General features: G+C 72.0%; 42 protein-coding genes (1 of these 42 running past the window's edge). 27 read left to right on the top strand and 15 right to left on the bottom strand.

Annotated features, from left to right (window positions below; translation table 11 throughout):
* The first annotated feature begins 186 nt into the window (after window positions 1-186).
* The 5 genes from gatC to AB0F18_RS02495 all read left to right on the top strand — a co-directional run bounded on the left by gatC (window position 187) and on the right by AB0F18_RS02495 (window position 4,375).
* A complete protein-coding gene (gene gatC / locus AB0F18_RS02515) occupies window positions 187-483 on the top strand; it encodes an Asp-tRNA(Asn)/Glu-tRNA(Gln) amidotransferase subunit GatC (protein WP_007266718.1) in 297 nt (98 codons plus the stop codon).
* Window positions 483-1,988: an Asp-tRNA(Asn)/Glu-tRNA(Gln) amidotransferase subunit GatA gene (gene gatA, locus AB0F18_RS02510; RefSeq protein ID WP_362053985.1), complete on the top strand. Its 1,506-nt coding sequence runs from the start codon at window positions 483-485 to the stop codon at window positions 1,986-1,988. The genes gatC and gatA overlap by 1 nt, the downstream gene beginning before the upstream one ends.
* Window positions 1,989-2,050: 62 nt before the next feature.
* Complete coding sequence (locus tag AB0F18_RS02505) at window positions 2,051-2,230, top strand: hypothetical protein (protein ID WP_358813821.1); 180 nt, start codon at window positions 2,051-2,053, stop codon at window positions 2,228-2,230.
* Between the two features lie 16 nt (window positions 2,231-2,246).
* The gene (gene gatB, locus AB0F18_RS02500; protein WP_362053953.1) at window positions 2,247-3,758 is read left to right on the top strand and encodes an Asp-tRNA(Asn)/Glu-tRNA(Gln) amidotransferase subunit GatB; all 1,512 of its coding nucleotides are present in this window, start codon (window positions 2,247-2,249) and stop codon (window positions 3,756-3,758) included.
* 92 nt (window positions 3,759-3,850) lie between these two features.
* Window positions 3,851-4,375: a hypothetical protein gene (locus AB0F18_RS02495; RefSeq protein ID WP_362053951.1), complete on the top strand. Its 525-nt coding sequence runs from the start codon at window positions 3,851-3,853 to the stop codon at window positions 4,373-4,375.
* Between the two features lie 10 nt (window positions 4,376-4,385).
* On the opposite strand, the gene AB0F18_RS02490 is transcribed toward AB0F18_RS02495, so the two are convergent.
* Together AB0F18_RS02490 and AB0F18_RS02485 are read right to left on the bottom strand one after the other, a co-directional pair.
* Window positions 4,386-4,625, bottom strand: a complete 240-nt coding sequence (locus AB0F18_RS02490) for a DUF397 domain-containing protein (protein WP_362053948.1) — start codon at window positions 4,623-4,625, stop codon at window positions 4,386-4,388.
* Complete coding sequence (locus AB0F18_RS02485) at window positions 4,622-5,446, bottom strand: helix-turn-helix transcriptional regulator (RefSeq protein WP_362053945.1); 825 nt, start codon at window positions 5,444-5,446, stop codon at window positions 4,622-4,624. The genes AB0F18_RS02490 and AB0F18_RS02485 overlap by 4 nt, the downstream gene beginning before the upstream one ends.
* Window positions 5,447-5,605: 159 nt before the next feature.
* Here AB0F18_RS02485 and AB0F18_RS02480 point away from each other — a divergent pair, with 159 nt between their 5' ends.
* Window positions 5,606-6,412: an alpha/beta fold hydrolase gene (locus tag AB0F18_RS02480; protein ID WP_362053942.1), complete on the top strand. Its 807-nt coding sequence runs from the start codon at window positions 5,606-5,608 to the stop codon at window positions 6,410-6,412.
* On the opposite strand, the gene AB0F18_RS02475 is transcribed toward AB0F18_RS02480, so the two are convergent.
* From AB0F18_RS02475 to AB0F18_RS02460, 4 genes are all read right to left on the bottom strand, one after another.
* Window positions 6,387-6,974, bottom strand: coding sequence for a GNAT family N-acetyltransferase (locus AB0F18_RS02475; protein WP_362053939.1), 588 nt, complete (start codon window positions 6,972-6,974; stop codon window positions 6,387-6,389). The genes AB0F18_RS02480 and AB0F18_RS02475 overlap by 26 nt on opposite strands.
* Window positions 6,971-9,019, bottom strand: coding sequence for a penicillin acylase family protein (locus tag AB0F18_RS02470; RefSeq protein ID WP_362053982.1), 2,049 nt, complete (start codon window positions 9,017-9,019; stop codon window positions 6,971-6,973). The genes AB0F18_RS02475 and AB0F18_RS02470 overlap by 4 nt, the downstream gene beginning before the upstream one ends.
* Window positions 9,020-9,110: 91 nt before the next feature.
* Complete coding sequence (locus tag AB0F18_RS02465) at window positions 9,111-9,623, bottom strand: DinB family protein (protein ID WP_362053936.1); 513 nt, start codon at window positions 9,621-9,623, stop codon at window positions 9,111-9,113.
* A 5-nt stretch (window positions 9,624-9,628) separates the two neighbouring features.
* A complete protein-coding gene (locus tag AB0F18_RS02460) occupies window positions 9,629-10,414 on the bottom strand; it encodes a GNAT family N-acetyltransferase (protein WP_362053979.1) in 786 nt (261 codons plus the stop codon).
* Window positions 10,415-10,474: 60 nt separating this feature from the next.
* Between AB0F18_RS02460 and AB0F18_RS02455 the strand changes: the two genes are divergently transcribed.
* From AB0F18_RS02455 to AB0F18_RS02435, 5 genes are all read left to right on the top strand, one after another.
* The gene (locus AB0F18_RS02455) at window positions 10,475-10,867 is read left to right on the top strand and encodes a signal peptidase I (protein ID WP_362053933.1); all 393 of its coding nucleotides are present in this window, start codon (window positions 10,475-10,477) and stop codon (window positions 10,865-10,867) included.
* Window positions 10,868-11,065: 198 nt separating this feature from the next.
* On the top strand, window positions 11,066-13,297 hold the full coding sequence (locus tag AB0F18_RS02450; protein WP_362053930.1) for an MMPL family transporter: 2,232 nt from the start codon (window positions 11,066-11,068) through the stop codon (window positions 13,295-13,297).
* Window positions 13,298-13,382: 85 nt separating this feature from the next.
* Window positions 13,383-13,967 (top strand): hypothetical protein, encoded by a 585-nt coding sequence (locus AB0F18_RS02445; RefSeq protein ID WP_362053927.1) that lies wholly within the window; start codon window positions 13,383-13,385, stop codon window positions 13,965-13,967.
* 188 nt (window positions 13,968-14,155) lie between these two features.
* Entirely contained in the window at window positions 14,156-14,323 is a 168-nt protein-coding gene (locus AB0F18_RS02440; protein ID WP_362053924.1) for a hypothetical protein, read from the top strand.
* An 80-nt stretch (window positions 14,324-14,403) separates the two neighbouring features.
* Complete coding sequence (locus AB0F18_RS02435) at window positions 14,404-17,442, top strand: AAA family ATPase (protein ID WP_362053921.1); 3,039 nt, start codon at window positions 14,404-14,406, stop codon at window positions 17,440-17,442.
* Between the two features lie 13 nt (window positions 17,443-17,455).
* Here AB0F18_RS02435 and AB0F18_RS02430 read toward each other — a convergent pair whose 3' ends face one another.
* From AB0F18_RS02430 to AB0F18_RS02420, 3 genes are all read right to left on the bottom strand, one after another.
* Window positions 17,456-17,734: a DUF6191 domain-containing protein gene (locus AB0F18_RS02430; RefSeq protein ID WP_362053977.1), complete on the bottom strand. Its 279-nt coding sequence runs from the start codon at window positions 17,732-17,734 to the stop codon at window positions 17,456-17,458.
* A 42-nt stretch (window positions 17,735-17,776) separates the two neighbouring features.
* Entirely contained in the window at window positions 17,777-18,997 is a 1,221-nt protein-coding gene (locus AB0F18_RS02425; RefSeq protein ID WP_362053919.1) for a PQQ-dependent sugar dehydrogenase, read from the bottom strand.
* Window positions 18,998-19,122: 125 nt separating this feature from the next.
* Window positions 19,123-20,130 (bottom strand): aldo/keto reductase, encoded by a 1,008-nt coding sequence (locus AB0F18_RS02420; protein ID WP_362053916.1) that lies wholly within the window; start codon window positions 20,128-20,130, stop codon window positions 19,123-19,125.
* Between the two features lie 85 nt (window positions 20,131-20,215).
* On the opposite strand from AB0F18_RS02420, the gene AB0F18_RS02415 reads away from it, so the two are divergent.
* The 7 genes from AB0F18_RS02415 to AB0F18_RS02385 all read left to right on the top strand — a co-directional run bounded on the left by AB0F18_RS02415 (window position 20,216) and on the right by AB0F18_RS02385 (window position 30,737).
* Window positions 20,216-21,163: a 2-hydroxyacid dehydrogenase gene (locus AB0F18_RS02415; RefSeq protein WP_362053913.1), complete on the top strand. Its 948-nt coding sequence runs from the start codon at window positions 20,216-20,218 to the stop codon at window positions 21,161-21,163.
* 193 nt (window positions 21,164-21,356) lie between these two features.
* Entirely contained in the window at window positions 21,357-24,323 is a 2,967-nt protein-coding gene (locus AB0F18_RS02410) for an EAL domain-containing protein (protein ID WP_362053910.1), read from the top strand.
* A 227-nt stretch (window positions 24,324-24,550) separates the two neighbouring features.
* Window positions 24,551-26,437, top strand: a complete 1,887-nt coding sequence (locus AB0F18_RS02405; RefSeq protein WP_362053907.1) for an acetolactate synthase large subunit — start codon at window positions 24,551-24,553, stop codon at window positions 26,435-26,437.
* 32 nt (window positions 26,438-26,469) lie between these two features.
* On the top strand, window positions 26,470-26,994 hold the full coding sequence (gene ilvN, locus AB0F18_RS02400) for an acetolactate synthase small subunit (protein WP_358897137.1): 525 nt from the start codon (window positions 26,470-26,472) through the stop codon (window positions 26,992-26,994).
* Between the two features lie 126 nt (window positions 26,995-27,120).
* Complete coding sequence (gene ilvC, locus AB0F18_RS02395) at window positions 27,121-28,122, top strand: ketol-acid reductoisomerase (RefSeq protein WP_362053903.1); 1,002 nt, start codon at window positions 27,121-27,123, stop codon at window positions 28,120-28,122.
* 308 nt (window positions 28,123-28,430) lie between these two features.
* Complete coding sequence (gene serA, locus AB0F18_RS02390) at window positions 28,431-30,020, top strand: phosphoglycerate dehydrogenase (protein ID WP_362053901.1); 1,590 nt, start codon at window positions 28,431-28,433, stop codon at window positions 30,018-30,020.
* A 129-nt stretch (window positions 30,021-30,149) separates the two neighbouring features.
* Window positions 30,150-30,737: a TetR/AcrR family transcriptional regulator gene (locus tag AB0F18_RS02385; RefSeq protein WP_362053898.1), complete on the top strand. Its 588-nt coding sequence runs from the start codon at window positions 30,150-30,152 to the stop codon at window positions 30,735-30,737.
* 17 nt (window positions 30,738-30,754) lie between these two features.
* On the opposite strand, the gene AB0F18_RS02380 is transcribed toward AB0F18_RS02385, so the two are convergent.
* Window positions 30,755-32,065, bottom strand: coding sequence for a helix-turn-helix domain-containing protein (locus AB0F18_RS02380; RefSeq protein WP_362053895.1), 1,311 nt, complete (start codon window positions 32,063-32,065; stop codon window positions 30,755-30,757).
* A gap of 198 nt (window positions 32,066-32,263) precedes the next feature.
* On the opposite strand from AB0F18_RS02380, the gene AB0F18_RS02375 reads away from it, so the two are divergent.
* The 4 genes from AB0F18_RS02375 (at window position 32,264) to AB0F18_RS02360 (ending at window position 36,144) form a co-directional block, all read left to right on the top strand.
* A complete protein-coding gene (locus tag AB0F18_RS02375; protein ID WP_362053892.1) occupies window positions 32,264-33,190 on the top strand; it encodes a proline dehydrogenase family protein in 927 nt (308 codons plus the stop codon).
* A 30-nt stretch (window positions 33,191-33,220) separates the two neighbouring features.
* Window positions 33,221-34,852: an L-glutamate gamma-semialdehyde dehydrogenase gene (pruA, locus tag AB0F18_RS02370; RefSeq protein WP_362053889.1), complete on the top strand. Its 1,632-nt coding sequence runs from the start codon at window positions 33,221-33,223 to the stop codon at window positions 34,850-34,852.
* A gap of 378 nt (window positions 34,853-35,230) precedes the next feature.
* Complete coding sequence (locus AB0F18_RS02365) at window positions 35,231-35,950, top strand: hypothetical protein (RefSeq protein WP_362053886.1); 720 nt, start codon at window positions 35,231-35,233, stop codon at window positions 35,948-35,950.
* Complete coding sequence (locus AB0F18_RS02360) at window positions 35,944-36,144, top strand: hypothetical protein (RefSeq protein ID WP_362053883.1); 201 nt, start codon at window positions 35,944-35,946, stop codon at window positions 36,142-36,144. The genes AB0F18_RS02365 and AB0F18_RS02360 overlap by 7 nt, the downstream gene beginning before the upstream one ends.
* Here AB0F18_RS02360 and AB0F18_RS02355 read toward each other — a convergent pair.
* From AB0F18_RS02355 to AB0F18_RS02345, 3 genes are all read right to left on the bottom strand, one after another.
* The gene (locus tag AB0F18_RS02355) at window positions 36,141-36,842 is read right to left on the bottom strand and encodes a nitroreductase family protein (protein ID WP_362053880.1); all 702 of its coding nucleotides are present in this window, start codon (window positions 36,840-36,842) and stop codon (window positions 36,141-36,143) included. The two genes, AB0F18_RS02360 and AB0F18_RS02355, sit on opposite strands and share 4 nt — an antisense overlap.
* 403 nt (window positions 36,843-37,245) lie before the next feature.
* Complete coding sequence (locus AB0F18_RS02350) at window positions 37,246-39,276, bottom strand: phosphocholine-specific phospholipase C (RefSeq protein WP_362053877.1); 2,031 nt, start codon at window positions 39,274-39,276, stop codon at window positions 37,246-37,248.
* A gap of 119 nt (window positions 39,277-39,395) precedes the next feature.
* A complete protein-coding gene (locus tag AB0F18_RS02345) occupies window positions 39,396-40,409 on the bottom strand; it encodes an NADP-dependent oxidoreductase (RefSeq protein WP_362053874.1) in 1,014 nt (337 codons plus the stop codon).
* Between the two features lie 100 nt (window positions 40,410-40,509).
* Here AB0F18_RS02345 and AB0F18_RS02340 point away from each other — a divergent pair, with 100 nt between their 5' ends.
* The 4 genes from AB0F18_RS02340 (at window position 40,510) to AB0F18_RS02325 (ending at window position 44,352) form a co-directional block, all read left to right on the top strand.
* On the top strand, window positions 40,510-41,406 hold the full coding sequence (locus tag AB0F18_RS02340; RefSeq protein WP_362053871.1) for a LysR family transcriptional regulator: 897 nt from the start codon (window positions 40,510-40,512) through the stop codon (window positions 41,404-41,406).
* 262 nt (window positions 41,407-41,668) lie between these two features.
* Window positions 41,669-41,854, top strand: a complete 186-nt coding sequence (locus tag AB0F18_RS02335; protein ID WP_362053988.1) for a hypothetical protein — start codon at window positions 41,669-41,671, stop codon at window positions 41,852-41,854.
* Between the two features lie 132 nt (window positions 41,855-41,986).
* The gene (locus AB0F18_RS02330; protein WP_362053868.1) at window positions 41,987-43,027 is read left to right on the top strand and encodes a 3-isopropylmalate dehydrogenase; all 1,041 of its coding nucleotides are present in this window, start codon (window positions 41,987-41,989) and stop codon (window positions 43,025-43,027) included.
* A gap of 224 nt (window positions 43,028-43,251) precedes the next feature.
* Window positions 43,252-44,352 (top strand): branched-chain amino acid aminotransferase, encoded by a 1,101-nt coding sequence (locus tag AB0F18_RS02325; protein ID WP_362053865.1) that lies wholly within the window; start codon window positions 43,252-43,254, stop codon window positions 44,350-44,352.
* Between the two features lie 85 nt (window positions 44,353-44,437).
* On the opposite strand, the gene AB0F18_RS02320 is transcribed toward AB0F18_RS02325, so the two are convergent.
* Together AB0F18_RS02320 and AB0F18_RS02315 are read right to left on the bottom strand one after the other, a co-directional pair.
* A complete protein-coding gene (locus AB0F18_RS02320) occupies window positions 44,438-44,593 on the bottom strand; it encodes a hypothetical protein (protein ID WP_362053862.1) in 156 nt (51 codons plus the stop codon).
* 34 nt (window positions 44,594-44,627) lie between these two features.
* Window positions 44,628-46,058, bottom strand: a complete 1,431-nt coding sequence (locus tag AB0F18_RS02315; protein ID WP_362053859.1) for a cytosine permease — start codon at window positions 46,056-46,058, stop codon at window positions 44,628-44,630.
* Window positions 46,059-46,214: 156 nt separating this feature from the next.
* Between AB0F18_RS02315 and ureA the strand changes: the two genes are divergently transcribed.
* Window positions 46,215-46,720: the 5' portion of an urease subunit gamma gene (gene ureA, locus AB0F18_RS02310; protein WP_362053856.1), read on the top strand. The gene runs 217 nt beyond the window's last position; the window shows 506 of its 723 coding nt (coding positions 1-506); the start codon lies at window positions 46,215-46,217; its stop codon lies beyond the right edge, outside the window.

Below are 46,720 nucleotides of genomic sequence, written 5' to 3'. Positions count from 1 at the left end.
TGCACGACCTGGCCTCTGTACGTGAAGCCACCGAACGGCTGCTGAATCAGCGAATTTCCAGCCCCGCCGGTGTTCGAGGCGTGGGGGTCTCTGGGGGCGGAGCCCAAACCGTTTACCAGGTCCGGGGCCGGGCCCCATAGGATTGGGCCCGAAACTACACACTCACCACCCCCAGAGGATCGCCGCATGCCTGGCATCACGCGCGAGGAGGTCGCCCACCTCGCTCGGCTGGCACGTCTGGAGCTGAAGAGCGAAGAGCTCGACCACTTCGCAGGACAGCTCGACGACATCATCGGCGCGGTCGCCCGCGTTTCCGAGGTCGCCGACCAAGACGTCCCGCCGACCTCCCACCCGCTCCCGCTGACGAACGTCATGCGCGCGGACGAGGTCCGTCCCTCGCTCACCCCCGAGCAGGCGCTTTCCGGCGCTCCCGCCCAGGAGCAGCAGCGTTTCAAGGTGCCGCAGATCCTGGGGGAGGACTAATCACCATGGCTGACACGAACATCATCAAGCTGACGGCCGCCCAGACCGCCGAGAAGATCGCCTCCGGCGAGCTCACGGCCGTCGAGGTCACCGAGGCCCACCTCGCCCGCATCGACGCGACCGACGAGAAGGTCAACGCCTTCCTCCACGTCGACCGCGAGGGCGCCCTCGCGCAGGCCCGTGCCGTCGACGCCAAGCGCGCCGCGGGCGAGAAGCTCGGCCCGCTGGCCGGCGTCCCGCTCGCCCTGAAGGACATCTTCACCACGGTCGGCGTTCCGACCACCGTCGGTTCGAAGATCCTCGAAGGCTGGATCCCGCCCTACGACGCCACCCTGACGCGCAAGCTCAAGGAAGCCGACGTCGTCATCCTCGGCAAGACCAACATGGACGAGTTCGCCATGGGGTCCTCCACCGAGAACAGCGCGTACGGCGCCACCGGCAACCCCTGGGACCTGACCAAGATCCCCGGCGGCTCCGGCGGCGGCTCCGCGGCCGCCCTGGCCGCCTTCCAGGCCCCGCTCGCCATCGGCACGGACACCGGCGGCTCCATCCGCCAGCCCGCCGCCGTCACCGGTACCGTCGGCGTGAAGCCCACCTACGGCGGCGTCTCCCGCTACGGCATGGTGGCCTTCTCCTCCTCCCTCGACCAGGGCGGCCCGTGCGCCCGTACGGTCCTGGACGCGGCCCTCCTCCACGAGGTCATCGCCGGCCACGACCCGCTCGACTCCACCTCCATCGACGCCCCGGTCCCGCCGGTCGTCGAGGCCGCCCGCAACGGCTCCGTCGCCGGCATGCGCGTCGGTGTGGTCAAGCAGTTCCGCGGCGAGGGCTTCCAGGCCGGCGTCACCCAGCGCTTCGACGAGTCGGTGGAGCTCCTCAAGGAGCTCGGCGCCGAGGTCGTCGAGGTGGACTGCCCGTCCTTCGACCTCGCCATGGCCGCGTACTACCTGATCGCGCCGTCCGAGGCCTCCTCCAACCTGGCCCGCTTCGACGCCATGCGCTACGGCCTGCGCGTCGGCGACGACGGCACCAAGTCCGCCGAGGACGTCACCGCCCTGACCCGCGAAGCCGGCTTCGGCGACGAGGTCAAGCGCCGCATCATCCTCGGCACGTACGCGCTCAGCTCCGGCTACTACGACGCGTACTACGGCTCCGCCCAGAAGGTCCGCACGCTCATCACGAAGGACTTCGAGAAGGCCTTCGAGCAGGTCGACGTGATCGTCTCCCCGACGACCCCGACCACCGCCTTCGCCATCGGTGAGCGCACCGACGACCCGCTGGCGATGTACCTCGCTGACATTTGCACCATCCCGACCAACCTGGCCGGCAACTCCGCCATGTCGCTCCCCTGCGGCCTGGCCCCGGAGGACGGCCTGCCGGTCGGTCTGCAGATCATCGCCCCGGCGATGAAGGACGACCGTCTGTACAAGGTCGGCGCGGCCGTCGAGGCCGCCTTCGTCGAGCGCTGGGGCCACCCGCTGCTTGAGGAGGCTCCGTCGCTGTGAGTTCGAGTGCGCTGTCCAAGGCCAAGGGCTTCAAGAAGTCGAAGGCCGGGACCTACCTGTCGATGGGCACCACCGCCTTCGGTGCCATCAGCGTGATCAAGCAGGCCCGCAAGGCCCGCACCGAGCACGACACGCTGCAGCTCGTCGACGCCGTCGTGTCCGCCGCCGCCATCGTCACCGGCCTCGCGATCCTGTACCGCGAGCTGAAGCGCCTGGGCGACGACGACGTCCTGCTGGGCTGAGAGGGAAAGTTTCACCGTGACCACCTTCACCGAACTGCTGTCGTACGAAGACGCCCTCGCGTCGTACGACCCCGTCATGGGCCTTGAGGTCCATGTCGAGCTCGGCACCAAGACCAAGATGTTCTGCGGCTGTTCCACCGAGCTGGGCGCCGAGCCCAACTCGCAGACCTGCCCGACCTGCCTGGGTCTCCCCGGCTCGCTCCCGGTCGTCAACGCGATCGGCGTCGAGTCCGCCGTCAAGATCGGTCTCGCGCTGAACTGCGAGATCGCCGAGTGGTGCCGCTTCGCCCGGAAGAACTACTTCTATCCGGACATGCCGAAGAACTTCCAGACCTCCCAGTACGACGAGCCCATCGCCTTCAACGGCTACCTGGACGTCCAGCTGGAGGACGGCGAGATCTTCCGCGTGGAGATCGAGCGCGCCCACATGGAGGAGGACACCGGCAAGTCGCTGCACGTCGGCGGCGCCACCGGCCGTATCCACGGCGCGTCCCACTCCCTGCTGGACTACAACCGCGCCGGCATCCCGCTCATCGAGATCGTCACCAAGCCGATCGAGGGCGCGGGCGAGCGGGCCCCCGAGGTCGCCAAGGCGTACGTGGCCGAGCTCCGCGAGGTCATCAAGGCCCTCGGCGTCTCCGAGGCCCGGATGGACAAGGGCCAGATGCGCTGCGACGTGAACCTGTCGCTGCGCCCGAACGGGACGAAGGAATTCGGCACCCGCTCGGAGACGAAGAACGTCAACTCGCTGCGCTCCGTCGAGCGCGCGGCCCGCTTCGAGATCCAGCGCCACGCGGCGGTGCTCTCGTCGGGCGGCTCGATCGTGCAGGAGACCCGGCACTTCCACGAGGAGGACGGCTCCACCACGGCCGGCCGCATCAAGGACAACGCCGAGGACTACCGGTACTTCCCCGAGCCGGACCTGGTCCCCGTCGCCCCGGCCCGCGCCTGGGTCGAGGAGCTGCGCGCCGCCCTCCCGGAGATGCCGCGCCTGCGCCGCAACCGCCTCCGCGAGGAGTGGGGCGTCAGCGAGCACGACATGCAGTCCATCCTCAACGCGGGCGCGGTGGACTCCATCGTCGCCACGATCGAGGAGGGCGCCGACTCGGCCGCCGCCCGCAAGTGGTGGATGGGCGAGCTCGCCCGCAACGCCAACGAGCAGGGCGTCTCGGTCGACGAGCTGCCGATCACCCCGGCCCAGGTGGCCCGGATCGCGGCCCTGGTCGCGGCCGGCGACCTGAACGACAAGCTGGCCCGCCAGGTCATCGAGGGCGTCCTCGCCGGCGAGGGCACCCCGGACGAGGTCGTCGAGAAGCGCGGCCTGAAGGTCGTCTCGGACGAGGGCGCGCTCGGCGCGGCCGTGGACGAGGCCATCGCGGGCAACGCGGCCATCGCCGACAAGATCCGCGGCGGCAAGATCGCCGCCGTCGGCGCCCTGGTCGGCGCGGTCATGAAGACCACCCGCGGCCAGGCCGACGCGGCCCGCGTCAAGGAACTCATCCTGGAGAAGCTCGGCGTCTCCGAGTAGTTCCGGACGGCTGTGAGCACGGCGGCCCGTACCGATCGACCCGATCGGTACGGGCCGCCTCTTCTGTGTCTTCTGTGCGGAGGGGGAACGGGGTGGAGATCGGGGCGATGGTCATCGCCGTCGTGGGTGTCGCGGGGACCCTGGGCGGGGCGCTGCTCACGCAGCGGGGCGCGGAGCGGGCCAAGCGGCGGGAGATAGACCTCGTACGCGCTCACGAGGAGGTACGGGAGAACCTGGCGCTGCGGCGCGCCTGCTACACGGCCCTCAACCGGGACTCCCGGCAGTTCACCACCGCCCTCAACCGCCACCTGCACGTCATGCGGGAGGGCGGGGCCGGCGACGCGGACCGCGAGGCGCTCGACGCGGCGAAGTCCGCGCACCGGGACACGTACTCCGAGGCGCAGATGATCGCCCCGGACGCGGTGCTGGGCCCCGCGACCGATGTCAACCACGCCCTGAACCTGGTCTACGGGCAGGTCAAGCGCCTGGAACGGGACGCCCCCGAGGCGGGCGAGACGATGGCGACGGTCTCCCGGGCCCAGCAGGAGATCTGGGTCCTGCTCCGGGAGATGCGGGCGGCCATGCGGGCGGACCTCGGGGTGTCGTCGTCCGACTGAAGGGGTGGGCTCAGCGGGTGGTGCTGCCGACGAAGGCGGCCCAGGTGGTGGGCGTGACCGTCAGGACGGGGCCGTCGGCGACCTTGGAGTCCCGGACGTGCACGGCGGCGGGGTGGGCGGCCACCTCGACGCAAGCTCCACCGGCGTCGCTGCTGTAGCTCGACTTCCGCCAGTTGTAGGCGACTTCGACGCAGTCGCCGCCCGCGTCGCTGCTGTAACTCGACTTGAACCAGGCCAGTTGGTGCGTCATGACTCTCCTAGCAGGTCGTCCAGCAGGCTCTTGCTGTCCTCAATCGAGAGCGCCTGCGAACGCAGCATCCCATATTTGAGATGGAGGAGATGGACCTCGTCGGGGTCGTCCTGGAGGAAGCTCACGTGCTGGCCTTCCAGGTAGCCGAGTTGGTCGTGGTCGGGGGTTTCCAGGAGGATCATGGGGCCGGCGAGGCCCGCGTGGGTTTCGCGGTCGGTGCGGATGATCTGGAGCCCTACGAAGGGGAGTTCGGACATCGTGCGCAGGTGGCGTAGCTGCCCCCGCAGGACCTCCCGGCCGCCGATGGGGCGCTCCAGTACGGACTGTTCGATGATGAAGTGCATCACCGGCGGCTGCGGCTTGCGCTGGAAGAGCTTCTGTCGGGCGATACGGTCATCCGTCTGCTGGGCGATCTGGTCGGCGGGCATCGGCGGGTAGAAGTTGGCGAATACCGCCGCCGCGTACTCCGGGGTCTGGAGTAGGCCGGGAATGGCCGCGTTCTCGTACCAGAGCAGGCTCAGGGCCTCCTCCTCGTGCTCCATGTACTCCCGCGCGAAAGCCGGATATCGCTCGCGGCGCGGGACCGCGGCCGCCGCGTTGAGTACGGCCCCCTTCGCGTCGAGGTGGGGCTCCAGGACTTGGGCCATCTTCACGGACAGCGGCCGGCGGCCCTGTTCCACGGAGGCGATGGACTCCACGTCGCAGTGGGCCAGTTCGGCCAGCTTGGCCTGGGTGAGTCCGGAGAGTTTGCGCTGATGGGCCAGCAGGACGCCGACGACCTTCCAAGAGGCGTTGCGCTGGGGCCTGTTGCGTTGGGGCATGCCGGACACTTTCCCCTCTTGCGGCCCCGCTGACTCGCGAACCGCACGTACGCCACCCGTACAAAACCCTTGTACGGGCGACTTCTGTAGCGATCGTTACGGAATCTGTGTATCGTTCAATCCGTAACGACCGCTACAGAAATGCCGAGGGGGACTGCCATGTCCGTCATCACGACCGCCACCGCCGCCTACGCCCGTACCGTCCGCAAGGAGAGCGGCGGCCCCGGCCTGCTGCTGGCCCATGGCGGCGGCGGTGCCGTCGAGAGCAACTTCGGGGTGATCCTCGATGAACTGGCGGCCGGGCACAGCGTCGTCGGCGTCGACTACCCCGGGACCGGGGGGACCCCGAAGGCGGACGAGCCGCTCCGGCTGGACGAGCTGGCCGATCAGCTGGTGGCCGCCGCCGATGCCGAGGGGCTGGAGACGTTCGCCGTGCTCGGGTACTCCCTCGGGGGGAACGTGGCGCTGAGGATCGCCGCCCGGTACCCCGAGCGGGTCACTGCGCTGGTGCTCACGGCCACCTTCGTCCGCGCAGGGAACCGGCTGAAGCTGGTCGGCGACCTGTGGTCGGGGCTGGCGGCGCGCGGGGAGAACGACCTGCTGGCGCGGCTGGTGGTGCCGCTGGCGGTGAACCCGGCGGTGCTGGAGGGGCTGACCCCGGAGCAGGCCGAGGAGGTGGTGCGGGCGACCGCCGCGGGCATCCCGGCGGGCGCGGGCGATCACGTCGAGCTGATCAAGGGGGCCGATCTGAGCGCGGAGGCCGCCGGGGTCTCCGTACCGACCCTGGTGATCGCGACCACCGAGGACCGGCTCGTGCCCCTGGAGCTCCAGCGCGAGCTGGCCGAGGCCGTGCCGGGCGCCCGGTACGCGGAGCTGCCCACCGGGCACCTCCCCTTCGCCGAGCGTCCGGCCGAATGGGCCGCGCTGATCACGGAGTTCCTCAGCGAGCAGCGGCAGGCCGGCTGAGGAAGGCCAGGCGCGCGGGCTTGGCCGGGAGGTAGACCTCCGGGAGGTCGATCTCCGGGAGCTCCACCTCCGGGCCGAGCTCGAAGCCGGTGCGCTCCAGGAGGGCGATGGCCTTGGCGTTGCGGGCGTCGGGTTCGCCGACGATCCGCTGCGCGCCCGCGTCGGTGAACAGGTAGGTCAGGAAGGCCTCCACCAGGGCCCCCGTGAACCCGCGCCGGGCCGCGCCGCCGCTGGGGCCGAGCAGCAGGTGCACGCCGACGTCCCCGGGCTGGACCTCGTAGCACTCGCTGACCCGGTCCTCGGCGCAGTCGTAGGTCTGGAAGAGCGCGACCTGCTCCCCGTCGAGGCTGACCATGAACGCGTGGTGGGTGGTGCGGCGGTCCACGTCCTCGTAGATCTCCTGCACCAGCTCGCGGCCGGCCTCGCCCATGCCCCAGAAACGGGCCCGCTCCTCGGTGACCCAGCTGTGGATCAGCGCGGCGTCGGCGGCGGGGTCGACGGGGGTGAAGGAGACGGTGCCGAACCCCTCGACGGGGTGGGTGTAGACGGGGGTGCGGGTCATGAGGGTTCCTTGGTGAGACGGGCCCAGTCGGTGACGACCGGTACGAGTTCGCAGCGCGCCCAGAGCGGGAGCTGGTCGCGGTGGTGGGGGGAGCCGGTGACGCCGTCCGCGCCGAGCGGGACCGCCCAGAGGCTGTTCTCCCGGTCGGCCAGGTCCCATACGTAGCGGGCCGCCGAGGCGCGGGCGACGGTGTCGGTGACGCCCGGGACGGAGGAGGTGGCGTTGACGCAGTCGTGGTCGCCGCCCAGGCCGGGCCATACGGCGTCCGGGTCCGGGACGGCCTGCCACGGCGTCAGGCGGTGGGTGTCCGACCAGGCGGCCTCGGGGGCTGCGTCCGCCGCCGTCTCCTCCAGGGCGGCGCGGACGTGCGCCGCGCGGTCCAGTCCGGGCAGGAGGGGCGTGGTCAGCAGGCCTTCGAGGGCGTAGCCGACCCGGGGGAGCAGGTACAGCCAGGGGTGGAACACCTCCGGGCCGCCGGGGGCGCCGGCCAGGTCCGCGAAGACGGGGTCGGCCGCGAGACGGCGTACGACGGCCGTACGGAAGGCCGCGAAGGCGGCGGCGTCTGTGCTGTCCGCCTCCATGTGCCGGTTCCAGGCCAGCAGCCGGTCGCGGAGCCGGGCTGCGGCGGGGGAGAGGGCGTCGGGGCCGGGTAGCAGCGCGAGCAGCGGCGCGGCGGAGGCCAGGTAGGTGTCGCGGTGGACCTCGGCCATCGCCTTCGGTGACCAGTCGGCCGCGCCGCTGAGCAGGGCGCGGATCCGGTCGGCGCGGTGCGGGGGCGCGAACTCCACGCCGAGGGGGGAGGCGATGCCGCGCGCGTTCGCCATGACGGCGAAGCCCCGCACCGGCTCGACGGGGGTCTCGGCCCAGCCCCGCCAGGCGTGGCGGGCGTCCCAGGCGGGCACCGGGCGCAGCCGGTTCGCGGCCTCGCGCAGCGGGACGGCGCCGGCGACGCGGTGCAGCAGGCCGCCCGCCGTGTCGGCGGCGTGCACGACGTTGACGGGCTCGGCCCAGCCGTCGAGGGCGCGGTCGACGTCGGCGACGGTGCGGGCGCGCAGCAGGGCGGGGAGCACGGCGAACCCGAGGTCGGCGCGGACGCGGGGCGGGTAGCGCAGGGAGAGGGTGTCGCAGCCGTCGTTGACGATCACCGGGCCGCGGGCGGTCTCCAGGACCTCGACCTCGACGTCCCCGCCGCCGGCCACGGTGATGGTCTCGGTGTGGCGGGCGACCGGCTCCCACGCGCCGTCGGGGCCCAGCGCCTCGACCCCGTAGGCCGCGGGGCGCAGCCGCTCGGTGTAGAGGTCCTGGTAGTCGGCCATGGCGTTGGTGATGGCCCAGGCGACGGATCCGGTGTGGCCGAAGTGGGCCAGGCCCGGGACGCCGGGGACGGCCAGGCCGAGGACGTCGTACTCCGGGCAGGCCAGGCGGATCTGCTGGTAGACGCCGGGGTCCTCGATGAAGCGGTGCGGGTCGCCCGCGATGATCGCCGCGCCGGTGGCGGTGCGGTCGCCCGGAACCAGCCAGCCGTTGCTGCCGGCGGTGCCGGGGCCGTCGGTCGCGAAGAGGGTGGCGGCCCCGTCGCCGAGGGCGCGGGCGACGCGCTCGCGCCAGAGCTTGGTGGCGAAGCCCGCGAAGAGGATGTGGGTGCCGATCCAGATCGAGAGCGGGACCCACGGCTCCCAGGGGGCGGGGGTGTGGCCGGCGGCCGCGAAACGGCCGTCGCGGGCCGCGCCCTCGGCCAGGCCCGCGTTGACCCCGTCGACGTAGGCGCCGACCCAGGCCGCCGTGTCCGGGTCCAGGGCCTCGAAGCACCGGCGGGCGGTGTCGTCGAGACGGGCCTGGCGGGCGAAGCGGTCCCAGGGGACGCAGTCGGCCCCGAGGAACGCGGCGCTGGAGCCCTGGGCGCGGTGCCGTTCGACCTCCAGCTGCCAGGCCCGGTCCCGGGCGGTGATCCGGCCCTGGGCGTAGGAGAGGCGGAGCGGGTCGGACGCGCGCAGGTGCGGGATGCCCCAGCTGTCGCGGTAGACCTCGTAGGCCTCGGTGGTCACAGCGCTCACGCTCTTCCCCCAGTATCTTAGGTTAGGCTGGCCTAACTATAAGGGGGTCTGGGGAGAGCGGACCGCCGGGTGCCGGAGGGTCCTAGGCGCCGACCGTGCCGTCGACGGCCTCCCGGAGGAGGTCCGCGTGGCCGTTGTGCCGGGCGTACTCGTGGATCATGTGCAGCATCACCAGGCGCAGCGAGGCGTCCTCCTCCCACTTCGGCACGTACGCCGTCACGTCCAGGGAGTCGGCTGCCGCCTCGACGGCCCGGGAGTGCTCGACCTCGGCCTCCCAGGCGGCGAAGGCCTCGGCGCGGGTGGCGCCGGAGGTCTCGTAGGCGGCCTGGAAGTCGCGGTCGTCGGACCACACGTGCGGCACGTCCGTGTCGCCGCCGATCGTGCGGCGGAACCACTGGCGCTCCACCTCGGCCATGTGCCGGACCAGGCCCAGCAGGGAGAGGGTGGAGGGCGGCGAGGCCTGGCGGCGCAGCTCCTCGTCGGTGAGCCCCTCGCACTTCCAGGCGAGGGTGGCCCGGTGGTAGTCGAGGAAGGCGCGGAGGGTCTCGCGTTCGTCCCCGGTCAGGGGCGGTCCGATGCGCTTGCTGTCGTCCATGGGTCTCAGCCCTTCCAGATGTAGGGGACGGTCACGCCGAGCACCCCGAAGCCCAGGCGCTCCAGGATCGGCCGGCTGTCGTCCGAGGCGTCGACCTGGAGGTACGGGATCCCCCGCTCGGCCGCGATCCGGGCGCGGTGCGCCACCAGCAGGCGGTAGATGCCCCGGCCCCGCCAGTCGGGGTCCGTGCCGCCGCCCCACAGGCCGGCGAAGTCGCTGCCCGGCCGCATCTCCATCCGCGCGGAGCTCACCGGGACTTCCCCGGCCATCGCCACCACGACCTCGATGGAGTCGGGGTCCTCCCGCAGCCGGCCGAGCACCTCCTCCTTGATCCGGGGCCGCTCGACACCGAAGGCCCGGTCGTGCGCGGCCATCATCAGGTCCACACCCGCCTCGTCCGTCACCCGCAGCAGGGTGATCCCCGCCGGCGGCTCCACCGGCAGCTCGGCCAGGTCGGCGGTACGGCCCACCATCAGCGTCTCGGCCGGCTCCGGCACGAAGCCCGCCGCGCGCAGCCGGTCGGCGAGATCGGCCGGACGGTCATGGGTGTACAGCTTCCACTCGAACACCGGCCCGCCGGGTGCCTGCCCGCCCGCGCCGAAGTGCGCCACCTGCGCCGCGATCTCCGCGTCCGCCGTGTCCTCGTCGAGGTCCGACCACACCACGCCGTTCCAGCCGGGCGCGCTGATCCGCACGACCCGGCCCGCCCGCTCCACCTGCGGGCCCTCGGCACCGCGCCGCACCTCCGTGTCGTAGCGGTCGCGCACCTTCAGCAGCTCATCAAGATCCATCGTCATGCGCGCAGCTCATCAGCTGATCTGCCACCCCCACAAGTGCATTAGCCTCACTCCGTGAACGACGACCTCGCGATCCACACCGGCAAGGCCGCCCCCGACGCCGCCGCCGACCGCGGCTGGCTCCTGGGCCACTTCAAGCCGCCGGGCGACCCCCGCCACAGCGAGGACGTCGAGATCAAGTGGGGGGTCCACCCCAAGGGTGAGGCGCGCGAACGCTGGGTCACCGGCGAACGGCGCACCGCCCTCCAGGTACTGATCAGCGGCCGCTTCCGGCTGGAGTTCCCCGGACGCACCGTCGTCCTCGCCGAACAGGGCGACTACGTGGTCTGGGGCCGCGGCGTCGACCACTCCTGGTACGCGGAGGAGGACACCGTCGTCCTCACCGTCCGCTGGCCCTCCGTCCCGGGCTACCGGGTCGACGGGCCCGCCGACGGGGCAGACCTGTGACGATGCACACGAAAGCGACTAACGATCACGAAACGCTGAGATCGTGTCAATCGAGGTGTAGACCCAAGCACCCTGGCCGTACTCCGGCCGGACCTTTCACAAGTTCACGACTCACCAGTCCACGACTTCACGAGTTCAAGCGTTCTTTGCGTCGGGCCGACTCCCGCTGAAGATCCGAACCACCAGGGAGCACGTCCGTTGGCAGCAATCGCACGGTGGTGCATGCGGCACCGGCTGGTCACCGTCCTGATCTGGCTGCTCGCCTTCGGCGGGACGGCCGCCGCGGCCGCGGCCGCCGGAACGGCGTTCTCCAACGACTACGAGGTCCCCGGCACGGAGTCCGACAAGGCCCACGCCCTCCTGCGCGACGGCTTCCACGGCCAGGACGGCGACACCGACACGATCGTGTGGCGGACCCCGGACCACAGCACGGCCCGGGACCCCGACGTCCAACGCCGCATGAGCCGGGCCCTGGACACCATCGCGGCCCTCCCCGGGGTCGGCTCGGTCAGCAGCCCCTACGGACCGGGCCCCGCCGACGCCGCGCAGATCAGCCCCGACGGGCGCACCGCCTACGCCGTCGTCACCTTCGACCGGCAGGCCGACTCCGTCCCCAAGGCCCAGGCCAGGGCCGTCGTCGACGCGGCGAAGAACCCCGAGACCGAGGCCGGCGGCCTCCAGGTCGAACTCGGCGGCCGCGCCATCGGCCTGACCCAGGCCCCCAGCCCCCACCTCGCCGAGGTCATCGGCGTGGTCATCGCCGCCGTCGTCCTCTTCCTCGCCTTCGGCTCCCTCGCCGCGAGCCTGCTGCCCATCGCGACCGCCCTCGTCAGCGTCGGCAGCGCCTATTTCGGCATCACCCTCCTCGGCCACGCCATGGCCGTCGCCGACTTCGCCCCCATGCTCGGCACCCTCGTCGGCCTCGGCGTCGGCATCGACTACGCCCTCTTCATCGTCACCCGGCACCGCAAGGGCCTGGCCCGCGGACTGACGGTCGGTGAAGCCGCCGAGAACGCCGTCGCCACCACCGGCCGGGCCGTCGTCTTCGCCGGGGCCACCGTCTGCATCGCCCTGCTCGGCATGCTGGTGCTGCGCCTCAACTTCCTCAACGGCGTCGCGATCGCCGCCTCGCTGACCGTGGTCCTGACGGTGGCGGCCTCCGTCACCCTGCTGCCCGCCCTCCTCTCCTACATCGGCACCCGGGCCCTGTCCCGGCGCGAACGCCGCAGGCTCGCCGCCGAAGGCCCCCGGCCCGAGGCGCCCACCGGCCTCGCCGCCCGCTGGTCGGCCTTCGTCGAACGCCACCCCAAGCTCCTGGGCCTGGTCGCCGCCCTCGTCATGGCGGTCCTCGCACTGCCCACCCTCTCGCTCCACCTCGGCACCTCCGACCAGGGCAACGACCCGGCCACCTCCACCACCCGCAAGGCCTACGACCTCCTCGCCGACGGCTTCGGCCCGGGCGTCAACGGCCCGCTCACGGTCGTCGCCCGGCTCGACGGCGCGGGCGACCGCGTCGCCGTCCAGCGGCTGGCCGACGCCCTGCACACCACCGAGGGCATCGCCTCCGCCGGCCCGGCCGTCTTCAACCGCAGCGGGGACACCGCCGTCCTGACGGTCGTCCCGGACTCCGCCCCGCAGTCCCGGGCCACGAGCGAGCTCGTCGACCGCCTGCGCCAGGACGTCATCCCGCGCGCCGGACACGGCAGCTCCATGGAGGCCCACGTCGGCGGGGTCACGGCCGGCTACGACGACTTCGCCGAGGTGATCGTCGGGAAGCTGCCGCTGTTCGTCGGTGTCGTCATCGCCCTCGGCTGCCTGCTCCTGCTGCTGGCCTTCCGCTCCATCGGCATCCCGGTCAAGGCGGCCGCCATGAACGTCGCCGCCGTCGCCTCCTCCTTCGGCGTCGTCGTCGTGATCTTCCAGTGGGGCTGGGGGAGCGAGCTGCTGGGCCTGGGCAGCGCCGGCCCCATCGAGCCGTTCCTGCCGGTGATCATGGTGTCGGTGCTCTTCGGACTGTCCATGGACTACCAGGTCTTCCTGGTCAGCCGGATGTACGAGGAGTGGCTGGAGACCGGCGACAACCGGCGGGCCGTGCGCGTGGGCCTCGCCGAGACCAGCCGTGTGATCAACTCGGCGGCCGTCATCATGATCTCGGTCTTCCTGGCCTTCGTGCTCAGCGGAGACCGCATCATCGCGATGTTCGGCATCGCGCTCGCCGCCGCCGTCGCCCTCGACGCCTTCGTCCTGCGCACCCTGCTCGTCCCCGCGCTCATGCACATGCTCGGCGGCGCGAACTGGTGGATCCCCGGCTGGCTGGACCGGCGACTGCCCAAGATCAGTATCGAACCCGCCGAGTGCCGCCCCCGTGCGGCACTTCCGGCCCAGCGGCCGGACGCGGACCAGGCGGAACCGGCCGAGCTGTCCCGCTGACCGGCCGGGGCCTGCGGCCCACCGGGACGGGCACCCCGCACGCCCTCTCAGGAGCCTCTCAGAAACGCCGCCTACGGTGCCCGCCATGGACACCACCAAGACCGCCGCCCCCACCGCTCCCGAGGCGGACGCCGCCGAGGACAAGCCGGTCACCGACGCCCCGGCCGAGCCCGGGGACAACGCCGCCCCCACCGCCGGAACCGACCGGCCGGCCGCCGAAACCGACGCCGAGGACCCTGACGACCTGGAGGCCGACGAGGCCCCCGAGCGGCCCACCGGCGTCGGCTCCGCGGCCTCCGCCGTCACCGCCGCCGGCCTCGGGCTCGTCGCCCTCAGCGGCAGCTGGGTGTCCCGCGTGATGGGCGAGCGCCAGACCCTCATCGGCCAGATCCAGTCGGCCAACGCCACCACCGCCAAGGAGAAGATCGCCGCCCTGTACGGCGACGCCTGGCACATGACCGCCCTCGTCAACGGCCTCCTCGCCGCCCTCGCCCTCTTCCTCGCCGCCCTCGTCCTGGCGGCCCCCGCCTTCGGCGCCCCCGGCCGCGTCCACCCCGCCTGGGTCCGCTCCGTCTCCTGGGCCGCCGTAGCCCTCGGCGCCCTCGGCGTCCTGCTCTTCGGACTCATGTACTTCGACCTCCTCGTCCCCCTGCCGACGGCCGCCGAGTAGGCACCGCCTTACCCCCGCCTTACGCCGCCCCCGCGCGGCTCCAGCCCACCTCAGGGACCCGCGGTCCCGGCCTAAGGCCCCCGGGGTCCCACAGATGCGGCATGAGCCCCATGTGCCGCACCCCCCTGGGACGCGAATCTTGGATCACACCGAACGAGGTGCCGAGAAGAGCAACCAGGGAGAACGAGATGTTCGAGTACGAGATCGCCACCGCCCGCCGCGCCGACCTCATCCGCGAGGCCGACCGGTACCGGATGGCCAGCGAGGCCATGAAGGCCGGGCGCTCCTCCTCGCGCGGCCAGGAACGCGAAAGGCCGGTGAGCCGGCACCGGACCCTCTTCACCCGGGCCGCGTAACCGGCGCCGCGCACCACGTGGACTGACGCGAGATGAAAAGCGCACCGGTAACCAGTGCCGCCCGAACGGACCTGTGTGCAATGCTCGGCGACGTGGAAACCAGATCTGTCAGCCCGGTGTTCGTCGGCCGAGCCGACGAACTGGCCGTACTCGTCGACGCCCTGACCCGCGCCGCGGACCAGGAACCGCAGGCCCTCCTCATCGGGGGCGAGGCCGGAGTCGGCAAGACCCGGCTGACCGAGGAGTTCCTCGGCGAGGCCGCCCGCCACGGAGCCGTGGTGGCCGTCGGAGGCTGTGTGGAGATCGGGGCGGAGGGCCTTCCCTTCGCCCCGTTCTCGACCGCCCTGCGCACCCTGCTCCGCCTGCTCCCCGCCGAACTCGCCGCAGCGGCCGCCGGCCAGGAGGACGAACTCGCCCGCATCCTCCCCGAACTCGGCGAGACCCCCCGCGGTCCGCACGACGAGGAGAGCACCGCCCGCCTCTTCGAACTGACGGCCCGGATGCTGGAACGGCTCGCCGCCGACCGCACCGTCGTGCTCGTCCTGGAGGACCTGCACTGGGCGGACACCTCCACCCGGCACCTGCTCGCCTACCTCTTCCGCACCCTCGGCAGGGGCCGGCTCGTCCTCGTCGCCACCTACCGCGCCGACGACGTCCACCGCCGCCACCCGCTGCGCCCCCTGCTCGCCGAACTCGACCGGCTCCGCACCGTCCGGCGCATCGAACTCTCCCGCTTCAACCGGGGAGAAGTGCGCCGCCAGCTCGCCGGGATCCTCGCCTCGCAGCCCGACGAGACCTTCGTCGACTCCGTCTTCGAACGCTCCGACGGCAACGCCTTCTTCGTCGAGGAACTCGTCGCCTCCCACGAGAGCGGCTGCCGCACCGGACTCACCGAATCCCTGCGCGACCTGCTCCTCGTCCGCGTCGAGGTCCTCCCCGACGCCGCCCAGCGCGTGGTCCGCGTCGTCGCCGAGGGCGGCTCCACCGTCGAATACCCGCTGCTGCTCGCCGTCGCCCAGCTCGGCGAGGACGAGCTCATCGAGGCCCTGCGCGCCGCCGTCGGCGCCAACATCCTCCTCGCCACCGCCGACGGCGACGGCTACCGCTTCCGCCACTCGCTGGTCCGCGAGGCCGTCAGCGACGACCTGCTGCCCGGCGAACGCGCCCGTGTCAACCGGCGCTACGCCGAGGCCATGGAGGCCGACGACGCCCTGATCCGCGCCGAGGAGCGGATCATCCGGCTGGCCAACTACTGGTACGCCGCCAACGATCCCGCCAAGGCCCTGCCCGCCGTCCTCGCCGCCTCCGTCACCGCCCGCCGCCGGCACGCCTACTCCGAGCAGCTCAGCCTGCTGGAACGGGCCATGGACCTGTGGGACAGCGTCCCCGCCGAGGTGCTCGCCGAGCTGCGCCCCGCCGACTACACCGAGGTGTACCCGCCCTGCGGCTGCGACCCGGCCACCACCCCGCTCCAGCGCGTCGACCTGCTGGCCGAGGCCACCGTCGCCGCCCGCTACGGCGGCGAACGCGAACGGGCCCTGAAGCTCACCAAGCTCGCCCTGCGCATGCTGGAGGAGGACGGCGGCGACCCGCTGCGCGCCGCCTGGTTCTGGACCGAGCGCTCCCGCCTCGTCGCCAACCTCGGCCGGGGCGACGGCTGGCAGGAGATAGCCACCGCCCAGGACCTGGTCAAGGGGCTGCCCCCGTCCCAGGTGCACGCCGACGTCCTCGTCCGGGCCGCGGGCTGGGGCATGCTCCACAACCCGGGCCCCGGCAACCTGGCCGCCGCCGAACGGGCCGTGGAGTACGCCCGGATGATCGGCGCCGAGGAGACCGAGCTCAACGCCCGGATCACCTACGGCTGCCTGCTCATGGACTCCGGTGACGGCTCCACCGGCCTCGCCGAACTGAACGCGGTCAAGGACCGCGCCACCGAGCTCGGACTCACCGTCGTAGCGGGCCGCGCCCATATCAACATCACCTCTCAACTCGAATCGCTGGGCCGGTCCCGCGAAGCCGTGGAACTGGCCGTACAAGGGGTCGAACTCGTCAGCAGGGCCCGGCTCCTGGACACCGAGGCCTGGGTCTGCGGGAACATGGCGGAGAGCCTCTACAGCCTCGGCCGCTGGGACGAGGCCGCCGAAGCGGCCCGGCGCACCCTGCGCGTCGGCCACGGCGCCGCCCCGCGCGGAGCCGCCTCCGCACGCCTGGCCTACCTGGCCCTGGCCCGCGGTGAACTCACGGAGGCCGCCGCCCAGCTCGCCGCCGCCCACGCCCACTTCGGCACCCACGACAGCCAGCCCCAGCACCGGATCCCGCTCTACCGGCTGGCGGTCGGCGTGGCCGAGGGCGAGGGCCGCATCGCCGACGTCCGCGCCGAGACGGCCCAGGCCATCGCCGACGGGTTCCCGCCCGGCCAGCACCGCTACGCCTGGCCCCTCCTGCTGGCCTCCGCCTCCGCCGAAGCCGACGCCCGCGGCCTGCCCGGCACCGACGAGGGCCGGCCCGCCGCCCTGGAGGCGCTGCGCACCGCCGCCCGCTCCCTGGCCACCCCGGCCCCCGTGTGGACCGCGCACGCCGAGTACCTGCGGGCTGAGCTGCTGCGCGCCGAGGGCCGCGACACGGCCGCCGACTGGACCGCCGTCGAGGAGGCCGTCAGCGCCCTGGAACGCCCCTACCTGCTGGCCCGCGCCCGCCACCGGCTCGCCGAGGCCCTGCTCGGCTCCGGCGGCGACCGCGAGACGGCCGCCGGCCTGCTCCGCGACGCCCACGCCACCGCCGGCCGGCTGGGCTCCCGAAGGCTCCGCGAGGACCTGGCCCTGCTCGCCCAGCGCGCCCGGCTCCCGCTGACCCCCGACGAGGCCCGCCCGGCCGCACCGGCCCCGGACACCGACCCGATCGAGGCCCTGGGGCTCACCAGCCGCGAACGGGACGTCCTGCGCCTCGTCGCGACGGGCAGCACCAACCGTCAGATCGCGGAGGAACTGTTCATCTCCCCGAAGACGGCCAGCGTGCACGTCTCGAACATCCTGGCCAAGCTGGGCGTCGCCGGCCGGGGCGAGGCCGCGGCGCTCGCCCACCGGCTGCGCCTCTTCACCCCCCTCGCCCCCCGGTCCTGAGGAGCGGGCCGCCCTAAGGAGCGTCGCCCCGGCCGGCTTCCTCCCGACCGGTCCTCGCGCCGTCGGCCTCCGATGCTGCGCTCTCCGCGTCACCGGTCTCCGCGTCACCGCTCTCCGCGTCCTGCGGCCGGTGCGCGGCGGGGCGTATGAGCACCGTGCCGGAGTCGAGGTCTATCGGACCCCGCCCCGGATCGCCGTCACCGACGTCGGTCCGGGACAGCTCCAGCCGCTTCTTCTCCTCGTCCGTGTGCCGCCGCCCCGGGTTGAACAGTTCCTCGATCATGTTGAACACCGCGCTCACCGTGCCTTCCGCCCCCCACCGGGGCTCCGTCGGTCACCGCACCGTCAGACTCAGGATCCTGTCGTCGCCCTCCTGCGGCGACCCGCGCCCGTCCGTCTCACTCGTGACCAGCAGCAATCTGTCCCCGTCGAGCGGCACCACCGTCCGCAGCCGCCCGTACTTCCCCGTCAGGAAGGCCTCCGGCTCCGCCGCCGGCACGGCCCCCTTCAGCGGGATCCGCCACAGCCGCTCGCCCTTCAGCGCGGCCATCCAGATCGATCCCTCCGCCCAGGCGATCCCGCTGGGCGAGGCCTCGTCCGTCTTCCAGACGGCCACCGGATCCCGGAACCCCGCCCTGCCGCCCTTCCCCTCCACCTCCGGCCAGCCGTAGTTGCCGCCCGGCTCGATGAGGTTCAGCTCGTCCCAGTTGTGCTGCCCGAACTCGGACGCCCAGAGCCGTTTGTCCTTGTCCCAGGCGAGGCCCTGCACATTGCGGTGCCCCCAGGAGTAGACGACCGAGTCCGCCTCGGGATTCCCGTGCACCGGCTTCCCGTCCGGGGTCATCCGCAGGATCTTGCCGCCCAGCGACTTCCTGTCCTGGGCGAGCGCCGTGTTCCCCGTCTCGCCCGTCCCGGCGTAGAGCATCCCGTCGGGGCCGAAGGCGATCCGCCCGCCGTTGTGGAAGACCCCCTTGGGAATGCCCCTCAGAACCGTGTCGGGCGCGCCCAGCTGCTGCCCCGGCGGCCTCTGCTCGTCGTACCGCATCCGGGCGATGCGGTTGTCGGACTCCGTCGTGAAGTACGCGTACACCAGCCGGTCCGAGGCGAAGCGCGGGGACAGCGCGAGCCCCAGCAGCCCGCCCTCCCCGCCGGGCGCCACCCCGGGCACCCTGCCGATCTCCGTCACCGCGCCCGTGCCCGTCCCGACCCTGCTGATCGTGCCCTTGTCGCGCGAGGCGACCAGCAGGTCCCCGCCGGGCAGCGGGGCCACGCCCCACGGGGAGGCCAGCCCCTTCGCCGCCTCGCCCGTCACCGTCACCGATCCCTTGGCGGGCGGCCCCGAAGCCCCCGCCGAGACCCCCGCGGAGGCCGCCGGCGAAGACCCCGGCGGGGATGCCCCGGCTCCGGGCGGCGCCCCGCCCGAGGGGGAACAACCCGCCGCCAGCAGCGCCCCGCACCCCGCCAGGGCGAGCCCCGCCAGCACCCCCCGGTGCCGCGCGCCCCCGGCCCCGTGCCGCCCCGTCCCGAAACTCCCGTCCCGCACCGCGTACCGCATCGTCCCGCTCCCCTCCGGTCGGTCCACTCGTCCTGCCCTTCACAAGACTCAACAGACCCGGCGGGTGCCCAAGTTCCACCACTCGTACACCCGATCGAGTGGTTGTGGCTCCGTCCCGGAGAGGGTCAGTCCCAGGCCCCCACCGCCGCCGGCAGCGCCGCCAGCCCGGCCAGCTCTCCGGCCGTGAGCCGCACCTCCGCCGCCCGCGCGTTCTCCGCCGCCCAGTGCGCCCGGTCCGCCCCCGGCACCGGCACCACGTGCGGCCCCTGCGCCAGCACCCACGCCAGCGCCACCTGCGCCGCCGTGACCTCCGGCCCGTGCCGCCGGGCAACCCGCCGCAGCTCCGCCACCAGCACCTGGTTCGACGCCATCGCGTGCGCCGTGAACCGCGGGTGCCGGGCCCGTACGTCCGCCTCCTCGAACCCCTGCCCCGGCGTCAGCGTCCCGGTCAGGAACCCGCTGCCCAGCGGCATCGCCGCCAGCAGCCCCACCCCCCGCGCCGCGCACCACGGCAGCAGCTGCCACGCCGCCTCCGGCGACCACACCGAAAGCTCCGCCTGCACCGCCGTCACCGGGAACACCTGCTGCACCCGCTCCAGATGGCGCAGCGTCGAGCCGTACCCCCGGTCCCCGCGCCGCCCCGCACCCGGCCCGGCCCCCGCGCCCAGCGCGCACAAGCCCAGCGCCCGCACCTTCCCCGCCTGCACCAGCTCCGCCATGGCCCCCCAGGTCTCCTCCACCGGGACCTCCGGATCCACCCGGTGCAGCTGGTACAGGTCTATGACGTCGGTCCGCAGCCGCCGCAGCGAGGCGTCGCACGCCCGCCGCACGTACTCGGGCCGCCCGTCGGCCACCACGTGCCCCTCACCCGCCCGCAGCCCCACCTTGGCCGACACGAAGGCCTCGGCCCGCCGCTCGCGCAGCACCCGCCCCACCGCCAGCTCATTGGTGAACGGCCCGTACAGATCGGCCGTGTCCAGCAGGTTCGCCCCCACGTCCAGGGCCGTGTGCAGGGTGCGCAGCGACTCCTCGCCCCGACGGCGGGACGGCGCGTAGGCCCAGCTCATCGGCATGCAGCCGAGCCCGATGGCCCCCACCGTCAGCGGTCCCGACCCGATCGACCTGCGCTCCACCCCTGCGTCCCCCCTTCCGGCCCTGAACCGGTCCGGCCCTCAAACTAACGGCTTGATCACGTTCCCTTCGCATAGCCTCGGGATCATGACTGCAACGACCGCGGACGTCTGGCTCCCGTTCCCGCCCGGAGAGGTCGACGGCCTCCCCGACTCCTTCCGCTACCGACAGTGGGACGGCGAGGACCAGTTCCCGGCCGACCCGGCCGACTGCGTCTTCTACGTCACCCCGTACATGAAGTCCCAGGCCGTGACCCTGCGGCCGCTCCCGGCCATGCCCGCCCTGCGCGTCGTGCAGACCCTCACCGCCGGCATCGACCACGTCCTGCCCGGCATCGGCCACCTGCGGCCCGGCGTCCGGCTGTGCAACGCCCGGGGAGTCCACGAGGCCAGCACCGCCGAGCTCGCCCTGACCCTCACCCTCGCCTCCCTGCGCGGCATCCCCGGCATGGTGCGCGGGCAGGACCGCGAGGAGTGGCGCGGCGGGTTCTACGAGGCCCTCGCCGACAAGTCCGTCCTGATCGTCGGCTACGGCTCCATCGGCGCGGCCATCGAGGACCGGCTCCTGCCCTTCGAGTGCGGCCGGATCACCCGCGTCGCCCGCTCGGCCCGCACCGCCCCGCACGGACCGGTCCACGCCCTCGACGACCTCCCCGGCCTCCTCCCGGACGCGGACGTGGTCATCCTCTCCACCCCGCTGACCGAGGACACCCGGGGCCTGGCGGGCGCCGCCTTCCTCGGCCGGATGAAGGACGGCGCCCTGCTGGTGAACGTCTCGCGCGGGCCCGTCGCCGACACCAAGTCCCTGCTGGCCGAACTGGAGTCGGGCCGGCTGCGCGCGGCGCTCGACGTCACCGACCCGGAGCCGCTGCCCCCGGGCCACCCGCTCTGGCACGCCCCGAACGTCCTGATCACGCCTCACGTGGGAGGCAGCAGCTCGGCGTTCGAGCCCCGGGCGAAGCGCCTCGTGTCCCGCCAGCTCACCCGGTTCGCCGCCGGGGAACCGGTCGAGAACACCGTTCTGATCACGGACTGAACCAAACCGCACACTCTCCGCGTCCATACGTATGCGAGCAGTTGCCGCACACCTGCCGGTGGTGACGGAGCGTAGAGAAGCTATGTCGCTGAGTGACGAAAGTGGTGTATCGTCCGGAACAAGGGGCTGCGCCACGTACGTCTGGCGTTGGGGTGAACGGACACTTTGGGGGGCGACGGGCGATGCACGGCCAATGGACGAAGGATCCGATGCGGCAGAGCCGCCGGAGGCGACGCTGTCGAGACTGGACTGCGCCGGGAGCAGCAGGCGAGGGGGACCGGTGAGCGCCCCGGGGGCGGCGCTCCTGACCCGGCCGCCGGTCGCGGGCGGCGGGGGCAGGGGGCTGGGCGCGCAGCTCCTCCTCGCGGTGATCAGCGGCGGCTACGCCGTCGGCGCCGCCCTCGGCTGGGGCTCGGAAGAACTCGCCAAGATCATGGGCGACTTCGGGCTCAGCGCCGCCGGACTACTGGCCGCCGTCTCCTGCTACCACTACGCCCGCGCGATCGGCCGGCGCGAGCGCCCCGCCTGGATGATGTTCGCCTTCTCCTCGCTCATGGGGGCCCTGGGGAACGGCGTCTGGGGCTGGTACGAGGTGGTCCTCGACGAGAAGGTGCCCGAGCCCTCCCTCGCGGACTTCGCCTTCCTCTGCTTCGCCCCGCCCGCCATCGTGGGCCTGCTCGTCCTCGCCAAACGCCCGGTCACCCGCGCCGGATGGGTCTGCCTCGCGCTCGACTCCTGGCTCATCGGCGGCTCGCTGCTGACCCTCTCCTGGAGCCTGGCCCTCGCCAACGCCGCGCGCACCGCCCAGTCCGGGGCGCCCGGCAGCGTCCCGCGCGCCGCGCTCTCGCTCGCGTACCCGCTCCTGGACATCGCGCTGGTCTCGATGGTCCTGGTCCTGCACTTCCGGCGCTCGGCCAACAACCGCTCGGCGGTCAACACGGCCATCGCGGCCCTCGCCCTGACCGTCCTCAGCGACGCCCTCTTCACCTCGCCGCTGCTCAACACCACCTACCGCTCCGGGGAGATCCTCGACGCGGGATGGTTCGCCGGCTCCCTGCTGCTCGCCTACGCCCCCTGGGCCGCGGGCCGCCGGCCGGAACCGGTCCCGCGTCCCGCGCCCCCGCGCGCCGACCGCCCGCACAGCCGCCCCATCACCGGCTCCCTGCCCGCCCTCACCCCGTACCTCGCGGCCGCGGTCTGCACCCTGGGCATCCTCTACAACGTGGTGGACGGGCGGAAGGTCGACCGGATGGTGGTCTTCACCGGCTGCACCGTCGTGCTGGCCCTCGTCGTCCGGCAGGGCATCATGCTCCTCGACAACATCGCGCTGACCCAGGAACTGGCCCAGAAGGAGAACCACTTCCGCTCCCTGGTCCAGGGCTCCAGCGACGTCATCATGATCGCCGCGCCCACCGGGACCCTGCGCTACGTCAGCCCCGCCGCCGCCGGCGTCTACGGCCGGGAGGCCGAGGAACTGGTCGGCACCGAGCTCGCCGCCCTGATCCACCCCGACGACCTCGGCCGCGTGGTCCACGAGGTCCGCCGCTTCCTGGCCGCCCCGCCCGCCGAGGAGCCCACCACCCGCATCGAGTGCCGGTTCAAATCGGGCGGCGGAGAATGGCTCAACGTGGAGTCCACCGTCAACCGGCACCAAGGTGGACTCATCCTCAACAGCCGGGACGTCACCGAGCGGGTCCGCCTCCAGGCCCAGCTCCAGCACAGCGCCGAGCACGATCCGCTCACCGACCTGCCCAACCGGGCCCTGTTCACCCGCCGCGTCCGCCAGGCCCTGGCCGGCCGCCGCGCCGGCGACCACAGCACCGCCGTGCTGTTCATCGACCTCGACGGCTTCAAGGCCGTCAACGACACCATCGGCCACCAGGCGGGCGACGAGCTGCTCGTCGAGGCCGCCCGCCGGCTCCAGGACGCCGTCCGGGCCGGGGACACCGCCGCCCGGCTCGGCGGCGACGAGTTCGCCGCCCTCATCCTCGGCGACGGAAGCCGCGACCGCAGCGCCCGCGAGTACCAGGTCCACGAGATCGCCGACCGGCTGCGCACCACCCTCTCCCAGCCCTACCGGATCGCCGGCAGCGAGGTCCGGGTCGCCGCCAGCATCGGCGTGGCCTTCGCCGACCCCGGCATCACCCCTTCGGACCTGATGCGCAACGCCGATCTCGCGATGTACCGGGCCAAGGCGGGCGGCAAGGACCGGGTCGAGCTGTACGCGCCGCAGATGCAGGCCGAGGTGGTCCGGAAGGCCGAGCTGGCCGGAAAGCTGCGCACCGCACTGCACGAGGGCGAGTTCGCCCTGCTGCACCAGCCGGTGGTCTCCCTGGCCGGCGGCGAGGTCACCGCGGTGGCCGCGCAGGCCCGCTGGCGCTCCGCGCAGGGGATCCTCTTCACCCCGGCCGAGTTCCTCCGGGTGGCCGAACACAGCGAGGGCATCCCGGGAGGCGGCCCGGACCCCTCCCGCGCCGCCGAACTGAGCCGATGGCTCCTCGACGAGGCCGTGGCCCAGGCCGCCGAGCGCCATCTCGCGGGCCACGACGTGCCAGTGGTCGTACGGATGACCGCCCAGCGGCTGCTCGACCGCTCGATGCCCGGCGGCTCTGTGGAGGCCCTGCTCGGCCGGCACGGACTGCCCTCCGGCGCCCTCGTCCTCGAACTGGCCGCCTCCGACCCCAGAGTCCCCTTCGACGAGCTGGAGCGCCGCCTGACGGGCCTGCACCGACTCGGCGTGCGAATCGCCCTCGACGGCATCGGCAGCGGCTACGCGGCCATCAGCGCCCTCCGCCGCCTCCCGGTGGACCTGCTCAAGCTGGACCGGGGCCTCGTCGAGGGCGTCGTCGAGTCCGCCCGACTGCACAAGATCACCGCAGGATTGTTGCGTATTGCAAACGACCTGGGCATGCAGTCCGTGGCCGACGGGGTGGACCTCCCCGAGCAGGTGGCGGCCCTGCGCGCCATGGGCTGCACCCATGGACAGGGAATGGCGTTTTCCGGACCGCTCGACGAATACAGGCTGCGCCGCGCGCTCGTGAGAGGTACGTTCCCAGTACCGGGCGGTACGGCCCACCCTGCCTTGGCGGGAGGCTCGTCCGGTGGCTCGATGGCCCTCCACAGAGGCTCAAATAATGAGACGCCCGTCCCACCCGCTTGACATCCACCTCCCGCCGGAGGGAGGGTCAGTGCCATGCGCACCCGAATTCTCGTACTTGGAAAGCGCGTCGGCTGAAGCTGGGACCTGCATGTCCCCGCTCCACACCGCCGACGCGCTCCCCTCGCTTGCCACCTGGCACGAGGGGTTTTTTGTTGCACTGGCACACGCACCCGAACGAGAACCGGGGCACCCCCGCTCCGCGTAAAACCCTCAGCTTCGAGAAGAGAATGCCGATGACCGAGCAGGCCTCCGGGGCCCACCATCCGCAGCCGCGGCCCCGTACGGGTGGGCAGCAGCCCACCGCAGTTGAGCACGTCACGGGCGCGCAGTCCCTCATCCGCTCTCTCGAAGAGGTGGGGTGCGACACCGTCTTCGGCATCCCGGGCGGCTGCATCCTCCCGGCGTACGACCCGATGATGGACAGCAAGAAGGTCCGTCACATCCTGGTCCGCCACGAGCAGGGGGCCGGCCACGCCGCCACCGGCTACGCCCAGGCCACCGGCAAGGTCGGCGTGTGCATGGCCACCTCCGGCCCGGGCGCCACCAACCTGGTCACCCCGATCGCCGACGCCCACATGGACTCCGTCCCGCTCGTCGCGATCACCGGCCAGGTCTCCTCCAAGGCGATCGGCACCGACGCCTTCCAGGAGGCGGACATCGTCGGCATCACGATGCCGATCACCAAGCACAACTTCCTCGTCACCAAGGCCGAGGACATCGCCAGGACCATCGCCGAGGCCTTCCACATCGCCGCCAGCGGCCGCCCCGGCCCGGTCCTGGTCGACATCGCCAAGGACGCCCTCCAGGCGAAGACCACCTTCTCATGGCCGCCGGCCATGGACCTGCCCGGCTACCGGCCGGTCACCAAGCCCCACGCCAAGCAGATCCGCGAGGCCGCCAAGCTCATCGTCCAGGCCAAGCGCCCGGTCCTGTACGTCGGCGGCGGCGTCATGAAGTCCGGTGCCACGGCCGAGCTGAAGGTCCTCGCCGAGCTCACCGGCGTCCCGGTCTGCACCACCCTGATGGCCCTGGGCTCCTTCCCCGACAGCCACCCGCTGCACGTCGGCATGCCGGGCATGCACGGCTCCGTCACCGGTGTCACCGCGCTCCAGAAGTCGGACCTGCTGATCGCGCTCGGCACCCGCTTCGACGACCGCGTCACCGGCAAGCTGGACAGCTTCGCCCCCTTCGCCAAGGTCATCCACGCGGACATCGACCCGGCCGAGATCGGCAAGAACCGCGAGGTCGACGTCCCGATCGTGGGCGACGCCCGCGAGGTCATCGCCGACCTCATCCAGGCGGTCCAGGCCGAGCACAACGAGGGCAACGCGGGCGACTACACCGCCTGGTGGAAGGACCTCAACCGCTGGCGCGAGACCTACCCCCTGGGCTACGACCTGCCCGAGGACGGCTCGCTCTCCCCCCAGCAGGTCATCGAGCGGATCGGCGAGCTCGCCCCGCAGGGCACGATCTTCACGGCCGGCGTCGGCCAGCACCAGATGTGGGCCTCCCACTTCGTCAAGTACGAGGAGCCCCGCACCTGGCTGAACTCCGGCGGCGCCGGAACCATGGGCTACGCGGTCCCCGCCGCGATGGGCGCCAAGGTCGGCATGCCGGACCGCGCGGTCTGGGCGATCGACGGCGACGGCTGCTTCCAGATGACCAATCAGGAACTGGCCACCTGCGCGCTGAACAACATCCCGATCAAGGTCGCCATCATCAACAACGGCGCCCTCGGCATGGTCCGCCAGTGGCAGACGCTCTTCTACAACCAGCGCTACTCCAACACCGTCCTGCACGCCGACGAGACCGGCCACGACACGGTGGGCTCCCAGCTCGGCGAGTCCGTCGCCCCCCGCCAGGGCACCCGCGTCCCGGACTTCGTCAAGCTGTCCGAGGCCATGGGCTGCGTCGCGCTGCGCTGCGAGGACCCAGCGGACCTGGACAAGGTCATCGCCGAGGCCAACGCGATCAACGACCGCACGGTCGTGATCGACTTCATCGTCCACGAGGACGCCATGGTGTGGCCGATGGTCGCCGCCGGCACCTCCAACGACGAGGTCATGGCAGCCCGGGGCGTCCGCCCCGACTTCGGCGACAACGAAGACGACTGAGCCGAGAGAGCCTGAGAGAGAGAACGACCCACATGTCCAAGCACACGCTCTCGGTCCTGGTCGAGAACACGCCCGGCATCCTCGCCCGGATCGCCGCCCTGTTCTCGCGCCGCGGGTTCAACATCGACTCCCTCGCGGTCGGCGTCACCGAGCACCCCGACATCTCCCGCATCACCATCGTCGTGAACGTGGAGGACCTCCCGCTGGAGCAGGTGACCAAGCAGCTCAACAAGCTGGTCAACGTGCTCAAGATCGTCGAGCTGGAGCCGTCGAACGCCATCGAACGCGAACTCGTTCTGGTGAAGGTCCGCGCCGACAACGAGACGCGCTCGCAGATCGTCGAGATCGTCCAGCTGTTCCGCGCCAAGACCGTCGACGTCTCCCCGGAGGCCGTCACCATCGAGGCCACCGGCGGCACCGACAAGCTCAGCGCCATGCTCAAGATGCTGGAGCCCTTCGGCATCAAGGAACTGGTGCAGTCCGGCACCATCGCCATAGGGCGCGGCGGCCGGTCCATCACGGACCGCAGCCTGCGTTCGCTCGAACGCAGCGCCTGACCCACGCCTGACGCCACGCCTGAACCGGGCGGGACACGCCCGGTTCGCATGGCGAGACCGACAAACTCTCATTCCGTTCCCCGCCGTACGGTGGGTGCAACATCAGCGCACCAAGGAGATATCCCAGTGGCCGAGCTGTTCTACGAGAACGACGCCGACCTGTCCATCATCCAGGGCCGCAAGGTCGCGGTCATCGGCTACGGCAGCCAGGGCCACGCCCACGCGCTGTCGCTCCGTGACTCCGGCGTCGACGTCGTCGTCGGCCTCAAGGAGGGCTCCAGCTCCAAGGCCAAGGCCGAGGAGCAGGGCCTGAAGGTCGTCTCCGTCTCGGAGGCCGCCGAGTGGGCGAACGTCATCATGATCCTGACCCCGGACCCGCTCCAGGCCGAGATCTACGAGGCCTCCATCAAGGACCACCTGCAGGAGGGCGACGCGCTCTTCTTCGGTCACGGCTTCAACGTCCGCTACGGCTTCATCAAGCCCCCGGCCAACGTGGACGTCGCCCTCGTCGCCCCGAAGGGCCCGGGCCACCTGGTCCGCCGCCAGTACGAGGAGGGCCGCGGCGTTCCGTGCATCGCGGCCGTCGAGCAGGACTTCTCGGGCAACGCCTTCGCCCTGGCCCTGTCGTACGCGGCCGGCATCGGCGGCACCCGCGCCGGCGTCATCAAGACCACCTTCACCGAGGAGACCGAGACCGACCTGTTCGGTGAGCAGGCCGTCCTCTGCGGTGGCGCCTCCGCCCTGGTCAAGGCCGGTTTCGAGACCCTGACCGAGGCCGGCTACCAGCCGGAGATCGCGTACTTCGAGTGCCTGCACGAGCTGAAGCTCATCGTGGACCTCATGTACGAGGGCGGCCTGGAGAAGATGCGCTGGTCGGTCTCCGAGACCGCCGAGTGGGGCGACTACATCACCGGCCCCCGCATCATCACCGACGCCACCAAGGCCGAGATGAAGAAGGTCCTCGCCGAGATCCAGAGCGGCGAGTTCGCCAACACCTGGATGGCCGAGTACAAGGCGGGCCTGCCCAAGTACAACGAGTACAAGAAGGCCGACGAGGCCCACCTGCTGGAGACCACCGGCAAGAAGCTGCGCAAGCTGATGAGCTGGGTCGACAGCGACGAGAGCTGATCTCGCACACGGCGGGGCCGGGACACGCAGTCCCGGCCCCGCCGCGCATCCGCCTCGGCCGGGCCCCCTCCGTGGGGTGCCGGTCGAAAATCGACGGAATGTAGACCTCGAATCGCGCGGATTGTCCACCCCGGCCAATCACGGACGGGTGATCCTTCCGTACAGGCGGAATTCCGCGCCGGAACCGCCACTACACTGCTCAACACAACGCGTCAGGCCCACAGTGTCGTGCGTCTTCCACGCGGCTACCCCCTCCACCGCCTGCGGCCGTCGGGACGGCCGTCCGCACTGGACTTGTGAGGACCCACGTGAGCTCGAAACCTGTCGTACTCATCGCCGAAGAGCTGTCGCCCGCCACGGTGGACGCGCTCGGCCCGGACTTCGAGATCCGGCACGTCAACGGCGCTGACCGCGCGGAGCTGCTCCCCGCGATCGTCGACGTCGACGCCATCCTCGTCCGCTCCGCCACCAAGGTGGACGCCGAGGCCATCGCCGCCGCCAAGAAGCTGAAGGTCGTCGCCCGCGCCGGTGTGGGCCTCGACAACGTGGACGTCGCCGCCGCCACCAAGGCCGGCGTGATGGTCGTGAACGCCCCGACCTCCAACATCGTCACCGCCGCCGAGCTCGCCTGCGGCCTGCTCGTCGCCACCGCCCGCAACATCGCGCAGGCCAACACCGCGCTGAAGAACGGCGAGTGGAAGCGCAACAAGTACACGGGCGTCGAGCTCAGCGAGAAGACCCTCGGCGTCGTCGGCCTCGGCCGCATCGGCGTCCTGGTCGCCCAGCGCATGTCGGCCTTCGGGATGAAGGTCGTCGCGTACGACCCCTACGTGCAGCCCGCGCGCGCCGCCCAGATGGGCGTCAAGATGCTGACGCTGGACGAGCTGCTGGAAGCCGCCGACTTCATCACCGTGCACCTGCCCAAGACCCCCGAGACCGTCGGTCTCATCGGGGACGAGGCCCTGCGCAAGGTCAAGCCGTCCGTCCGCATCGTCAACGCCGCCCGCGGCGGGATCGTGGACGAGGCCGCGCTGTACTCGGCCATCAAGGAGGGCCGCGTCGCCGGCGCCGGCCTCGACGTGTACGCGAAGGAGCCCTGCACGGACTCCCCGCTCTTCGAGCTCGACCAGGTCGTCTGCACCCCGCACCTCGGCGCGTCCACGGACGAGGCCCAGGAGAAGGCCGGCATCTCCGTCGCCAAGTCGGTGCGCCTGGCCCTCGCGGGCGAGCTCGTACCGGACGCGGTCAACGTCCAGGGCGGTGTCATCGCCGAGGACGTGCGCCCCGGCCTGCCGCTCGCCGAGAAGCTCGGCCGCATCTTCACCGCCCTCGCGGGCGAGGTCGCGGTGCGCCTCGACGTCGAGGTCTGCGGCGAGATCACCCAGCACGACGTCAAGGTGCTCGAACTCTCCGCCCTCAAGGGCGTTTTCGAGGACGTCGTCGACGAGACCGTCTCCTACGTCAACGCCCCGCTGTTCGCGCAGGAGCGCGGTGTCGAGGTGCGCCTGACCACCAGCTCGGAGTCCCCGGACCACCGCAACGTGGTGACCGTGCGCGGCACCCTGGCGGACGGTCAGGAGGTGTCGGTCTCCGGCACGCTCGCGGGCCCGAAGCACCTTCAGAAGATCGTGGGCGTGGGCGAGTACGACGTGGACCTGGCCCTGGCAGACCACATGATCGTGCTCCGCTACACCGACCGCCCGGGCGTGGTCGGCAAGGTCGGCCTGCTGCTCGGCGAGGCCGGCCTGAACATCGCGGGCATGCAGGTCGCCCGCGCCGAGGAGGGCGGCGAGGCCCTCGTCGTCCTGACCGTCGACGCGGAGGTCCCGGTGGACGTCCTCGCGGCCATCTCGGCGGAGATCGGCGCCGCCTCGGCCCGCACGGTCAACCTGGTCTGACCGTCGCGCACGCTGTGAGAGGGCCCGGGGTGCACACCCCGGGCCCTTTGCGCGCCCTTGCGGCCGTCCGGAGGTGGAACGAGCGTATGGGACGATTGTGTTATACGGACGTCTTGATACCGTACCGGCATGGGACACCGTGAAGATCTGCTCGAAGGCGCCAAGAAGTGCCTCGCCGAGAAGGGGTTCGTGCGCACCACGGCCCGCGACATCGTGAGCGCCTCCGGGACCAACCTCGCGTCGATCGGCTACCACTACGGCTCCAAGGACGCACTGCTCACCCAGGCGTTCATCGCCCTGATCGAGGAGTGGGGCCAGGGTCGGCAAGCCGCGCTGACGGGGGCCGAGGGCTCCCTGGAGCGGCTGCGCGCCCTGTGGGACGGGGTGGTCGCCGAGCACGGGGCGGCGGGCCCGGTGTGGTCGGCCAGCCTGGAGGTCGCGCTGAGCCGGGACCAGAAGCCCGAGCTGAAGGCCATGCTCGCGGCCTCGCAGCTGGAGGGCCGCCGGGGCCTCGTCTCGATGATGACCGGGACCCCCGAGGAGCAGCTGACCGAGCGGGACGAGCGCACGCTCGGGTCCGTCTACCAGGCGCTGCTCAACGGCCTGATGATCCAGTGGCTGTTCGACCCCGCCACCGCCCCCTCGGGCGAGGAGTTCGCGGAGGGGCTGCGCAGGCTCGCCGACGGGATCACGAACGCGGAGCGGGGCGCGCAGTAGGCCGTGCGGCCGGCCGCTCAGCCGTTCAGCCGGGCGGCCTTGAGGGCCATGTGGAGCAGTAGCCGGTCCTCGCCCGCGTCCAGGTCGAGCCCGGTCAGCTGCTCCACCCGGCCCAGCCGGTAGTACAGGGTCTGGCGGTGCACGCCCAGGGCCGCCGCCGCGCGCCCGGCCTGCCCCGCGCAGTCGAGGAAGACCTCGGCGGTGCGGGCCAGTTCCCGGTGGGCCGGGCTCAGCAGGGCCCGCGTCGCGGGGTCGTCCACGGGCCCGGCGGCCAGGGCGGCCAGCATCCGGTACGGCCCGATCCCCGCCCACTGGGCCACCGGCCCGAGCGCCGGCTGCGCGGCGGCGGCCCGCGCCGAGGCGACGGCCTGCCCCCACGCGCCGGGCAGCTCCCCGAGCCCCCGCACCGGATCGGACACCCCGGCGGTCACCGCGTACGCGCCCTCGGGACCCGCGGCGCCGGTCTCCGCTCCCGCGACCGCCCGCACGGCCCCTGCCGTCACGGCCGCCGGGGAGACCCGTGCGGGCCCGCCGGTACCCCTGCCCGTTCCCGCGGCCCCGCCCGTACCCGTTCCCGCGGCTGCCGCCACCGCCCCGCCCGCCGCTGCCCGGGGCAGGAGGCGGCCCAGGGCCGTCAGGGCCGGGGGGAGGGCGTCCGCCGAGCGCAGGCGCAGGAGGACGGCGAGCCGGCCCGGGCCGGTGGCGAGGCCCTCCGGCGGTACGACGCACACCGCCGCCGCCCCCGGCACCGAGGACGGCGCCTCCCCGGCCCACGGCGCCACGCACACCGCCGCGTGCAGCCCCTCGGCCCCCGCCCCCAGGGCCATCCGCAGCGCGGCCACCGCCATGTCCTGCTGCCAGCCCCGCCCGGCGGTGAGCACGGCGAGGAACTCCCGCGAGAGGTCGGCGCCCGCCTTGGCCTCCTCCGCGAGCAGGACCCCGATCCGCTGGGCCACCTCCATGGCCGCCTCCAGGGCCTCCGGCCCGGGACCCGGATCCCGGTCGAGCAGCCACACGTAGCCCTGGACGATCCCGCGGTAGCGCACGGGCAGGCAGATCCGCCCCCGGAAGACCCCCGCGTCCGGCGCCGCCGGGATCCGGACCGGACCCGTCGCACGGGCGATCCCGAAGCCCTCGAACCAGGACCGCACGGCCGCCGTGGACTGCCGGGTCAGGATCGAGCGGGTGCGCACGGGGTCCATGGCGAGGTCGTCCTCGCTGTCGTGCGCGCCGAAGGCGATGAGGCGGAAGTCCCGGTTCTCCAGCGTCGCCGGGGCGCCGAGCAGCGCCGAGATCTCGTCCACCAGGTCCTGGTAATCGCCCTTCACGGCCACATTCTCCCACCCCCGGGCCGCCTCTTCAGACAGATGTATGAGATCCGGGACACGGATGCGTGACAGCTGTCGATGGCAGAGGATCGTGGAGATCCATAGGTTTCACGGTGGTTTTACTTGCGTTTTCCTTACGGCCGCAGCACACCCCGCGGCGCCCGTATGCCCGCTTCTGCCACCCGTTGGAGGTGCCCCGTGCTGGGTCCCGCGATCCTCGCCGCTTCGCGCAGCGACAAGATGCGCCGAATCGTCTCTGCCGCCCCGGTGACCAAGCCGGTGGTCAACCGCTTCATCCCCGGTGAGACGGTCGGCCAGGTCATCCCGATCGTGGAGGAGCTCACCCGCAAGGGCCTGGAGGTCACCCTCGACGTCGTCGGCGAGGACATCACCGCCGTGGAGCAGTCGTACGCGGCCCGGGACGCCTACCTGGAGCTGATCGAGCGCCTCAAGGAGCTGGAGCTCGGCGAGACGGTCGAGATGTCCGTCAAGCTGTCGATGTTCGGCCAGGCGCTGGAGGGCGGCCACGAGCTCGCCCTCGCCAACGTCCGCCCGGTCGTCGAGGCCGCCGCCGCCATCGGCACCACCGTGACCCTCGACGCCGAGGACCACACCACCCTCGACTCGATGTTCGCCATCCACGAGGAGCTGCGCCGGGACTTCCCGCAGACCGGCTGCGTGATCCAGGCCTACCTCTTCCGCACCGAGGCCGACGCCCGCCGCCTGGCCGCCGCCGGCAGCCGCGTCCGCATCGTGAAGGGCGCCTACAAGGAGCCCGCCGAGGTCGCGTACCAGGACAAGGCCGAGATCGACAAGGCGTACGTCCGGATCATGCGGATCCTCATGGAGGGCGACGGCTACCCGATGATCGGGTCGCACGACCCGCGCCTGATCGCCATCGCGCAGGAGCTCGCGCGGCAGGCAGGGCGCAAGCTGGACGAGTACGAGTTCCAGATGCTCTACGGCATCCGCAGCGAGGAGCACCTCCGGCTCGCCTCCGAGGGTCATCGAATGAGGGTCTACACGGCCTATGGCACGGACTGGTACGGCTACTTCATGCGCCGCCTCGCCGAGAAGCCGGCCAACCTGCTGTTCTTCCTCCGCTCGATGATCACCAAGAACTAGTCCAGAACCAGGCCAAGGAGTTATCGCCCCATGGATGCTGTGACCCAGGTCCCCGCGCCGGTCAACGAGCCGGTCCACTCGTACGCCCCGGGCAGCGCGGAGCGCGCGCGCCTCGAGATCCAGCTGAAGCAGCTGTCCGAGAACCCGATCGACCTCCCGATGACGATCAACGGCGTCAAGCGGATGGGCGGCGGCGAGCGCTTCGACGTCGTGCAGCCGCACGACCACAAGTCGGTCATCGGTACGTACGCCAACGCCACCCAGGCCGACGCCCAGGACGCCGTCGACGCCGCCCTGGCCGCCGCCCCGGCCTGGCGCGCGATGTCCTTCGACGACCGCGCCGCGATCATCCTGCGCGCCGCCGAGCTGCTGTCCGGCCCGTGGCGCGAGAAGCTGGCCGCCTCCACCATGCTGGGCCAGTCGAAGACCGTGCAGCAGGCCGAGATCGACACCCCGTGCGAGCTCGTCGACTTCTGGCGCTTCAACGTCCACTTCGCCCGCCAGATCCTGGCCGAGCAGCCGGTCGCGAACTCCGCCGGCGTGTGGAACCGCAGCGACCACCGCCCGCTGGAGGGCTTCGTCTACGCGATCACGCCGTTCAACTTCACGGCCATCGCCGGCAACCTGCCGACCGCCCCGGCCCTGATGGGCAACGTGGTCGTCTGGAAGCCGTCCCCCACGCAGACCCACTCCGCGGTCCTCCTCATGGAGCTCCTGGAGGCGGCCGGCCTGCCCAAGGGCGTCATCAACCTGGTGACCGGCGACGGCATCGCCGTCTCCGAGGTGGCCCTGAACCACCCCGAGCTGGCCGGCATCCACTTCACCGGCTCGACCAAGACCTTCCAGTACCTGTGGAAGACGGTCGGCAACAACATCGAGAAGTACCGCTCCTACCCGCGCCTGGTCGGCGAGACCGGCGGCAAGGACTTCGTCGTCGCGCACCCGTCCGCGGACCGCGCGATCCTGAAGACCGCCCTGACCCGCGGTTCCTTCGAGTTCCAGGGCCAGAAGTGCTCGGCCTCCTCGCGCGCCTACGTCCCGGCCTCGATCTGGAACGACGGCTTCAAGGAGCAGTTCGCGGCCGAGGTCGACGGCATCACCATGGGTGACGTCCGCGACCTGTCGAACTTCATCGGCGCGGTCATCGACGAGCGCTCCTTCGCGAAGAACAAGGCCGCGATCGACCGCGCGAAGGCCGACCCGACCTGCACGATCGTCGCGGGCGGCACGTACGACGACTCGGAGGGCTACTTCGTCCGCCCGACCGTCATCGAGTGCACCGACCCGGAGAACGAGGTCTTCACGACCGAGTACTTCGGCCCGATCCTCGCCGTGCACGTCTACGACGACGCCGACTACGACGCGATGCTGGCCCAGATGGAGAACGTCTCGGCGTACGCCCTGACCGGCTCCGTCATCGCCCAGGACCGCTACGCGGCGGCCGACACGATGGAGAAGCTCCGCTTCGCGGCGGGCAACTTCTACATCAACGACAAGTCGACCGGCGCCGTCGTCGGCCAGCAGCCCTTCGGCGGCGGCCGCGCCTCGGGCACCAACGACAAGGCGGGCGCGGCGTCCAACCTGCTCCGCTGGACGTCGACCCGCTCCATCAAGGAAACCCTGGTCCCCCCGACGGACTACGGCTACCCCCACATGGGCTGACCCAGGCCCCCTGCTGAACCCCGCCCCCGCTCCGGTACCCCCAAGCCCGGAGCGGGGGCGGTCTCCATTTCCCCTCCGGGGATGCTCGGACGCTGCTAGCCTGCTGCCAGTTGTCGTGTACGGCGACACGCTCCAGCACTCGGGCCCGGCTACCCGAGGGGGCCAAGGGCTCTTGCGAGTTCCCGTGCGGGGTGGGTTCCACATCAGGTGATGTACGACCTCTATGCGCCCGTGCCGGGACGGAGCCCGAGGAGACGTATGTCCCGCCGCACCGACAACCGACACCGCGTGGCCTCCATCTGTCGCCGCGCGACCGGTCTCACCCACCACACCTGCATGCGGTGGGCTTCAGAGGGCTTGATCACCCGGCAGCGACCGGTGCCCGACGCAGAGACGCCGCAGCAGCAGGCGTTCGAAGCACGGCTCCTCGCCGGCCTCACCGGCAGCTCGGTACTCGGCCTCACCGGTATCCGACCGTCCCTCAGGGAGCCCGCGCTCCTCCTCCATCCGGACCGCGCCCACGAAGTCCTCGACGCCGTGTTGCCGCGGCTGGACCGGACGGGAGGCGTCCACGGCGTCCCGGGGCTCCGGCTCGTCGCTGACGGCGGGGCGTGGTGGTTCGTGAACGCCGCCGACCAGGCCCGGGTACGGCTGGCGCACCCGCGACCGGCGTGGCGGCCGTGGTCGGCCGCAGCCCCGGAGCCGCAGGGTGGGGCGGACCAGCTGTGGCGCAGCCACCGGTACGGCCTGCACCCGGCCGAGGAGGCTCGGGTGGACGGCCAGTCCTCCCGGGACAGGGCCCGGCTGTTCAGCCGGATCCTGCGCAGGCTGGGGCTGATCGTCAAGGCCGGTGCCGAGCACGGCTGGGTGAACCTCTGGACCTCCGAGTCGTACGACCTCGTCATCGAATGCTGTTGCGCGTCGGGAGCGTTGAAGCTGATGCACGGGCTGCGGCAGAGCGCCGTTGCGGAGGACGAGGAGTACGGGTACCCGGGCGACGTGGACCTGGGCGAGGCGTCCGTCGCCGTGCGGCACGCCGGCTGCGGCTCGTTCCCGGAACCTGCCGGCTTGCCGGGCCCCCGGTGGGCGACGTGCTGACCGCGGTGGTCGTCACGGCGGCCGTACTCGGCGTTGCCAAGGTGGTACGGGACTGGCTGATCCTGCGGCAGGTGCGGGCGGCCATGGAGGCCGGTACGCCGGAGGACCGTGTGCGGATCGGGATGCGGCTGGCGGAGGCACTCGGCGGACAGCCGGCTCCGCCCACCGCCGGCCCGGACGGCGTCGAGGGCTAGACCTCGACCAGGACCTGGTCCAGGGATTTGCGGATCAGGTCCGGGACCTCGCAGTCTTCCGACGGGTAGCCGACCGGGATCACCGCGAAGGCCTTCTCGTTCTCCGGGCGGTGCAGGACGTGGGACAGGAAGCGCATCGGGCTCGGGGTGTGGATCAGGGCGGCCAGGCCCGAAAGGTGGAGGGCCGACAGGAGCATGCCGACCGCGATGCCGACCGACTCGTCCACGTAGTAGTGCTTGCGCTTCTCGCCGTCCGGGCCGAGCCAGTAGCGCTGCTGGAAGACCACGATCAGGGCCGGGGCGTCCGTGAGGTGGGTCTTCACCGCGTCCGTGCCGATGGGGCGCAGGGCCGCCAGCCATTCGTCGCCCAGGCGGCCGTCGTAGGAGATCTGCTCCTCCTGTTCGGCGGCGGCGCGGATCTGCCGGCGGATGGCCGGGTCCTTGACCAGGACGAAGGTCCACGGCTGCTGGTGCGCCCCCGACGGGGCGGTGGCGGCGCAGGCGATGGCGTCGCGGACGGCCTGTTCGGGGACGGGGTCGGGGGAGAAGTGGCGTACGGTGCGCCGTTCGTCCATCCGGGCCCGCAACTCCGCCGCGCGCGCGAGGGATTCGGGGCCGGGCATGCGCGCGGGACGGTAGACGACGGGCCGGTAGGGCTGGCCATGGGTGGGGGTCCACTGCTGGGTCTCAGGCGACATGCGCAGATCTTCACGCCGTGGAACCCCTGAGGCCAGGGTCACGGCAGGAATCAACGGCCGTGTTGTGGTGGTAAGGGGCTTTTGGAGGTAGCGAACGTCGGTCGATTCGTCGGCGGGGCCGGCGCGGCGGTGCCACTGGGCCCGGGCGGCTCGGAGGGGTGCCGTCGCAGGTGCCGGTCCGGTGCCGCGGCTTCGGCGGGTGCGCCGCCCGGGGCTGGACCACCCCCGCCGCCCGCGGGAGCGGACCCGCTTCGACCTGCGCCGTTCGAGGGAGGGGGCGGTGGACCAGGCCGGTCCGGCGGGCTGCCGGGAGGGGCTGGGCCGTATCGGGGGCCGAGGGCCGGGGGAGGGCCGGTGGGGGGTTCCGGGATGCGGAACCCCCGTGCGTTTCCGGCCTTTCCCGTCAGCTGCCCGTGATGCTCGCCGCGCCCGTTTCGATGTGGCCCGTGTAGCGGCGGGACCAGGTGCCGTCGGAGTCGGCCAGGATCGTGAAGTCGTACCAGCCCTTGTTGTACGCCACCGCGTTGAAGAAGTCCTCGCGCGAGGAGTCGGCCGGGACCGTGTACGTCCAGGGGCCGTCCGAGCGGTAGGCGTTCGAGCGGATCGTGAAGGTGACCGGGGAGGCCGAGGCGTTGGTCATCTTGAACCAGACCGCCATCTTTCCGGTGCCCGACTCCACCGCGTAGCGGGCCGAGACTTCCAGGGACTTGCCGGGCTTGGTCGCGTCGCCGATGAAGCGGCGCAGGAAGCGGTTCGGGCCGTACATCGAGATGTCGTACTTGCCCGAGCCGGCGCCCAGCCCGATGCTGAACCAGTCGGTCGAGGTGGCGCCCGGGTCCACCGTGTACTGCCAGGCGGCCGTGTCCCGGTACTGGTGCGGGTGGATCGAGAAGTGCGCCGCGCTCTTGGCCTGCGGGCCCTGGTTGGTCATCGAGAACCAAGCGAGGATCTTGCCGGCCGGCCCGAACTCGAAGCGGTCCAGGTTGCCGTTCACCTGGTAGGGGAGGGCGCGCGCCGGGCGCGTACCGGCCTCCTGGACCGGCAGGGCGTTGTCCTGCGGCACCGGGTTGGGGAGGGGGCCGCAGGTGGACTGGCCGATGACCTTCGCCGTGGAGGGCAGGCCGGCGGGGACCCCGTACACCGGGTGCGCGAAGTCGAAGACGCCCGTCAGGTCGCCGGTCACCTTGCGGCGCCACGCGCTGATGTTGGGGCAGAGGGCGGGGGTGCCCAGCGCCGTCGTCCACTTCTCCATGAAGCGCAGGACGGAGGTGTGGTCGAAGACCTCCGAGCTGACCCAGCCGCCGCGGGTCCACGGGGACATGACCAGCATGGGGACGCGGAAGCCGAGGCCGATCGGGACGCCGTCGATGTACTCGTCCGGGGTGCCGGGCGGGGCGACCGGCGGTGCGACGTGGTCGAAAAAGCCGTCGTTCTCGTCGTAGTTGAGGAAGAGGACCGTGGAGTCGAAGACCTCCGGGTTCGCGGCGAGGGCGCGGTAGACCAGGTCCACGAAGTGCGCGCCGTCGCCGGGCGGGGCGTACGGGTGCTCCGAGAAGGCCTCGCTCGCCACCACCCAGGACACCTGGGGCAGGGTCCCGGCGACCACGTCCGCGCGGATCGCGGCGGCAATGTCGTCCGGGGTGGATCCGGTGACCCGGGGGACGGAGGCCATGCCCCGGTCCCACAGCGGGTCGCCCGGTCCGGCGTCGGTGAACTTCTTGAAGTAGGCCAGGCCGTTGTCCCCGTAGTTGTCCTGGGCGTTCTGGTAGACCTTCCAGCTCATCCCCGCCCGCTGGAGGGCCTCCGCGTACGTCTCCCAGGTCAGCCCGGACTCATCGCCGCCGTCCTTGCTGCCCGCGTCGACCTTGCCGCTCCACAGGAAGGTGCGGTTGGGGCCGGTGGCGCTGAGGGTGGAGCAGAAGTAGGCGTCGCAGACCGTGTAGTTGTCGGCGAGCCCGTAGTGGAAGGGTATGTCGCCCCGCTCCAGGTGGCCGAGGGTGTGGGTCTTGCCGACGCCGGCGACCCAGTTGTCCATCCGGCCGTTGTTCCAGGCGGCGTGCTGCGAGGTCCAGCTGTGCGGGAGGTCGCCGGTGCACTGGGCCAGGGTCTCGCTGTCGGCCCCGCCCGCCGCCGGGGTGGCGGACAGCTTCCACGGGTACTGGCGGCCGCCCCAGTTGGGCTGGTTGAACGTGCCCCAGCCGCCCGGGATGTTGCCGGCGGCGCGGTCGCCGAAGCCGCGGACGCCCTTCAGCTTGCCGAAGTAGTGGTCGAAGCTGCGGTTCTCCTGCATCAGGATCACCACGTGCTTCACATCGGTGATCGTGCCCGTCGCGGCGGCCGCGGCCGCCGTCGCGGGCAGGGCGGCGGGCAGGGCCGCCCCCGCCACGAGCCCGGCGCCGATTCCCACGAAACCCCTGCGGCTGATGGGTGTCACTGGCTGCTCGCCTCCAACTCTGGTGCCCCGCTGGCACATCGTCGGCAAGCGTGGCGGCGGCCGCCGCAAAGGTCTACATCCGTGCGGTAAGAAATCGGTGAACAACGGATCCGCCGCATTCACCCGTCGAGACGGACCAGCATCTTGCCCACGTTCTCCCCGTGCAGCATGCCGAGGAAGGCCTCCACCGTGTGATCGAATCCCTGCACAACGGTGGTGTCCGTGCCGACCCGGCCGCTGCGCAGGTGCGGGACCACGAAGTCCTCCAGCTCGTCCTGCAGATTGGTGTGATTGCGAACCAATACCCCTTCCAGGCGCAGAGACTTGTGTACCACCTCGAAGAGGTTGCGGGGCGCGGCCGGCGCGCGGTCGCCGTTGTACATCGAGATCGCGCCGACCCAGGCGATCCGGCCGTACTCGCGCAGGGAGTCGATGGCGCCCTCCAGGTGGTCCCCGCCCACGTTGTCCACGTACACGTCGATCCCGTCCGGGGCGGCCTGCGCCAGCTGCTCGCCGACCGGGCCGTCGTGGTAGTCGAAGGCGGCGTCGAAGCCGAGGGCCCCGGTCAGGTGGGCGACCTTCGCCGCCGAGCCCGCGCTGCCGATGATCCGGCGGGCGCCGAGCAGCCGGGCGAGGTGCCCGGTGGCGGTGCCGACCCCGCCCGCGGCGGCGGAGACGAACAGGTCCTCGCCCTCGCGCAGGGCCGCCGTCCGGGTGAGGGCGGCGTAGGCGGTGAGGCCGGTGCCGCCGAGGATGGAGAGGTGGGCCTCCAGCGGGACGCCCTGGTGGTCACGGAGCTTGCGGGTGCCGTCCACGCCCAGGGTGACCAGGGCGTGGGTGCGCCAGCCCGAGCGGTGGAAGACGAGGTCGCCCTCCTTGAGGCCCGGGTCGCGGGAGGCGGTCACCCGGCCCACCGCCCGGCCCTCCAGCGGGGCGTGCAGCTCGAAGCCGCCCTCGCCGCCGTCCATCATCCCCCGGTGGTACGGGTCCACCGAGAGCAGCAGGTTCTCCACCAGCGCGGTGCCGGGGGCGGGTTCGGGGAGGGGGACGGAGACGTAGGCGAAGTCGGAGGCGACGGGGAACCCGGTCGGACGGGCGATCTGGTGCACGGCGTAAGCGGTGTTGGTGTTCATGGCGCTGACCGTAGGAAGGAATCCCCGGGCCGGGCAGGGGGTTGCCCTCATGGAAGCCGCGCACCCATGAACGCGGCTCATACACCGAGGTGGGAACCCCGTGACCGAGCTCGCCCCGCAGGAACTCCGGGTGCTGGTCGCCGTCGCCGAGACGGGCGGCTTCTCCGCCGCGGCGGGCCGGCTCGGCATCAGCCAGTCGGCCGTCTCGCACTCGGTGCGCGGCATCGAGGGCAAGGTCGGCGCGGTGCTCTTCGAACGCGGCCGCTCCGGCGCCAGCCCCACCCCGGCGGGGGAGCGGGCCGTGGCCCTCGGCCGGCGCATCCTGCGGCTGTACGAGGTCCTCGGCGCCGAGGCCCGCGCCGCCGGGCGGGCCGCCTCCGGCCCGGGCGGGCCGGACGGCGCCCTGGAGGGGACCCTGCGCATCGCCTCCTTCCGCAGCGCGGCCCTGCACCTGCTGCCGCCCGCACTGGAGCGCCTCGCCGCCCTGCACCCCGGGATCCGCCCCGAGGTGCGGGTGGTGCGCGAGCTCGGGCCCGGGACGGCCGGGGAGGTCGCCGCCGGCCGGGCGGACCTGGGCATCGCGACGCTGGGCGCGCCCGGCGACGTACCGCCCGGGCTGCTGACCGGGGTGCTCACCCGGGAGGCGTACGCGCTGGTGCACCCCGCCGGCCACCCGGACCCGAAGGCGCTGCCCCTGCTGGACTGGGACGAGAACTGCGGCTCCTACACCCGGGAGTGGTGGGCGGCCCAGGACTGGATCCCCGCGGCCACGGTCAAGGCGGAGGACGACGCCATGGTGCTGACCATGGTCGGCCGGGGGCTCGGCATGGCGATCATGCCCGAGCTGTCGCTGCGCGAGGCCACGGAGACCGTCGAGATCGCCGCTCTGGGGCCGCAGGGGCCGGTGAGGCGGGTGGGATACGTCACCACACCGGAATCCGCCTCCACCCTCGCCGTCAGGGCTCTGATCAGGGAACTCAGGGCCGAAGCGGTCTGAGATCGGAACCCCGGAAGAGGGCCTTCCGGGCGGTTTCCCATCTCAGATAGTAGGAAGTCCGAGTAATTGCGGAGACATACAGCCGCGGCTGCCCTAGCTTTGTAGGAGCCGAACGTCTCGCACATCCAGCGAATGGCGGTCGTGAGCGCGCGCCCCCTGGCAGGCAACCCCTGCGGCGCACGGCTCCCCGCCTCTTCCGGCGCCTTGAAGGAACCCCTCATCCGTGGCCCCGCCACGCCGTGATCTCAAGGAGTCGATCACCATGACCCCCACCACCGCCGCCTCCCGCCGCGTCCGCCACACCTCCCCGGCCGACGACGACCGCAAGAACGCCGCCGCCGCCCTGCAGCGCGCCCTGGACCGCCGCGACAACGGCGGCTCCACCGGCCGCGCCGCCCTGCAGCGCGCCCTGGACCGCCGCGACAACGGCGGCTCCACCGGCCACTGAGCGCCCCGGGCCTCCGGCGCCCCGGGTCTTCCGGCGCCCCGGGTCTTCCGGCACCTCGGGTCTTCGGACATATCGCGTCCATATGGTGGACGCGATATGTCTGAGGGCTGGGACACGGAGTACGGTTCCGACATGTCGACCAGCATCAATCTCGCAGTGATCCCCGGTGATGGCATCGGCCAGGAAGTCGTGGCTCAGGGCCTCAAGGTCCTTACCGCGGTCCTGCCCCAGGATGTGAAGCTGGAGACCAAGGAATACGACCTCGGCGCCCAGCGCTGGCACCGCACCGGCGAGACCCTCCCGGACGCCGAGCTGGAAGCCCTCAAGCACCACGACGCGATCCTCCTCGGCGCCATCGGCGACCCGTCGGTCCCGTCCGGTGTCCTGGAGCGCGGTCTGCTGCTGAAGCTCCGCTTCGCGTTCGACCACTTCATCAACCTGCGCCCCTCGAAGCTCTTCCCGAACACGGCCACCCCGCTGGCCGGCCGCCCGGAGATCGACTTCGTCGTCGTCCGCGAGGGAACCGAGGGCCCGTACACCGGCAACGGCGGCAGCCTGCGCACCGGCACCCCGGCCGAGGTCGCCACCGAGGTCAGCGTCAACACGGCGTACGGCGTGGAGCGCGTGGTCCGTGACGCGTACGAGCGGGCCAACTCCCGCCCGCGCAAGAAGCTGACGCTCGTCCACAAGAACAACGTCCTCGTGTACGCGGGCCACATGTGGAAGAACATCTTCGACAAGGTCGGCCAGGAGTACCCCGAGGTCACCACCGACTACCTGCACGTCGACGCCGCGACGATCTTCTTCGTCACGCAGCCGGAGCGCTTCGACGTCATCGTCACGGACAACCTCTTCGGTGACATCCTCACCGACCTGGCCGCCGCCGTCACCGGCGGAATCGGACTGGCCGCCTCCGGGAACATCAACCCGACCGGCGCCTTCCCGTCGATGTTCGAGCCCGTCCACGGTTCGGCCCCCGACATCGCCGGCACCGGCAAGGCCGACCCGACCGCGACGATCCTGTCCGTCGCCCTCCTGCTGCGCCACCTCGGCTACGAGGAGCAGGCCGTGCGCATCGAGGAGGCCGTCTCCGCCGACCTCGCCGAGCGCGACGGCACCTTCCGCTCCACCGACGCGATCGGCGACGCCCTCGCCGCGCGAGTAGCCGGCTGACCCGGCAGCTCCACCGAGGAAGCCGCCGGGTACGCACCATCACCCGGCGGCTTCTCCTGCACGGCCCCGGGTGCCACCATCTCCCGTGGGCCGCATCACCCCGTTTCACCGAAGACCCCTCGCGCGCGATAATCGAACGCGAGGCCGCGGAATACGGGGAAGCTCGGACGTCCTAGTACGCATGAGCGCGGTCCGCCATACACAACGGTGAAGGACAAGCACTCATGACGACGCCCACGATCGAGCTCAAGCCCTCCTCCAACCCGCTGTCCGACGCGGAGCGCGAGGCGATCCTGGCCAGCCCCGGCTTCGGCCGCCACTTCACCGATCACATGGTGACGATCAAGTGGACCGAGGGCCGCGGCTGGCACGACGCGGAGCTGGTCCCGTACGCCCCGCTGTCGATCGACCCGGCGAACATGACCCTGCACTACGCGCAGACGATCTTCGAGGGGCTTAAGGCCTACCGCCAGCCCGACGGCACCGTCGCCACCTTCCGCCCGCAGGCCAACGCCGAGCGCTTCCAGGCCTCCGCCCGCCGCATGGCCATGCCGGAGCTGCCGGCCGAGCTGTTCATCGAGGCCTGCGACGCGCTGATCAAGCAGGACAGCGCCTGGGTGCCGGACTCCGGCGAGGCCTCCCTGTACCTGCGCCCGTTCATGTTCGCGTCCGAGGTCGGCCTGGGCGTCCGCCCGGCCAACGAGTTCCTCTTCATGGTCATCGCCTCCCCCGCCGGCGCCTACTTCCCCGGTGGCGTCAAGCCCGTCTCCGTCTGGCTCTCCGAGGAGTACGTCCGCGCCGTCAAGGGCGGCACCGGCGCCGCCAAGACCGGCGGCAACTACGCCGCCTCCCTCGTCGCCCAGGCCCAGGCGGCCTCGCACGGCTGCGACCAGGTCGTCTGGCTGGACGCCGTCGAGCACCGCTGGATCGAGGAGATGGGCGGCATGAACCTGTACTTCGTGTACGGCCAGGAGGATGGAACACAGCGGATCGTCACGCCGGAGCTGACCGGCTCGCTCCTTCCGGGCATCACCCGCGACTCCCTCCTCACCATCGCCCGCGACCTCGGCTACACCGCCGAGGAGGGACGTATCTCCACCGAGGACTGGAAGCGCGACAACGAGAACGGCACCCTGACCGAGGTGTTCGCCTGCGGCACGGCCGCCGTGATCACCCCGGTCGGCTCGGTGAAGTCCGAGCGCGCCAACTGGACCCAGGGCGACGGCGAGCCCGGCGAGGTCACCATGAAGCTCCGCAAGGCGCTCCTGGACCTCCAGACCGGCCACCGCGCCGACACCCACGGCTGGATGCACCCCCTCGGCTAGGGCGTACCCGCCTGCCGACGCCGAAGGCCCCCGCGCTGCTGCGCGGGGGCCTTCGGCCGTTCCCGGAGGAGAGGAGGAAGCGTGGTCAGCGCTCCTTGTCCGTCTCCTCGTCCTTCTTCTTCCTGCTGCCCTGGACGGGGCCGTCGGGGCCGCTCATGGCCAGCAGGCCGTCGCCGACCATGTAGGCCAGGCCCGCGAGCCCCTTGACTATCTTCGCCGCCACATACGCGACTTCTTCCACGACGCCTCCCCGTGCCGTTCGTGGCGGCAGGTCCTTACCCTTCGACCGCCACCGCTACCCGTTCCGCCGGCTCGGCGGCCGGTGCCGCCTGCGGCCGGAGCGTCAGCGCGGTGTACACCGCGCCGCCGACCAGCCCCGACAGGATGAAACTGCAGTCCACCCCGCCGGTGAGGGACAGCAGCGGGCCCTCGTAGACCGGGGTGGACACGGCGGCCAGACCCACGACCGCGCCGGCCGCCCAGGCGGCGGTGGCGCGGAGGTTCCAGCCCCCGCTGTACCAGTAGACGCCGCCACGGGCCCGACGGTTGAACACCTGCAGCGCATCGGCGTCGTACTCCCCGCGGCAGCGCACGTAGCCGATCAGGGTGATCACGGCCCACGGGGTGCCGATCGCGGTCAGCAGCAGGACGAACGAGGTCATCGCGGACTGGACGTCCCACTGGAAGGACCCGAAGAAGACGAAGGCGGTGGCCACGGCCGCGGCGATCACGGTGGCCTTCGTACGGGTGGCCTTCGGCACGATGGCGTCCAGGTCGAGGCCCATGGAGTACAGCATCAGCCCGGCGTTGCCCACCGAGCCGGCCGCGGCGGCGAACAGCAGCGGGGCCAGGTACCAGAACGGCGAGGCCTCCACGAGCGGCCCGGCGTAGTCCGCCCCGGCCCCCGAGGCGAGGGCGGTGTAGGTGCCGAACAGCTGCGGAACCAGCAGGCCGACCAGCAGGCCGAGACAGGTGGCCCAGTAGACCTTGCGCGAGCTGTGCTTGTGGGGGGAGACGTAGCGCGTGTAGTCGCCGAGCAGGGTGATGAAGGCGACGGGGCCGCTGAGACCGGCGGCGACGGCGGCGAGTATCCAGGTCGGCCAGAAGGAGCCGAGCAGGTACGAGGTGTCCGGCGGGGCGGCCGTGGTGAAGCCCGGGGCGTAGGCGTAGATGCCGACCGCCAGCAGGAGCACCATGACGATCGAGAGCGCCTTGCTCATCCGCAGCAGCAGCCGGTAGCCGAACACGGCCCCGACCACGGTGAAGGCGGCCAGTACGCCGTACATCACGGCGTGGGTGAAGCCCGTGTCCGGCAGCCCCGTGAGCCGGGCGAGGGTGCCGACCATCACGTCACCGCCGATCCACAGGGTGAGCGCGGTGTAGCCGAGCGCGAGCAGCAGGCCCACCACCGAGCCCACCAGCCGCCCCCGTACGCCGAACTGTGCGCCGCTGGAGGTGGACAGGTTGGTCGCGGTCCGCAGGGACACCAGCGCGAGCGGCGCGGTGAAGGCGATGCCGACCAGGGTGCCGGTCACGATGGCGGTGACCGAGGGGAGCAGCCCCAGCCCGAAGGACGGGGGAAGCCAGCCGAAGACGATCACACCGAGGCAGAGGTTGGAGCCGAGCAGGATCGACATCAGGTCACGGGGACCGCTCGTCCGTTCCTCTTCGGGGATGGTGTCGACTCCGCGCTGTTCGATGGGCATGGGGGGACTCCCTTGACAGAGCGAGGGGTGGTTGCGCGTTCATTTGAGCGACACTCAATGTGACTCAGGCCCGCCCCCAGGTCAATGATTCCCAGCGAGGAAATGAAGAGTTAGAGTGATGCTCTAACCCATCGACTCAAAAGGTGGTGGATCGGCGTGCGGCTGACCCCTACGGAGCGCGACCGGCTGCTGCTGCGCAGCGCCGCGGAACTGGCCAGGGCCCGGCGGGCCCGGGGCCTGCGGCTCAACGTCCCCGAGGCCACGGCGCTCATCGCGGACACGGTCTGCGAGGCCGCACGCGACGGCAAGCGCCTCGCGGAGGCCATCGAGGAGGCCCGGAGCGTGCTGGGCCCCGGTGACGTGCTGCCCGGCGTGGCCGACGTGGTCACCGAGGTGCACGTGGAGGCCGTCTTCGACGACGGCTCCCGCCTCGCGGTGGTCTCCTCCCCGATCCAGGGCGCGGTCTCGCTCGGCGAGGACGCCCCGGGCGCGGTCGTACCGGGTCCCGGCGCCCCCCAGCCGGAGCCGGTCCTGCACCTGCGGGTGCGCAACACCGCCTCCGTGCCGGTGAGCGTCACCTCCCACTTCCACTTCTTCGAGGCGAACCCCCGCCTCGACTTCGACCGCTCCGCGGCCTACGGGATGCGGCTGTGCGTACCGGC

Origin of the sequence: Streptomyces sp. NPDC029216, from assembly GCF_040648015.1 — a bacterium.
In the GTDB taxonomy this organism is placed as follows: domain Bacteria; phylum Actinomycetota; class Actinomycetes; order Streptomycetales; family Streptomycetaceae; genus Streptomyces.
Note: the sequence above shows the minus strand (reverse complement) of the source record. Positions and strands in the feature narration are given on the sequence as shown.

Excerpts from the sequence above, each read along its gene's own strand:
- gatC (WP_007266718.1), top strand. The coding sequence starts at position 187 with ATGCCTGGCATCACGCGCGAGGAGGTCGCCCACCTCGCTCGGCTGGCA.
- AB0F18_RS02505 (WP_358813821.1), top strand. The coding sequence starts at position 2,051 with ATGGGCACCACCGCCTTCGGTGCCATCAGCGTGATCAAGCAGGCCCGC.
- AB0F18_RS02490 (WP_362053948.1), bottom strand. The coding sequence starts at position 4,625 with ATGACGCACCAACTGGCCTGGTTCAAGTCGAGTTACAGCAGCGACGCG.
- AB0F18_RS02485 (WP_362053945.1), bottom strand. The coding sequence starts at position 5,446 with ATGCCCCAACGCAACAGGCCCCAGCGCAACGCCTCTTGGAAGGTCGTC.
- AB0F18_RS02480 (WP_362053942.1), top strand. The coding sequence starts at position 5,606 with ATGTCCGTCATCACGACCGCCACCGCCGCCTACGCCCGTACCGTCCGC.
- AB0F18_RS02475 (WP_362053939.1), bottom strand. The coding sequence starts at position 6,974 with ATGACCCGCACCCCCGTCTACACCCACCCCGTCGAGGGGTTCGGCACC.
- AB0F18_RS02465 (WP_362053936.1), bottom strand. The coding sequence starts at position 9,623 with ATGGACGACAGCAAGCGCATCGGACCGCCCCTGACCGGGGACGAACGC.
- AB0F18_RS02460 (WP_362053979.1), bottom strand. The coding sequence starts at position 10,414 with ATGGATCTTGATGAGCTGCTGAAGGTGCGCGACCGCTACGACACGGAG.
- AB0F18_RS02445 (WP_362053927.1), top strand. The coding sequence starts at position 13,383 with ATGGACACCACCAAGACCGCCGCCCCCACCGCTCCCGAGGCGGACGCC.
- AB0F18_RS02440 (WP_362053924.1), top strand. The coding sequence starts at position 14,156 with ATGTTCGAGTACGAGATCGCCACCGCCCGCCGCGCCGACCTCATCCGC.
- AB0F18_RS02435 (WP_362053921.1), top strand. The coding sequence starts at position 14,404 with ATGCTCGGCGACGTGGAAACCAGATCTGTCAGCCCGGTGTTCGTCGGC.
- AB0F18_RS02425 (WP_362053919.1), bottom strand. The coding sequence starts at position 18,997 with ATGCGGTACGCGGTGCGGGACGGGAGTTTCGGGACGGGGCGGCACGGG.
- AB0F18_RS02415 (WP_362053913.1), top strand. The coding sequence starts at position 20,216 with ATGACTGCAACGACCGCGGACGTCTGGCTCCCGTTCCCGCCCGGAGAG.
- AB0F18_RS02410 (WP_362053910.1), top strand. The coding sequence starts at position 21,357 with ATGGACGAAGGATCCGATGCGGCAGAGCCGCCGGAGGCGACGCTGTCG.
- AB0F18_RS02405 (WP_362053907.1), top strand. The coding sequence starts at position 24,551 with ATGCCGATGACCGAGCAGGCCTCCGGGGCCCACCATCCGCAGCCGCGG.
- ilvN (WP_358897137.1), top strand. The coding sequence starts at position 26,470 with ATGTCCAAGCACACGCTCTCGGTCCTGGTCGAGAACACGCCCGGCATC.
- AB0F18_RS02385 (WP_362053898.1), top strand. The coding sequence starts at position 30,150 with ATGGGACACCGTGAAGATCTGCTCGAAGGCGCCAAGAAGTGCCTCGCC.
- pruA (WP_362053889.1), top strand. The coding sequence starts at position 33,221 with ATGGATGCTGTGACCCAGGTCCCCGCGCCGGTCAACGAGCCGGTCCAC.
- AB0F18_RS02355 (WP_362053880.1), bottom strand. The coding sequence starts at position 36,842 with ATGTCGCCTGAGACCCAGCAGTGGACCCCCACCCATGGCCAGCCCTAC.
- AB0F18_RS02345 (WP_362053874.1), bottom strand. The coding sequence starts at position 40,409 with ATGAACACCAACACCGCTTACGCCGTGCACCAGATCGCCCGTCCGACC.
- AB0F18_RS02335 (WP_362053988.1), top strand. The coding sequence starts at position 41,669 with ATGACCCCCACCACCGCCGCCTCCCGCCGCGTCCGCCACACCTCCCCG.
- AB0F18_RS02330 (WP_362053868.1), top strand. The coding sequence starts at position 41,987 with ATGTCGACCAGCATCAATCTCGCAGTGATCCCCGGTGATGGCATCGGC.
- AB0F18_RS02325 (WP_362053865.1), top strand. The coding sequence starts at position 43,252 with ATGACGACGCCCACGATCGAGCTCAAGCCCTCCTCCAACCCGCTGTCC.
- AB0F18_RS02315 (WP_362053859.1), bottom strand. The coding sequence starts at position 46,058 with ATGCCCATCGAACAGCGCGGAGTCGACACCATCCCCGAAGAGGAACGG.